Annotated in this window: 46 protein-coding genes (2 of these 46 only partly in view); 19 read left to right on the forward strand and 27 right to left on the reverse strand. The window is 65.0% G+C overall.

Going from position 1 to position 57,671, the window contains the following annotated elements:
• The 5 genes in view from P1K32_RS00650 to P1K32_RS00670 are tightly spaced (at most 1 nt apart) and all read left to right on the forward strand, a layout consistent with a single transcriptional unit that may run on beyond the window.
• A protein-coding gene (locus P1K32_RS00650) for an extracellular solute-binding protein (protein ID WP_276250804.1) crosses the window boundary here: on the forward strand, window positions 1-1,073 show its 3' portion. It extends 76 nt beyond the left edge of the window; 1,073 of the gene's 1,149 nt are visible here — the last part of the coding sequence; the start codon falls outside the window, past its left edge; it ends in the stop codon at window positions 1,071-1,073.
• 1 nt (window position 1,074) lies between these two features.
• A complete protein-coding gene (locus P1K32_RS00655; protein ID WP_276250805.1) occupies window positions 1,075-2,688 on the forward strand; it encodes an ABC transporter permease in 1,614 nt (537 codons plus the stop codon).
• Between the two features lies 1 nt (window position 2,689).
• On the forward strand, window positions 2,690-3,823 hold the full coding sequence (locus P1K32_RS00660; protein ID WP_276250806.1) for an ABC transporter ATP-binding protein: 1,134 nt from the start codon (window positions 2,690-2,692) through the stop codon (window positions 3,821-3,823).
• Window positions 3,820-5,832 carry an ArnT family glycosyltransferase gene (locus P1K32_RS00665; RefSeq protein WP_276250807.1) on the forward strand — a complete coding sequence of 671 codons (2,013 nt, stop codon included), beginning with the start codon at window positions 3,820-3,822 and terminating at the stop codon, window positions 5,830-5,832. Before P1K32_RS00660 ends, P1K32_RS00665 begins: the two co-directional genes overlap by 4 nt.
• The gene (locus P1K32_RS00670) at window positions 5,829-6,365 is read left to right on the forward strand and encodes a gluconate 2-dehydrogenase subunit 3 family protein (protein WP_276250808.1); all 537 of its coding nucleotides are present in this window, start codon (window positions 5,829-5,831) and stop codon (window positions 6,363-6,365) included. The genes P1K32_RS00665 and P1K32_RS00670 overlap by 4 nt, the downstream gene beginning before the upstream one ends.
• Window positions 6,366-6,388: 23 nt before the next feature.
• Here P1K32_RS00670 and P1K32_RS00675 read toward each other — a convergent pair whose 3' ends face one another.
• The 11 genes from P1K32_RS00675 to P1K32_RS00725 form a co-directional block, all read right to left on the reverse strand.
• On the reverse strand, window positions 6,389-7,492 hold the full coding sequence (locus P1K32_RS00675; protein ID WP_276250809.1) for a hypothetical protein: 1,104 nt from the start codon (window positions 7,490-7,492) through the stop codon (window positions 6,389-6,391).
• A gap of 101 nt (window positions 7,493-7,593) precedes the next feature.
• Window positions 7,594-8,304, reverse strand: coding sequence for a dolichyl-phosphate hexose transferase (locus P1K32_RS00680; protein ID WP_276250810.1), 711 nt, complete (start codon window positions 8,302-8,304; stop codon window positions 7,594-7,596).
• 80 nt (window positions 8,305-8,384) lie between these two features.
• Window positions 8,385-9,437, reverse strand: a complete 1,053-nt coding sequence (trmB, locus tag P1K32_RS00685) for an HTH-type sugar sensing transcriptional regulator TrmB (RefSeq protein WP_276250811.1) — start codon at window positions 9,435-9,437, stop codon at window positions 8,385-8,387.
• Between the two features lie 115 nt (window positions 9,438-9,552).
• Window positions 9,553-10,617, reverse strand: coding sequence for a glucose 1-dehydrogenase (locus tag P1K32_RS00690; protein WP_276250812.1), 1,065 nt, complete (start codon window positions 10,615-10,617; stop codon window positions 9,553-9,555).
• A gap of 43 nt (window positions 10,618-10,660) precedes the next feature.
• Window positions 10,661-11,728, reverse strand: a complete 1,068-nt coding sequence (locus tag P1K32_RS00695) for a Gfo/Idh/MocA family protein (RefSeq protein WP_276250813.1) — start codon at window positions 11,726-11,728, stop codon at window positions 10,661-10,663.
• A gap of 38 nt (window positions 11,729-11,766) precedes the next feature.
• On the reverse strand, window positions 11,767-11,973 hold the full coding sequence (locus P1K32_RS00700) for a DUF8005 family protein (RefSeq protein ID WP_276250814.1): 207 nt from the start codon (window positions 11,971-11,973) through the stop codon (window positions 11,767-11,769).
• A 2-nt stretch (window positions 11,974-11,975) separates the two neighbouring features.
• Window positions 11,976-13,172, reverse strand: coding sequence for an ABC transporter ATP-binding protein (locus P1K32_RS00705; RefSeq protein WP_276250815.1), 1,197 nt, complete (start codon window positions 13,170-13,172; stop codon window positions 11,976-11,978).
• Between the two features lie 2 nt (window positions 13,173-13,174).
• Window positions 13,175-14,170 (reverse strand): carbohydrate ABC transporter permease, encoded by a 996-nt coding sequence (locus tag P1K32_RS00710; protein ID WP_276250816.1) that lies wholly within the window; start codon window positions 14,168-14,170, stop codon window positions 13,175-13,177.
• Window position 14,171: 1 nt separating this feature from the next.
• Complete coding sequence (locus tag P1K32_RS00715) at window positions 14,172-15,152, reverse strand: carbohydrate ABC transporter permease (RefSeq protein ID WP_276250817.1); 981 nt, start codon at window positions 15,150-15,152, stop codon at window positions 14,172-14,174.
• 72 nt (window positions 15,153-15,224) lie between these two features.
• A complete protein-coding gene (locus tag P1K32_RS00720; protein ID WP_276250818.1) occupies window positions 15,225-16,706 on the reverse strand; it encodes a substrate-binding domain-containing protein in 1,482 nt (493 codons plus the stop codon).
• Between the two features lie 326 nt (window positions 16,707-17,032).
• A complete protein-coding gene (locus tag P1K32_RS00725; protein ID WP_276250819.1) occupies window positions 17,033-18,109 on the reverse strand; it encodes a TrmB family transcriptional regulator in 1,077 nt (358 codons plus the stop codon).
• 236 nt (window positions 18,110-18,345) lie between these two features.
• Between P1K32_RS00725 and P1K32_RS00730 the strand changes: the two genes are divergently transcribed.
• Together P1K32_RS00730 and gfcR are read left to right on the forward strand one after the other, a co-directional pair.
• Window positions 18,346-19,140, forward strand: a complete 795-nt coding sequence (locus P1K32_RS00730) for a DUF8054 domain-containing protein (RefSeq protein ID WP_276250820.1) — start codon at window positions 18,346-18,348, stop codon at window positions 19,138-19,140.
• Between the two features lie 96 nt (window positions 19,141-19,236).
• Window positions 19,237-19,878: a transcriptional regulator GfcR gene (gene gfcR, locus P1K32_RS00735; protein WP_276250821.1), complete on the forward strand. Its 642-nt coding sequence runs from the start codon at window positions 19,237-19,239 to the stop codon at window positions 19,876-19,878.
• A gap of 42 nt (window positions 19,879-19,920) precedes the next feature.
• Here the strand turns inward: gfcR and P1K32_RS00740 are convergent, their stop codons facing one another.
• The 5 genes from P1K32_RS00740 to P1K32_RS00760 all read right to left on the reverse strand — a co-directional run bounded on the left by P1K32_RS00740 (window position 19,921) and on the right by P1K32_RS00760 (window position 26,706).
• A complete protein-coding gene (locus tag P1K32_RS00740) occupies window positions 19,921-21,636 on the reverse strand; it encodes a glycoside hydrolase family 13 protein (RefSeq protein ID WP_276250822.1) in 1,716 nt (571 codons plus the stop codon).
• Entirely contained in the window at window positions 21,633-23,291 is a 1,659-nt protein-coding gene (locus P1K32_RS00745) for a glycoside hydrolase family 13 protein (RefSeq protein WP_276250823.1), read from the reverse strand. The genes P1K32_RS00740 and P1K32_RS00745 overlap by 4 nt, the downstream gene beginning before the upstream one ends.
• Before the next feature lie 92 nt (window positions 23,292-23,383).
• Complete coding sequence (locus P1K32_RS00750; protein ID WP_276250824.1) at window positions 23,384-24,508, reverse strand: M24 family metallopeptidase; 1,125 nt, start codon at window positions 24,506-24,508, stop codon at window positions 23,384-23,386.
• A 62-nt stretch (window positions 24,509-24,570) separates the two neighbouring features.
• Window positions 24,571-25,734 (reverse strand): Gfo/Idh/MocA family protein, encoded by a 1,164-nt coding sequence (locus tag P1K32_RS00755; protein ID WP_276250825.1) that lies wholly within the window; start codon window positions 25,732-25,734, stop codon window positions 24,571-24,573.
• A gap of 3 nt (window positions 25,735-25,737) precedes the next feature.
• Window positions 25,738-26,706 carry a sugar phosphate isomerase/epimerase family protein gene (locus tag P1K32_RS00760; RefSeq protein ID WP_276250826.1) on the reverse strand — a complete coding sequence of 323 codons (969 nt, stop codon included), beginning with the start codon at window positions 26,704-26,706 and terminating at the stop codon, window positions 25,738-25,740.
• A 162-nt stretch (window positions 26,707-26,868) separates the two neighbouring features.
• Here P1K32_RS00760 and P1K32_RS00765 point away from each other — a divergent pair, with 162 nt between their 5' ends.
• The 4 genes from P1K32_RS00765 to gghA all read left to right on the forward strand — a co-directional run bounded on the left by P1K32_RS00765 (window position 26,869) and on the right by gghA (window position 32,620).
• Complete coding sequence (locus P1K32_RS00765; protein WP_276250827.1) at window positions 26,869-28,119, forward strand: mandelate racemase/muconate lactonizing enzyme family protein; 1,251 nt, start codon at window positions 26,869-26,871, stop codon at window positions 28,117-28,119.
• A gap of 140 nt (window positions 28,120-28,259) precedes the next feature.
• Window positions 28,260-29,840, forward strand: coding sequence for a globin-coupled sensor protein (locus P1K32_RS00770; protein WP_276250828.1), 1,581 nt, complete (start codon window positions 28,260-28,262; stop codon window positions 29,838-29,840).
• Complete coding sequence (locus tag P1K32_RS00775; protein ID WP_276250829.1) at window positions 29,830-30,093, forward strand: MTH865 family protein; 264 nt, start codon at window positions 29,830-29,832, stop codon at window positions 30,091-30,093. Before P1K32_RS00770 ends, P1K32_RS00775 begins: the two co-directional genes overlap by 11 nt.
• Window positions 30,094-30,238: 145 nt before the next feature.
• Entirely contained in the window at window positions 30,239-32,620 is a 2,382-nt protein-coding gene (gghA, locus tag P1K32_RS00780) for a glucosylglycerol hydrolase (protein ID WP_276250830.1), read from the forward strand.
• Here gghA and P1K32_RS00785 read toward each other — a convergent pair.
• Together P1K32_RS00785 and P1K32_RS00790 are read right to left on the reverse strand one after the other, a co-directional pair.
• Complete coding sequence (locus P1K32_RS00785; protein WP_276250831.1) at window positions 32,617-34,170, reverse strand: class I adenylate-forming enzyme family protein; 1,554 nt, start codon at window positions 34,168-34,170, stop codon at window positions 32,617-32,619. The genes gghA and P1K32_RS00785 overlap by 4 nt on opposite strands.
• Entirely contained in the window at window positions 34,163-34,963 is an 801-nt protein-coding gene (locus P1K32_RS00790) for an alpha/beta fold hydrolase (RefSeq protein WP_276250832.1), read from the reverse strand. The genes P1K32_RS00785 and P1K32_RS00790 overlap by 8 nt, the downstream gene beginning before the upstream one ends.
• A 211-nt stretch (window positions 34,964-35,174) precedes the next feature.
• On the opposite strand from P1K32_RS00790, the gene ppc reads away from it, so the two are divergent.
• A complete protein-coding gene (ppc, locus tag P1K32_RS00795; protein ID WP_276250833.1) occupies window positions 35,175-37,871 on the forward strand; it encodes a phosphoenolpyruvate carboxylase in 2,697 nt (898 codons plus the stop codon).
• Window positions 37,872-37,945: 74 nt separating this feature from the next.
• Window positions 37,946-38,398 (forward strand): universal stress protein, encoded by a 453-nt coding sequence (locus P1K32_RS00800; RefSeq protein ID WP_276250834.1) that lies wholly within the window; start codon window positions 37,946-37,948, stop codon window positions 38,396-38,398.
• A gap of 198 nt (window positions 38,399-38,596) precedes the next feature.
• On the opposite strand, the gene P1K32_RS00805 is transcribed toward P1K32_RS00800, so the two are convergent.
• The 3 genes from P1K32_RS00805 to glpA are packed head-to-tail and all read right to left on the reverse strand — an operon-like array spanning window position 38,597 to window position 42,958.
• Window positions 38,597-39,967, reverse strand: coding sequence for an anaerobic glycerol-3-phosphate dehydrogenase subunit C (locus P1K32_RS00805; protein ID WP_276250835.1), 1,371 nt, complete (start codon window positions 39,965-39,967; stop codon window positions 38,597-38,599).
• Entirely contained in the window at window positions 39,964-41,238 is a 1,275-nt protein-coding gene (glpB, locus tag P1K32_RS00810) for a glycerol-3-phosphate dehydrogenase subunit GlpB (RefSeq protein WP_276250836.1), read from the reverse strand. Before glpB ends, P1K32_RS00805 begins: the two co-directional genes overlap by 4 nt.
• Window positions 41,228-42,958 (reverse strand): anaerobic glycerol-3-phosphate dehydrogenase subunit GlpA, encoded by a 1,731-nt coding sequence (glpA, locus tag P1K32_RS00815; RefSeq protein WP_276250837.1) that lies wholly within the window; start codon window positions 42,956-42,958, stop codon window positions 41,228-41,230. The genes glpB and glpA overlap by 11 nt, the downstream gene beginning before the upstream one ends.
• 1,072 nt (window positions 42,959-44,030) lie before the next feature.
• Here glpA and glpK point away from each other — a divergent pair.
• The 3 genes from glpK to P1K32_RS00830 all read left to right on the forward strand — a co-directional run bounded on the left by glpK (window position 44,031) and on the right by P1K32_RS00830 (window position 47,876).
• Window positions 44,031-45,563, forward strand: a complete 1,533-nt coding sequence (glpK, locus tag P1K32_RS00820) for a glycerol kinase GlpK (RefSeq protein ID WP_276250838.1) — start codon at window positions 44,031-44,033, stop codon at window positions 45,561-45,563.
• Window positions 45,564-45,566: 3 nt separating this feature from the next.
• Window positions 45,567-46,640 carry a DUF7973 family transport facilitator gene (locus P1K32_RS00825; protein WP_276250839.1) on the forward strand — a complete coding sequence of 358 codons (1,074 nt, stop codon included), beginning with the start codon at window positions 45,567-45,569 and terminating at the stop codon, window positions 46,638-46,640.
• A 63-nt stretch (window positions 46,641-46,703) separates the two neighbouring features.
• Window positions 46,704-47,876 (forward strand): Cdc6/Cdc18 family protein, encoded by a 1,173-nt coding sequence (locus P1K32_RS00830; RefSeq protein WP_276250840.1) that lies wholly within the window; start codon window positions 46,704-46,706, stop codon window positions 47,874-47,876.
• Here the strand turns inward: P1K32_RS00830 and P1K32_RS00835 are convergent.
• The 3 genes from P1K32_RS00835 to kdgK1 all read right to left on the reverse strand — a co-directional run bounded on the left by P1K32_RS00835 (window position 47,873) and on the right by kdgK1 (window position 51,735).
• Window positions 47,873-48,844 carry an ROK family protein gene (locus P1K32_RS00835; protein ID WP_276250841.1) on the reverse strand — a complete coding sequence of 324 codons (972 nt, stop codon included), beginning with the start codon at window positions 48,842-48,844 and terminating at the stop codon, window positions 47,873-47,875. The genes P1K32_RS00830 and P1K32_RS00835 overlap by 4 nt on opposite strands.
• Before the next feature lie 52 nt (window positions 48,845-48,896).
• Entirely contained in the window at window positions 48,897-50,654 is a 1,758-nt protein-coding gene (gene pyk, locus P1K32_RS00840; protein WP_276250842.1) for a pyruvate kinase, read from the reverse strand.
• 121 nt (window positions 50,655-50,775) lie between these two features.
• Window positions 50,776-51,735: a bifunctional 2-dehydro-3-deoxygluconokinase/2-dehydro-3-deoxygalactonokinase gene (kdgK1, locus tag P1K32_RS00845; RefSeq protein ID WP_276250843.1), complete on the reverse strand. Its 960-nt coding sequence runs from the start codon at window positions 51,733-51,735 to the stop codon at window positions 50,776-50,778.
• A 1,350-nt stretch (window positions 51,736-53,085) separates the two neighbouring features.
• Here kdgK1 and P1K32_RS00850 point away from each other — a divergent pair.
• From P1K32_RS00850 to P1K32_RS00860, 3 genes are all read left to right on the forward strand, one after another.
• Window positions 53,086-53,499, forward strand: coding sequence for a DUF5805 domain-containing protein (locus P1K32_RS00850; RefSeq protein ID WP_276250844.1), 414 nt, complete (start codon window positions 53,086-53,088; stop codon window positions 53,497-53,499).
• Entirely contained in the window at window positions 53,496-54,533 is a 1,038-nt protein-coding gene (locus P1K32_RS00855) for a tyrosine-type recombinase/integrase (protein WP_276250845.1), read from the forward strand. Before P1K32_RS00850 ends, P1K32_RS00855 begins: the two co-directional genes overlap by 4 nt.
• 404 nt (window positions 54,534-54,937) lie before the next feature.
• On the forward strand, window positions 54,938-55,168 hold the full coding sequence (locus P1K32_RS00860; RefSeq protein WP_276250846.1) for a hypothetical protein: 231 nt from the start codon (window positions 54,938-54,940) through the stop codon (window positions 55,166-55,168).
• A 12-nt stretch (window positions 55,169-55,180) separates the two neighbouring features.
• Here P1K32_RS00860 and P1K32_RS00865 read toward each other — a convergent pair whose 3' ends face one another.
• From P1K32_RS00865 to P1K32_RS00875, 3 genes are all read right to left on the reverse strand, one after another.
• Window positions 55,181-55,702: a phosphopantetheine adenylyltransferase gene (locus tag P1K32_RS00865; RefSeq protein WP_276250847.1), complete on the reverse strand. Its 522-nt coding sequence runs from the start codon at window positions 55,700-55,702 to the stop codon at window positions 55,181-55,183.
• A gap of 917 nt (window positions 55,703-56,619) precedes the next feature.
• Window positions 56,620-57,252 carry a DUF7344 domain-containing protein gene (locus P1K32_RS00870; protein ID WP_276250848.1) on the reverse strand — a complete coding sequence of 211 codons (633 nt, stop codon included), beginning with the start codon at window positions 57,250-57,252 and terminating at the stop codon, window positions 56,620-56,622.
• Between the two features lie 225 nt (window positions 57,253-57,477).
• Window positions 57,478-57,671: the end of a nucleotide sugar dehydrogenase gene (locus tag P1K32_RS00875; protein ID WP_276250849.1), read on the reverse strand. 1,174 nt of this gene lie beyond the right edge of the window; 194 of the gene's 1,368 nt are visible here — the last part of the coding sequence; the start codon falls outside the window, past its right edge; it ends in the stop codon at window positions 57,478-57,480.

A 57,671-nucleotide genomic window follows, 5' to 3' on the forward strand; every position in this document is an offset into this window, starting at 1 on the left:
CCGGCTGTTTCGGCCTGTTCAGCGACGACAGCAACCAGGTGGGCGTCTCGCTCTCGGACTTCCGGGGCTCGGGCCCGCTGGTCGAATCCCGCGGTGAACCGGGCGGAACTTCCATCGAGGACCTCCCGCCGCTCGAAGGAGAAATCACCGTCTATCTTGGCGGTGGCGAGGGCGGTCTCTACGTCGACCTCTTCGACCTGTTCGAGCAGGCCTACGACGACTTCTCCGTGAACCACCGACTCGATGCCTCGTCCAGCCTCGCAAACCAGATAATCGAGGAGAACGACGCCGGCGCGACGCAGGCCGACGTGTTCATGTCCGTCGACGCTGGCTCGCTCGGCGCCGTCGCCAAAGCCGGCGCGACCCAGTCCCTGCCCAGCGAGGCACTGGACGCGGTTCCCGGGAGCTTCCAGGACGGCGACGGCCGCTGGGTCGGCTTCGCCGGCCGCGCCCGAGCGATTCCGTACAACTCGGACCAGCTCTCCGAGTCCGATATCCCAGATAAGGTAAGCGAGTTCCCGGACACCGGGGCGCTGGAGGGGACGATGGGATGGGCACCCACCTACGGTGCCTTCCAGTCCTTTATTACCGCGATGCGGCTCAACAGGGACGACGACGCCGCCCGCTCGTGGCTGGAATCGATGCAGGACCACGGCGTCACCGAGTACGACAACGAGTTCGCCGTCTCGAACAACACCGCGGACGGCGAACTGGCCGCCGGCTTTGCGAACCACTACTACGCACTGCGGGTCCGCTCTGGTCGTTCGAACGCCCCCCTCGACCTGTACTTCACCGAGGGTGACGCGGGCGCGCTGGTCAACGTCTCTGGCATGTCGATTCTCGACGGGACCCAGAAGGCCGAACTCGCCGAGAACCTCGCCCGGCACGTCCTCTCAGCGGAAGCACAGGAGTTCTTCGCCACCCGGACGTTCGCCTATCCGATGATATCGGGTGTGTCGCCGGTCGGAGACCTCCCCTCTATCGACGACCTGAATCCGCCGGATATCGACCTCACAGAACTCGCTGACGTGCAGGGGACAGTCGACCTGATGGAAGAGGCCGGCGTCCTCTGAAATGGGCGCAAGCGACCGCTGGGACCGAATTCGGAGGATAGCGAGTGTCGCAGACCGCGACGCCGACGAGCCGACGGTCCTGGCCGTCGTCGTGTTGGCCATTTCGCTCCTCTTGCTCTCACCAGTCGCCTGGGTGCTCATTCACGCAGGCGAGATGGAGACCGGCCGGATAATCGACCTGCTCGCACGTGAGACCACGACGGCGGTGACGGTCAACACGCTCGTCCTCGTTGCTGCCGTCACTGCGCTGTCAGTCGCAATCGGCGTCCCGCTAGCGCTGCTTACGGTCCAGACTGACCTCCCGTTCAAGCGGTTCTGGACCGTCACCGCCGCGCTCCCGCTCGTGGTGCCCAGTTACATCGGCGCGTTCGCGTTCGTCTCGGCTTTTGGCCCACGCGGCGAGCTGGCGGACCTGCTCGCGCCGCTCGGTATCGAGTCGATACCGACTATCTACGGGCTCCCTGGTGCAGTCCTCGTGTTGACGCTGTTTACCTACCCCTATGTCTTCCTGACGACGCGAGCGTCACTCATCTCTTTCGACGGGACGGTCGTCGAGGCTGCTCGCACCCTGAACGCGAGCCGCTGGGACGCGTTCAAGCGCGTCACACTCCCCCAGATTCTGCCGGGTATCGCCGCCGGCGCACTGCTGGTCGCGCTGTATACGCTCTCCGATTTCGGGACACCTGCGATCATGCGGTACGACGTGTTCACGCGCATGATTTTTATCGAAGAGCAGTCCCGGAATATCGACGCTGCCGCCGTCCTCTCACTGCTCTTGCTCGTCATGGCGATGGCCATCCTCGCCGTCGAGTCTCGCATCGGCGCCAGCCGCGACGGCGCGTACGTCTCCAGCGGGGACCGCCGGGCCGGCGAGATACAACTGGGCTACTGGAAACTGCCCGCGATGGGCTTCTGTGCTCTCATCGCCACGCTCTGTCTGGCGCTGCCAATCGGCATCCTCGGACTCTGGCTGGTCCGGTCGACAGGGGCGGCGCCGGAGGGGTTCGTCTTCGAGGCCCAGCACGTCACGAACTCGGTCACGCTCGCGGCCGGCGCGGCCGCGCTCTGTGTCGTCCTCGCGCTCCCCATCGCCTACCTCTCGGCCCGGGGCGACGGGACGCTCTCCTCGCTGCCCGAGCGGGTGTCCTACGTCGGCTACGCCGTCCCCGGCGTCGTCATCGGGCTCTCGCTCATCTACCTCTCGCTACGTTTCGTCCCGTTCCTCTATCAGAGCCTCTTCGTGCTCGTGTTCGCCTACGTCGTCCGCTTTCTCCCGCAGGCCGTCGGCACGACCGAGTCCTCGGTGCTGCAGGTCGACCCCAGCTACATCGAGGCGGCCCGCTCGCTGGGCTACGGGCCGATAACGTCGTTCCGGAAGGTCGTCCTGCCGCTGGTCGCGCCCGGTATCGCCGCCGGCGCCGCGCTCGTCTTCCTGACGACGATGAAAGAGCTGCCGGCGACGCTAATGTTACGCCCTATCGGCTTCGAGACCATCGTAACGTACATCTGGCTGGTCCGCGGAGCAGCATATCAAGGACAGGCGGCCGTCCCGGCGCTGATTCTCGTCGGCGTCTCGGGACTCTCGATGCTCATCATCCTCAGACAGGAGGCCTAACATGGGAACACAGAAACCATCACAGCGGATTTCCGAGTTCGAAACGGTAGAGACGGCGGTCGACGACCCGGAGCGGACCGTCCTCTCTATCGACGGCGTGTCGAAGGATTACGGCCGTGAGACCGCCGTCGAGGAGCTCTCCCTGTCGGTCAAGGACGGGGAGCTACTGACCCTTCTGGGGCCCTCCGGCTGTGGGAAGACGACCACGCTCCGGATGATTGCCGGGCTCGAAGAACCGTCTGCGGGCTCTATCACCATCGCCGGGGAGACAGTGACCGCCGACGCGGACGGCCCCTACAAAAAGCCCGAAGAGCGCGACGTGGGCATCGTCTTCCAGGACTACGCCCTCTTTCCGCATCTCACCGTCGGCGAGAACATCGCCTTCGGACTCGACGAACTCGAAAGCGACGAGACAGACGCCAGGGTCGCCGAGCTGCTGGAACTCGTCGATCTCGAGGCACACGAGGAGAAGATGCCCAGCCAGCTCTCGGGCGGCCAGCAACAGCGGGTCGCGCTGGCCCGGTCGCTGGCCCCCGAGCCGGACGTCCTCCTGCTCGACGAGCCGTTCTCCAACCTCGACGTCCGCCTGCGCGTCGAGATGCGCGAGGAGGTCCGACGCATCCTCAAGCGGGCCGGCGTCACCGCCATCTCCGTGACCCACGACCAGGAGGAGGCCCTCTCTATCAGCGACCGCGTCGCAATCATGAACGACGGCGACATCGCCCAGGTGGGCAACCCCGGCGAGGTGTTCGAGAACCCCGAGAGTCGCTTCGTCGCGAGCTTCCTCGGGCAGGCGAGTTTCCTCTCGGCACGGGTCACCGACAGGCTCGAGACCGGGCTGGGCAGTTTCGGTCTCGAACTACTCAACGGCCCAATCGAGGCATACGACGGCGCGATGATAGACGTGCTGGTGCGCCCGGACGACCTGCAGGCGATGCCGACCAGCGAGCCGAAAGCCGACGGCTACGTCGTCCACCGCCAGTACAACGGCCCCAACTTCATCTACCGGGTCGAGCTGCACAGCGGCGACGTGGTCCACTGTATGCACAACCACGTCGAGACGTTCGAGGCCGGCCAGCCGGTCGAGGTCGACCTCGTCGCCGACCACGAACTGGCCTGGTATCCCGCCGAATGACTCGCCTGCGGCGACCCCGTGTACAGGCGGCGCTCGTCGCGCTCCTCGGCGGGGTCGTCGTCTACACACTCGCACACGTCGTTTTTCCGTACCACACGAGCAACCACGACGAAGCGGTCTACCTCCAGCAGGCCGCGATGTTGCTTGAAGGGCAGCTCTATCTCAGACCGCCCGTCGACGGCCCGTTCCGGCCGTGGTTCTTCGTCGAGAGCGGGCAGGGTCTGTACTCGAAGTACACCCCACCGACGGCGGCGATGTTCGCCGTCGGGAAGCTGCTGGGCGGGTATCGAATCGCGCTCGGCCTCATCGCGACCGGGGCGCTGGTCGGGACCTACCACACCGTCCGGGAGGCCTTCGACGCACGGACCGGCGTCCTCGCGACGGTACTGATGCTCGCCTCCCCGCTGTTCGTCGTTGAAGCCTCGATATTCCTCTCGTACGTGCCGGCGCTGTTCTGGAATCTCACCTTCGCGGCGTCGTACCTCCACGCCGACCGGACCGGGAGCCGCCGGACCGCGACACTCGCGGGGCTGGCCGTCGGTATCGCTTTCTTCACGCGGCCGTACACGGCGGTGCTGTTTGCGACGCCGTTTATATTGCACGCGCTCTGGACGCTCCGCGAGCAGGGGCGAGCGGTCCTCGACCGGGTCGGGCTGACCGCGCTGTTCGGCCTGGTCGGCGTCGCGGTCACGCTGGGATACAACGCCGTCCTGACCGGCCACCCGACCGTCTTCCCCTACCAGGCGTTTGCGCCGCTTGACGGGCTGGGATTTGGCTACCGTGAGATTGCGGGCTATTCGCGGACCTTCACGCCACAGCTGTCGTTGCGGGCCAACGCGGAGGTGCTGTGGCTGTTCGCGACGGAGTGGGTCGTCGCCGGTCCGCTCGGGATACTCGCCGCACTGGTGGGACTCCGGACGGTCCGCAGGCGTGGATTCGACGACCGCCAGCTCGCGCTCGCCGGCGTCGGACTGAGCGTCCCCCTGGGGAACCTACTCTTCTGGGGGAACCTGAACATCCTCGGTGCGCTCGCGGACCCCTCGGACGGACTCGTCTCCTCCTTCGGGCCCTACTACCACACCGACCTGCTCGTCCCGGTCGTCGCCTTCGGCGCCGTCGGCCTGCTTGCCGCCGTCGCGTGGGCCCGCGAGACGCTGCCGAACCAAGTGAGCGCCGACCGGGCGAGGCCGGCCGTGACCGCGCTGTTGCTCGTTGGCGCGGCACTCGCTGGCAGCGTCGCCGTCGCCGCCGTCGCTGCGCCGGTCGAGGAGAACTACGACGTGACCCGGCAGTACGAACAGACCTACGAGCCCTTCGACGGCCGGGAGCTGGACGACAGCGTCGTCTTCCTCCCGCGGACCTACGGCAACTGGCTCAATCACCCGTTTCAAATGCTTCGCAACGACCCCGAGTTCGACGGCGAGACGGTGTATGCCATGCAGCGCCAGCAGTTCGCCGTCGTCGACAGCTATCCCGACCGGAGCTACTACCGCTACGTCTACCGGGGCCAGTGGGCGCCGTTCCTGGGCCAGTCGGTCGAGCCGCGGCTCCAGCGGGTCCGGGTCACGAGCGGAGAGGCTGTGACCACGGAGATAACTGCCACAGTGCCCGAAGCCGCGGAGTCGGTCACCGTCCAGATACACAACGGGACGGCAAACACCAGCGCGAACGAGTACACCACCACGCCCGACGTGACGCGACTCTCCTTGCGGCTTGACACCGATGCGAACCGGAGCCGGCTCAGCGGTGACGCCATCGAGGACAGTATCGGCGTCCCGACACCGGAGCGGGGCACTGTGACGGTCGTCGCCTTCGTGGATTACGGCGCAGACAGAGCGGTAAAGTACCGCTGGGCCCTGCCGGTAAACGAGACGGCCACGGGCGTGCGAGCACTGACGCCACGGATGGAGGTGTGCTGGTCCGAGCGGCTCTGTGGCGGGCAGGCCGCCTACGTACCCGGAAGCCACGGCGACGAAATCACACTCGACGCAGAGGTGAGACAAGGATGAAAGAACTCGACAGACGCGACGTGTTGACAGCGCTCGGCGCGGCCGGCATCACCGTCGGCGGCGGCGCGGCGCTGCTCGAATGGGCTGGCAACGACGAGGAGGGCGAGCCGCTCGTGACCGGCCACGACCGGGCCACGTTACACGCGGTCGCGAGGACCGTCTACCCCAGCGAGGTCAGCGGCGTAGCATCGTTCGTCGACGGCTATATGTCCCGGCGGTTGCGGGCCGACACGGACCGCGCCGACCGCGTCCTCGACGCGCTGTCGGAGCTGAACAGCTACGCGCTGGAGTGGGAAGACGCCAGCTTTCCCGACCTCGAGCCGGTGAAACGGGACGCGACGCTCCGGGCGATGGGCGTCGCCGAGGCCGACCCGATTCCCGACGGCGCGCCCCGGGAACGCGTGCGCTACTATCTGGTCAACGAACTGGTGTACGGGCTCTATAGCTCGCCCACCGGCGGGGAGCTCGTCGGTATCGAGAACCCGCAGGGCCACCCCGGCGGGACCGAGAGCTACCAGCAGCCGCCCGAGTGACGAATCCGTCGCCGCTGTGGCCCTCAGGGCTCCGCGAAGTCTTTAAAGAGCAGGAGGTCGGCTTTGATGCTGATATCCGCTCGCCCGCTCAGGGAGCGCGCGTCCGCCGGGGGCTCGTCTGTGTGCACCAACAGTTCGTCGCTCTCGGAGAACCCGACGTACAGTGTGTCGCCGGGCGAGAGCGACGTCAGCAGGGCCCCGTTCTTCCTGGCCTGATCGTCTTCGAGTTCGACCGTCGCATCGGCGGGCACCATCCCGTTTTTCATCGACAGGACGAAGACGGCGCCATCGGACCGAACCGACGCTTCGAACTGCACACCGTCGGACCGGGCTGTCTCGAGCCACGTGGGTACGGAGAGGTCTGTCTCGCCGACGTCGGACAACGTGGTCGTCATCGACTGGTCGGTCGACTCCCCGGACTCCCCTTCAGTGACATCGAAGGTGAACTCACGGATGTAGCCCTCTTCTGTGACGGTGAGCGTCGCGTCGTAGCTACTGATCGTGTTGGAGATCCTCTCATCCCCCGTGTCTACTTCGTCGGACTCGTATCTGACCGCCGGGCCGTCGTCCGTCTCGACGACCGTCTCGGCGGGGCCCCAGACGGTCTCCAGGAAAACGAAGGTATCGCCCAGAGTGGCGACTCCGCCAGTCCCGCCGACCGGGTCCTCTATTCGGTAGGCCGTCTGGTCGCCTTTCTCTACTCGGACGTACTCGACATCCTCGTCGGCTGGGACCCAGCTCTGCTGTGTCACCAGCTGACCGCGATACTCTGAGAAGAGATTACCCTCGTCGTCGAACTTTTCGACATCCGTTGTGGCCAAACTCCCGTGCGTGCTCTCGGTCGTCCGGGTGGCCGAGCCGGCTGCCTCCACTTTCTCTTGGTGAGCAAACCGCAACGTCTCGTTCTCGACGCCTGACTCGCTCGTCCCGGAGGGGTAGTCGAATTCGACCGCCCCGGAACCATCCACCGTATCGCTCCCTGGGCTGTCCGTGGGTTGCTGCTCGGCGTCGGTTCCGGGTGCTGTCTCGGTGGGTGCGCCGTCGCCGCCACAGCCGGCCAGCGCGGCACAGGCCCCCGCGCCCACCGTCAGTAGTGCGCGTCGAGTGAATATTGCTTGTTTACTCATGTAAATTTATCTGAGTATATAGCCTTGATAAATGTTCTGCATGCCGCGAGGGAATCCCCGTTCACGGATTCGAGAGTGACCCGGCGTCACCCAGTATGGCGTCACCGCAGCCGCTCTTCGAACGCGACTTTCAGGATGGACTTGGCGATTGCCGCACCGCCCTCGAAGGGGTCCAGTTTCGTCTCGCCTTTCCGCTCGTCGTACTCGATGGGGCGCTCGCGCACGTCGTAGCCCCGCATCAGCGGCCGCATCAGCAGCTCGGCGGAGAGGCCGGTGTTCTCCGTCCAGCGAATCTTGTGGAGGAGGTCACGACGGTAGGCCCGCATCCCGGTGGTCGTGTCGTGGACGCGCTCGCCCATCGCGACGGAGGCAAGCAGCGCGAACAGCTCGTTACCGAGCTTGTTCAGCCCCGGCATCTCCTCGGCCCCGTAGTAGAGTCGGTCACCGCTGACGACGTCGGCGCCGTCGTTTATCTCCGCGAGGAAGTCGGGCAGGCGCTCCATCGGGTAGGTGTCGTCGCAGTCCGTGGTGACGACGACCGGTCGGTCGGGCGCCAGGACGGCCGCACGGACGGCGACGCCGTACCCCTGTGGCTCCTGTTCGATGACCGTCGCGCCGTGCTCGCGGGCGATCTCGGGCGTGCGGTCGCTGGAGCCGTCGACACAGACCACTTCCGCTCGGCCGTCGGTGACCGAGTCGATGTCCTCGAGGACAGTGGCGATAGCGTCTTCCTCGTTGTACGTGCCCATCACGACTGCGAGGTCGTCGAACGTGTACTCCGAATCGGTCTCGGTGGACTGCTGTGGACTCATTACGCTACCTCTCTCGCGGGGGTTTTAGTATTTTTAGGTTCGCCAAAAATCCCGACAGGAAGCCGACAGGACGCCGCCACTCACCCCGACGGCGGGGCGTCTCTGCCGACCCGTATCTCGTAGGCCTCGATGTCCTCGTAGGCGGCGACCTGTCCGCCGACGTCGACCGGCCCGTCCTCGGTCATGACGACAAGCGTCGCCACCTCGCGGTTCGGTCCGAACGAGACCTCCTCGACACGGCCCTCGACGACCCAGCTCTCGCCCGACTCGACCTCGCGGCCCTCGATCGTGGCGTAGAACTCCCCGTCGAGTGCTGCCAGGTCGGAGATACACCGTCGGATGGTACCGTAACGGCGCGGGAAGTGAAGCTCCGAATCGTCGCTTGCTAGCTCGTCGGCCGTCGTCCAGAGGACGGTGTTGAGGAAGGCCGAGACCAGAAAGCCCAGTTCCGAGCGGTTGAAGATGACGCCGTAGCGGTCGGCCGCGCCACGGACCGACTCCCGGGTCGCGTACATCGAGTACTCCCCGTCGGCGACGGCCACCACGGGGGTCGTGATGCCCCGGCGCCCCTTCACCCTGGTCGCGACGGCGTCGTAATCGAAGTCGGCCGGGTCAGGAGCGTCTGCGGTCGGCGACAGCAGAATCTCGGTGGCGATGCCCGCCTCCCGCCGGCCCCGGAGCGTGCTCTCGAAGCGCTCCAGTAGCGACGGCGTCAGCGAGAGCATGAGTTCGTACTCGGCGGCGTCGATGATGTCCGCCAGATAGCGCAAGATAGTGGGCCTTGACTTGACCAGGGAGACGGCTTCGGGCTCGCGGGCCGGCGCAGTGTAGCGAGCGGAGAGGTCAGAGACGAGTTCGTCAAGCGAGTTCTGGATGTCGCCGAAGGACTCGCGCGGGTCGATGGCGAGCACCTTCATCGGCCGGGACTCCTTGAGTTCGACCAGCCCGACCTCCCCGAGACTCCGGACGGTATCGTACACCCGGGGCTGGGGGATATCCGTCCGCTCGGCTATCTCCGAGGCGGTCAGCTCCCCGTGCTGGAGCACCGCCAGATACGCGGTAATCTCGTATTCGCCGAGGTTGAACCGCGAGATGACCTCGTCGAGTGCCGCCTCAAGGTCGTCGGTTGGCATACGGGCGTGAGTTGGCCGGAGCGCTACAAAGAAGTTCGGAACACCATGGTCAGTGCCCGTACCCTTACAGTCGAAAACCGGGACCAGCCGGCAGGACAACTGTCGCTGGGACGTCCTACAGCGTGTCGAACTCGACGACGCCCTTTATCTGGTCGTCGTCGTCCTCGAAGGCCGCTGGGACGTTCTCGGGTGTCGCCACCGTCGTCACGAGGTCATCGAGCAACCAGTCGGGCATCGCCGCGAGGGTGTCGACGGCGGCCTCGAAGTGCTTGACGTGGGAGTTGACCGTGCCGATGAGACACTTGTTATGCAGGACGATTTCCTTGTGGAGGGCCCCGCCGTCGATTTCGAACTCCCAGGGGCCGGGGATACCGAGCAGGGCGCCGACGCCGTTGGGCGCGAGGGCGTGGACGGTCTGGACGGCGTGGGGCGCGTACCCGGTGGCCTCGAAGACGTAGTCGACGGCCTCGTGGGCGTCGGGAATATCCTCGACGCTGGTCTCGCGGGAGTCGACGTAGGTCGCGCCGAGTTCGTCGATGACGTCGACGGTCGGGTCGGGGCGGTCCCTGCGCCCGACACAGTAGGTGCGGTCGAACTCACGGCCGAGCATCCACAGCGTCAGCAGGCCGAGCGTGCCGTTACCGAGGACACAGGCCGATTCTGGCCGCCATTCGAAGGGCGCCCGGGTCGAGAACGCGTGGTCGTTTGCCTTCTCGGCGATGGAGATGGGTTCGACCAGCATCCCGTACTCCGCCAGTTCCTCGGGAATCGGCACGAGGGTGTCGGCCGGCGAGGTGAAATACTCCGCCATGAAGCCGTGGTCGCCGACGATACCGCGCTCGACGTACTCGCCGTCGGGCGCCATATCGGGCTCGCCGCGCCGGAAGTACTCGTTTGTCTCCCCGTTTGGTTTCCGCCGGACGGTCGGCACGACGACCTGCCCCGCTTCGAGCCCGGAGCCGTTGCCGTCTTCGACGACGCCGACGGCCTCGTGGCCCAGAATCATGTGGTCCGAGTCCTCGGGGTAGCCGCCGTGTGAGCCGGCGAGGACCTCGTGGTCGGTGCCGTCGACACCGACGCGGAGGGTTCTTACAAGTGCCTCTCCCTCGGCCGGTTCCGGCCGCGCTACGTCGAGTCGCTCCACACCCTCGCCCTCGCGAGTGACACCGATTGCCTTCATACCTGAACCTCCGTCGAAGCATGGTTAAAATTGTCCATGGTGGTTACAATGAGACGGCCTGGCCGTCCTCACTGGAGCGGTAGATGGCGTCCAGCACCCGCTGGACGGTCAGTGCCTGCTCGACGGTGTTCGTGCCTGGCGGTTCGCCAGCCGCGACGCTCTCGACGAAGCGTTCCAACTCGATGCCGTGTGCGTCGTCGGTCGCGGTCTCGACCTGAGAGGTCCGGTGGTGGTCCACGCCGGTCGAGACGGTCTCGTACAGCTCCATCTCGTCGCTGCTCAGGTCGAGTTTGGCACCGGCGTCGGAGCCGCGGACGACGTACTCCTGGCTGTTGGGGCGGTTGGACGCCCACGCCACCTCCAGGGCGATAGTCGAGCCGTCGGCACACCGGATAAAGGCAGAGGCCGAGTCGTCGACGTCGAACCCCGAGGAGCCGTGGTCCTCGCCCCACATGTCCACATAGGCGTACTCCGAGCGGCTGCCGAATGTCGCCCGGGTCTGGCCGGTGACCTCGACGACCTCCGGGAAGTCGAGCAGAAACAGCGAGAGGTCGATAGCGTGGACGCCGATGTCGATGAGGGCGCCGCCGCCGGCCAGCGCCTTGCGCGTGAACCACGACCCGCGGCCGGGGACGCCGCGTCGACGCAGGTAGTTGGCTTCGATGTGGTCGAGCTCGCCCATCGTCCCGTCGTCGCGGTAGCCAAGCAGGGCCTGGACCGGGTTCCGAAAGCGGTTGTGGAACCCGACCATGCAGAACCCCTCGGCCGCCTGCGCGGCCTCGGCGATTCGCTCTGCGCTGCCGACGGTGTGGGCCAGCGGTTTCTCCACGAACACGTCCAGGCCCGCTTCGAGCGCGCCGACGACGTACTCCTCGTGGAACTTGTTGGGTGTCGTCACCAGCACTGCGTCGACGTCCGCGTAGAGGTCGGCCTGTCGTTCGTAGACGGTCGCGTCGTACTGCGCGGCAAAGCGCCCACGCGCATCCGGGTCGACGTCCAGTCCGGCAGCGATGACGTCGCCGTAGCCGGCCTTCTGGAGGCGGTCACAGTGCAGTCGGGCGATGTTTCCGAGACCGATAACGCCCAGCTTGATTGTATGTTCCTCGTTCATTATGTTAGGAAAGGAACCGGAGACTGATATTACTCCGGTTAGTACAGCTGTTGTTCGCGCTCGTCACGTTCCTGCTCGCGTTCCGCTTTGGCTTTCTCGGCCCGTCGACCGCGTCGATATCGGACGATACCGGGGATAATCTTGTTCTTCAGGTCCAGCGCGAACGACGCGATGCCGTACGCCCAGAAGAAAAACAGGGCCAGCATCCCGCCCCAGTAGACCGTGGCGATGAGTGTCGATTCCATGATTAGTCGTCCGATTCGGCCTCGCTCTCGGTCACGCCCTCGCTGTTCCAGGCCGCCTCGAGCGAGTGGGTGATAGCCTCACCCGTCGCGGTGTCGAACAGGTGGACCTTGCTCCGGTCGATGACTACCTGGAGTTGCTCGTCCTCGTCGATGTCGGAGTCGGGGTCGATGCTCATCAGCAACTGGTCGTTGGTGGCCTGCTCCTGTGACATCGAGGTCTCGCCCTCGCCCAGCAGCATGTAGGCGAATATCTCGTCGCCCATGGGCTCGAGGATATCCGTCCGGGCGTCGATGAGCTCAGAGGGATCGGAAACCTCGTCGCGCAGTGCGCTGGGATAGATGTCCTCCGGCCGGATGCCGATGGTCACCTCGTCGCCGGCGGCGATGCCGTCGGCGGTCGAGGGGTCGTAGTCCAGCGAGAAGTTCTTGGTCACGATGCTGTCTCCCTCGACGGTCCCCTCGACGAAGTTCATCGACGGCGAGCCGATGAAGCCAGCGACGAAGAGGTTGTCCGGCTCGTTGTAACAGGTCAGCGGCGGGGCTATCTGCTGGAGGCTGCCGCTGTTGAGGACGGCGATGCGGTCGGAGAGGGTCATCGCCTCCTCCTGGTCGTGGGTGACGTAGATGATGGTGGTGTCCAGTTCCTTGTGCAGGCGCTGGAGTTCGGTCCGCATGTGGACCTTGAGCTTGGCGTCTAAGTTTGCCAGGGGCTCGTCCATCAGGAAGACGTCAGGCTCGCGCACGATGGCGCGGGCGATGGCGACGCGCTGGCGCTGGCCGCCCGACATCTCCTCGGGCATCCGCCCGAGCATCCCCTCTAGCTGGACGATGTCGGCCGCGTGCTCGACGCGGCGGTCGATCTCGTCGGTTGGGTAGTCCCGGAGCCGCAGCCCGAAGGAGATGTTGTCGTAGACGTCCATGTGCGGAAACAGCGCGATGTTCTGGAACACCATCGCGATGCCGCGGTCCTTCGGGGGGAGGTTGGTGACGTCGCGGTCGCCGATGTGTATCGTCCCCTCGGTGGGGATGGTCAGTCCGGCGATGGTCTCCATGGTGGTCGACTTCCCACAGCCGGAGGGGCCGACAAAGCAGATGAACTCCCCGTGGTCGATATCGAGGTTCATGTCGTCGACCGCGGTGACTACATCGCCCTGGTCGTCGTAGCGTTTCGTGACGTTATCGAGTTTGAGTTTTGCCATTGTTATTCTTTGAGTGCGCCCGAGGTCAGTCCGCTGACGATGCGCTCTTGAGCGACGATGACGAGTATCACGACCGGCAGGACGCCGACGATACTTGCGGCCGCCATGAGGTTGAACTGCGTGGTGTACTGGGTCTGGTAGCTGAGTATACCACCGACGATGGGCGACCACCTGGCCGCCTCGGTCGAGGTCGCCATAATCGAACTGAAGAAGTACTCGTTGTAGACGGCGATGAAGGTCAAGACGGCGGCCGTCGCCACACCGGGGGCCGAAAGCGGCATGATGACCCGGAACAGCGCGCCCAGGCGGGTCGTCCCCTCGACGCGAGCGGCGTCCTCTAAGCCGTCTGGAATCTGGCCGTAGAACGTCGTGAGGATGAAGATAGACAACGGCATGAACAGCGCGCTAAACGGCAACACCATCGACCCGGGCGTGTTCAGCAGGCGCGGCGGGGTAAACAGCGGAATCTCGGTGAACGGCAGCGTTATCGGCGCGTTCCCGGCGAAGGCCTGGAACAGCGGGATGACGAAGGCTGCGGGCGGGAAGTAGCTGACCGCCAGGATGCCGAGCATCAGGAACGCCCGGCCGGGGAAGCGCAGTCGGCCGAAGACGTAGCCCGCCAGACTCGCCACGACGATGACGATGACCGTCGTCGTCACGGCCAGCGCGAAGCTGTTCAGCATGTACAGGTGGAACGGGACCTGCTCGAAGACGGTGATGAACGCCTGCGGGTTGAACCCTTTGGGTACCGGCAGCGGGAACGTCGTGCTGACGCCGAAGAGGTTTATTTCCGGCAGGAAGCTCCCAGCCAGCAGGTTCCCCGATGGGGTCACCGCGAGGACGAGCAGCCAGTAGAACGGGAACAGCGTCGTCACGAGGAAGAATGCCATTGCGACGTAGAACAGCGCTCGGTACACCTTCTCCGGGTTCTGGATAGCGGATTGCGTCCACCGTGCCAGCGGTCCCTCGCTACTGTTATGGTCTGTTGTCGTAGCCATTTTAGATCGCGTCCTCCCCTTGCCACAGGATGAGCCCCATCACGGCGGCACCGATGATGGCGGCCGTGACGAAGGCGATAGCGGCGGCAGTTCCCTCTCGAGTGTTGAACGTCGCGACGACCATGCAGGACAGCGACGGGACGACCGAACAGCTCGACACGGTGTCGATGATGCCGTAGACCCGCATGGCCTGCACGGAGCGGAACAACACGGCGACCCCGATGGTCGGCAGGATGAGCGGGAACGTGATGAGTCGGAACTGCTGCCACTTGCTCGCGCCCGCGACCTTCGCCACGTCGTAGAGGCCGCGGTCGATGCTCTGGAGCCCGGCGAGGATGAGCAGCGCCATGAACGCCGAGGTCTTCCAGATGTCGGCGACGATGATGATGAACGTCGCGCTCGCGGTGTCGTTCAGCGTGTTCGTCGGCGCCAGCAATCCGAGGTCGGCAAGCGGCGGCGTCGCAAAGCCGACGTTGGAGTTGAACATCAGGAAGAATATCATCCCCTGGATGACGATGGGCACAGCCCACGGGATGATGATGGCCGCACGGACCCATTTTCGTCCAGTGAAGTCCTGGTCGAGGATGAGCGCCTGTCCGAGTCCGATCACCGTCTCGAAGGCGACGCTCACCACGGCGAAGATAATCGTCACGACCAGCGCGCTGTTGAGCAGGGCAGTCAGTGACAGCGACGACGGGATGAACGTCGTTCCACCGGGAAGGAAGCGGTTTTTCCCGCCGGTGAAAAGCTGGACGTAGTTGTCGATACCGACGAAACTCCTGCCGGCCAGGTCGAGCGACGACGCGTACAGCGACAGTTCGAAAGTCCGGAGGAGCGGGTACAGCGCGACGACACCGAGTAGGATGAACACGGGAACGAGGAGCAGATACGCGTACTGCGTATCGCTCAAGTTCTCCATCCACCGCATGGCGTCGACGAGTACGCCCGAGCGGCGCGACTCGCGGCCCGTCTCGGTGCTCATCTACGTGCTCCTCCGTATCTAGCCGTTACCATAATAATTAATTGTGGGTTTTACGTTTCAATCTATAGACGCTTACTGGGACTCAGTGTTTTCGAGGGAGCTCTGCAGGGTCGCCATCGCGTCGGCGGAGGAGGCGTCCTGTCCGACGGCGCGGTTGGCCTGCTGGGCGATCTTGCTCGACTGGTCGCTCCAGACAGCGGTGACCGGACGGGCCATCGTGTTGTTCCCGGCGACCTGCAGCGTGTCCATGTACCGGCCGACGACGTCGACGTCCTGGGCTTCGCTGGAGCTGAACAGCTCGGGTCGGGGCGGGAGCCATCCCTGGACGGAAAGCAGCGTCAACTGGAAGTCAGGTTCCATCGCGGCGCGGACGACCTCGACGACGTCTTCCTGGTTGTTGATGTTCGGGTTGACGGTCATGTGCCAGCCACCGAGGGCGGCCGTAGAGCCGCCGGTGCCTGGCTGGGCCGCCTCGCTCTCGGGGACCGCATACGGCATCGGCATCGCGCCGAGGTCCTCGCCCAGTGCGGGCTCGTCGGTCTCGTCCGGGTTCCGGCCGGTGAGCGCGAGCGAGTAGGGCCAGTTGCGGTGGAAGACGGAGTTACCCTCCGCAAAGGGCGTTCGGGAGTCCTCTTCGATCCAGCCGAGGATGTCGGTCGGAGTGAATCCGCCACCGTAGCTCTCGAACCGGCTCTCTACGTCTTCGTCGTGGACGAACTTCCGCATCATGTTCAGCGAGTTGATGACCTCCTCGGAGTCGACCGTGATAGGCCGGTCGCCGATGGGGCCAAAGAGGTTGTCTGGCCCGCCGAAGTAGGCACCGCCCCACGAGGACATGACCTCGTTGAACGTACAGCAGGCGGTCCCCTCGTAGATGTCCCACTGGGTCGTGAAGCCGTACTCCGTGTCGGCGTTGTCCTGGACGTCTTCCGCGATGTTGGACCACTCTTCCCATGTCATCGGCTCCGTGGCCCAGTTGTTCGATTCGGGACTGTAGCCGGCATCCTCGACGAGGTCTTTGCGGTACTGCATCGTCGGGAAGTCCGGGAATACCGGCACGCCGAAGAGGTCACCGCTGTCCGGGTCCCGCGCCGTGTCGGTGAACGCGCTGAAGTAGTTGTCCGAGACATCACTGACCAGTTCCTCGGGGAGCGCCTCCGAGAGGTTCTGAAGCTGGCCGCGCTGGATGAAGACGTTCGTCCAGCCGTTGTCCATCAGGAACATATCGGGGTCCGTCTCGCCAGCGCTCAGCAGTCGGTTGTAGTTCGACCGGGCCGCACCGGTGTCCTGGTCCCGTGGGACGAACTCCACCGTGATGTCCTCCGAGAGCCCGTTGTCGTAGAGGGCCTCCTTGATCGCGTCGCCGTTGTTCTGGACCGCAACTGGGTCGAAACCCCAGGTGACTGTCCGGCCGCCACCGCCGCCGCCGCCGCCACCGATGAGGTCCGCACAGCCGGCCAGCCCGGCTGTCAGTCCCGAAACTCCGGCGGCCTGAACGAACCGCCGTCGCGATACTCCTGACGAGCGAACGCCGCGCGTGTCATCCTGCGACATATCTGTTCAGTTCTGTTGTTGGGTGGTACTTAACTATTGCCCATAATTAACCACAGTCGTTGTTAACGAGTCCGCTGTCGGCGGGCAACAACTATTGTTACTGATAAATACTGACTGAAGCTAACAATCATTATATAAACAACCCAGAACGGTGTGACCGCCACGGCGGCTACGAACTATTAAACGCGAAAACAGTTCTGTCATTTTTTCTCGCGCGCGGTTCGGGCGACACACAGTGACTGACGCGCGATATAGTGGTGGATAAGCCTCGTCCTGGTCGAAAAACTATGTCGCGGGAGCAGCGTCCAGTGCCGGACGCTGACCGACTAGTCGTAGCGGACGTCGGTTATCGTGATTTCGGTGGCTTCGATAGTCTCGAGGACGGCGCCCCAGCCGCCGATGTCGTACGCTTCGCCGTCGGCCTCGAGGGTGAGACTGATGCGACCGGCCAGCTGGGCCAGCGGGACCGGCTCCTGGCGGCCCATGGAACTCCCGGTGTAATCGATGTCGACGACCCGACCAGTCAGGTCGACCGGCTCCTTTGTATCGGTCTCGTATCCCTGGACGCGCGCTTCGACGGTCGCGCCCTTCGACAGTATCGGTTCCAGGTCGCGGACCGCATGGCGCAGGTCCACGTAGGTCGTCGGCGTCTCCGGCGTCCTGACGGTGTACACCGTCTCCCATATCTCCCAGAGGCAAGTGAGGAAAAACCAGTGGAACAGGTACGTGTGTGTACGGTCGTTGACGAGGACCCCGTACTCGTTGACCGACTGTTGATGGGGCGCAAAGCAGGTCCAGCGGCGGTCGACCAGCACCAGGAACGGGGAGGGAATGTCCCGATGGCGGGCCTCGGTGCAGGTGCCCTCTATCTCCGCGCCGTCGGGGATGTCGTCGTCAGGGCTGGTACAGATACTGAGCTTGATATTGACGCCCCGGTCGTGGGCCGCGGCCAGTTCCGACCGGAGCGCGCGGAACTGCTCGGTGTCGACGCCGAGCTGTATCTGCTGGTCCGCCGACGAGATGAGTTCTTTGGCCCGCTTGAGCACCGTGTCGAACCGTTTGACGATACTGACCTCGTGGTCGGTCATCTCCGGTTCGTTCCACCGCTCCTCGATGTCCGACGCGGCGTCGAGATACTTGCTCGACTGCGACCGGAGGTTCTCGAGGACACCCTGGGGGTCGTGGGCCCGCGCCGTAAGCGAGTCCTGCTGGAAGGTCTCGATGTATCCCTTCGATTCGAGGTCCCGCAACACGTCGTAAATGCGCGGGTCCGGCACCTCGGAGGCGTCGGCGATATCCGTCGCAGAGGCCGTCCCAAGCCCCAGTAACGCGACGTAGGCCTCCGCCTGATAGGGGGAGAGGCCGGCGTCCTCCAGTACCTCAGTCAGTTCGTCGTCGTCCATTCGTGTCCCTGCTCGGTTGTCGATTGATATCTGTCTCTTGATTCCATCTTTCACACCCCTCGCGGTTATTTTTCAGACGTGATTGTGGATACTTCCATACTTCGGTACGCCACAGGCGGTCGTCGCGGTGGTAATCCGTGCGATTCAATAACAATGCACGTTGTAAAATACTAACGCATGAACCGTCACGGTATGTGGCAGACGGCAGGAGCGACACGACGGGCGGGTGCCGACCGATGAAGTGGAACGATATCCGCCGCTCGGAGTACACCGGTGCGAACAGATGCTGGGCCTGTACGTCGGTGAATCTGGGCCTCGTCGGACTGTTCGCGCTCTGGCTCTACCACCGGGACCGGCGGGTCGGGGCCCTGGCGGCTGCTGCCATCGGTGTCGCCGCCGTTGCAGTCCGGGGGTACGTGGTCCCGTACACGCCCCAGTTCGCGCCGCGGCTCGTCGAAACGGTCCCGCTTCCGGGGGATCCCTTCGGCAAAGGCCCCGGGCGAGATATCCCCGAGAGTGCGTCCCTCACGGGGACGGACGTCGACGGGACGGCGGTGCTGCAGGAGCTCGCTGCTGCCGGCGCCGTCGAGGCGGACGGTGACCTGATACGCCCGACGGCGGCGGTCGACAGCGACTGGCGCGAGCAGATGGACCGACTGGCGGCCGAACCGCTCGAGGCGCTCGCCCGTGAGGCAGCCGAGACGGTGCCCACCGCGGACGAACTCGAGACCTACGTCGACGAGACCGGCGAGTGGCTCGTCGTCGACAGTGGACTGGTCGCTCGGCCCGTCGTCGTCGCGGAGCTTTCGGCGTACCTGGCGCTCGCCGGGACGGTCGAGGACCGGCGGGTCCGGCTCGCAGGCGCTCGCGCCTTCCGGATGTTCCTCGATAGCTGTCCCGACTGCGCCACGGCGCTGGTCGAGTCGTCGGCCGTCTCCTGCTGTGGCGGCTACACCGACCCCCATACCAGACCGGAGGACGTGCTGGTCTGTCCGAACTGCGAACAGCGCCTGTTCACGATACCGAACTGAGAGGGCGCCCACCGGCCGCGTCGACCCGGCGGCGTCCGGCCGTGAACGCGGCACAAAGGCGTTGCCTATTAAGCCCCACCGGACAGAAGGCAACGTATGAAGAACATCGACGACCTCGTCGAGAGCGCAGCGGAGCTCGCCGAGCGGGGGCTCTCCAAGGGTGAAATCGCCGACGAACTGAACGTCTCCCGGGAGACGGCGAGCTGGCTGGTCGAGCGCAGCGGCACCGGCGCGGCGCCGAAGGAGGTCCCAAAGAGCGGGCCCCACGACATCCACGTCGACTGGTCCGCACTGGGCCGGGACAGCAGCCGCCTCCACCACATCGGCTGTGCGATGGCCGACCTGCTCTCGAAGCAGGGCGAGGACGTCGACCTCACCATCGGTATCGAGAAGGCCGGTGCGCCGCTGGCGACGACAGTCGCGCGGGAACTGGACACCGACCTCGGGACCTACGCCCCCTCGAAACACCAGTGGGACGACGACGAGAGCGACACGTCCGACGGCTCCTTTTCCCGCAACTTCGCCCAGATTCGCGACCGGGACTGCTACGTCGTCGACGACACCATCACCAGCGGCAACACGATGTCCGAGACCGTCGAGGCCATCCAGCAACAGGGCGGCAACCCCGTTGCCTGCGTCGTGCTGGCCGACAAACGCGGCATCGAGGACATCCACGGCGTCCCGGTGTACTCGCTGTTGCAGGTAATCCGGGTGGGCAGCGAGGAATCCTCGAACTGAGCCGGGACGTTGACCGAGCGGTCCGTTACTGATTTTCGGTGACTACTCCAGCCGGTAGATGCGGGCCTCGTAGGGCTCGTGGTCTCTGGTGGGCCCAATCGTGTCTCGGTCGTAGTTCGACAGTAGCAGGTCGGCGTCCTCGATAGTCGTCGAGAGGTCCACCGTCGCTGTCTTGTCCGAGAAGTTAAGCACCGAGAGCATCCGCTCGCTGACGCGGCCGTCGGGGTGTTCGAGGGTCTGTGTGTAGGCGGCGAGGCGCTCGTGGTGAGGATGGAGGTCGCTGTAGGTGCCGTAGACGAACGCGTCGTACTCGTTGCGCAGGTCGATGAGCGACTGGTAGTACTTCGTGACGGAGTCGCCCTCCCGGGCGTCGGCGACGTTGACCTGCTCGTAGTTGGTGTTGACCTGGAGCCACGGGTCCCCCTCCGTGAAGCCGGCGTGTTCGCTGTCGTCCCACTGCATCGGCGTCCGGGCGTTGTCCCGCGAGCGATAGCCCACGATATCGGCGATCTCCTCGAAGGTGTCGTACTGCTCGGAGTCGAGCAACTCCCGTGCCGTGCGTCGCGCATCGACGTCGGCCAGGCTCTCCCTGTCCTCCCACTGGGCGTTCGTCATGCCGAGCTCCTGGCCCTGATACACGTAGGGCGTCCCGGAGCGAGTCAGAATATAGGTTCCAAGCAGCGTCGCAGACTCCCGGCGGTACGCCTCCGGGTCGCCGTAGCGCGAGACGACCCGGGGCTGGTCGTGGTTCTCCCAGTACAGCGCGTTCCAGCCCTCGTCGTCGAGGCCGTCGTGCCACCGCCTCGCAATCTCCTTGAGCTCCGGCAGGTCCCAGTCGCCGACGCTCCAGCGCTTTTGCCCGTCGTAGTCGAGTTTGGTGTGCTGGAAGTGAAAGGCCATATCCAGGGGCCCGTCCTCGCCGGCGTACTCGCGGGCCCGCTCGACGGTCAGTTGCGGCATCTCGCCGACCGTCAAGATGTCGTAGTTCGAGAGGACCTGCTCGTCCATCGCCTCCAGATAGTCGAGTATCCGCGGGCCGTCGACGAAGTGTTCGGCGCCGACCCACTCGCTGTCGGGGTCGCCGTCGGGGAGCCCCGGTGCCTTCGAGAGCAGGTTGATGACGTCCATCCGGAAGCCGTCGATGCCCTTCTCCAGCCACCACTCCATCGTGTCGAAGATGTCCCGACGTACCGCCGGATTCCGCCAGTTCAGGTCGGGCTGGGACTCGTCGTAGAGATGGAGGTAGTACTCGCCCCGCTCCTCGTCGTAGGTCCAGGCGGACCCGCCGAAGAAAGACTCCCAGTTGTTCGGCGGCCCGTCGCCATCCCCCTCGCGCCAGATGTAGTAGTCCTCGTATTCGGGGTCACCGCGACGGGACCGCTGGAACCACTCGTGGTCGACGGAGGTGTGATTGACCACGAGGTCCATCACGAGTCGCATATCTCGGTCGTGGACCTGTGCGAGCAGTTCCTCCCAGTCGGCCATCGTCCCGTACTCGTGGTGGATAGAGCGGTAATCGCTGATGTCGTAGCCGTTGTCCCGCTGTGGCGACTCGTACACCGGGTTCAGCCAGATGACGTCGACACCCAGGTCCGCGACGTGGTCCAGCCGCTCGATGATGCCGGGGATGTCACCGATACCGTCGCCGTCGCTGTCCGCGAAGCTCCGCGGATATATCTGGTAGACGACCGACTCCTTCCACCACGTGCGCTCCTCCGGCGGGACTGGGTGGCTCGTCTGTTGTGGTGTGTCGGTCATGCTTCCTCCAGTTGGTAAACGCGGGCCTCGTAGGGGCGCAGCGTCAGCGCGGCGCCGGTATCGCTCGGCGGGCCGTAGTTCGAACACAGCAGTTCCTCGGTCCGGGCGGCGTCGTCGAGCGTCACCGAGGTCTCGGTATCGTCGACGTTCAGGGCCACCAGGACGGCGTCGTCTTCGGTCTCCATCCGGTAGGCCCACACCGACTCGTGGTCCGGAAGCAGAAGGTTATACGCACCGTATACCAGGACCTCGTGGTCCCCCCGCAGCGCCACGAGGTCGCGATAGTAGTGGAGCACCGAATCCGGGTCGGCCTCGGCGGCCGCCACGTTGATGCGCTCGTAGTTGGGGTTGACCGGGAGCCACGGCTCGCCGTCGGTGAAACCGGCGTGTTCGCTGTCGTCCCACTGCATCGGCGTCCGGGCGTTGTCCCGTGACTTGTCACGGACCGCCTGTTTGACCTCCTCGAACCCGTCTATCTCGCCCGCCTCGACGGCGGCCTCGACCTTGCCGATGGACTGGAGGTCGTCGAGTTCGTCCAGGCTCGACCACGGATAGTTCGTCATCCCCAGTTCCTGACCCTGGTAGACGTAGGGCGTCCCAGAGAGCGTAAACAGGAGCGTGCCCAGGAGTTTGGCCGACTCGCGGCGGTACTCGCCGTCGTCGCCGAAACGGGAGACGATACGGGGCTGGTCGTGGTTGGTCAGATACAGCGAGTTCCACCCGTCGAGGTCGGTCTGCCACTTCGACATGACGGCTTTGAGGTCGGTGAGGTCCCACTCCGAGGGCGAGAGCCACTGGCCGTCGCTGTCGACGGACATATGTTCGAAGTGAAAGAGCATATCCATCGGCCCCTCGGCGCTGACGTAGTCGCTCGCGGTGTCCGGGTCGACGTTGACACACTCCCCGACGGTCATCGCCTCGTAGTCGTCGTAGGTCGCCGCGGCCATCTCGCTCAGGTACTTGACCGCGTCGGGACCGTTGGTGAAGTGTTCGATACCGACCCAGTCTTTCTCTGGGTCCCCATCGGGCAGCCCCTCGGGTTTGGAGACCATGTTGATGACGTCCATACGGAAACCGTCGATGCCCTGCTCTAACCACCAGTTCATCATCTCGTAGACGTCCTCGCGGACGGCCTCACTGTCCCAGTTCAGGTCCGCCTGCGTCTCGTCGAACAGGTGGAGATACTGGGCCCCGACCTCGTCGTCGTAGGACCAGGCCGAACCGCCGAAGCCGCTCGTCCAGTTGTTCGGCGGCTCCTCGCCCTCGTGCCAGAGGTAGTACTCGCGGTACCCGTCCTCGTCACGCCGGGACCGCTGGAACCACTCGTGGTCGGTCGACGTGTGGTTGACCACGAGGTCCATGATGAGCTTCATGTCCCGGGCGTGGACTTCCGACAGGAGCCGCTCCCAGTCTTCCATCGTCCCGTAGGCCTCGTGGATGGCCCGGTAGTCGCTGATGTCGTAGCCGTTGTCGTGCTGTGGCGACTCGTACACCGGATTCAGCCAGATGACGTCGACGCCCAGCGAGGCGACGTAGTCCAGCCGGTCGATGACGCCCTGGAGGTCGCCGAGGCCATCGCCGTCGCTGTCGGCGAAACTCTTCGGATATATCTGGTAGACGACTGCTTCCTTCCACCAGGCTCGCTGTTCGTCCATGTACGTACTGCTACTGCGAAGCCGAACTTAAAACTAGTTCAAGACTAACAATGGGTGTTGTAAATAATCTGGACCGCGGGAGCCGACACCGGTTACCGCTCGAGGACGGTATGCCGCTCGACGGCGGTGTCGTAACCGACGGCCTCGACCCGCTCGGTCGGCCACTCGCCCGTTGCAGAGAGCAGTTCGATGCCGTCGGTCGTGACTAGATAGGTGTCCTCGCTCTTGGCACCCTGGACGGTCGGATTCCAGGCGTACCCCTGCGGGAGCACGACGCGCTCGTCGCTCTCTGGTGTCGCAATCCACTCCCGGCCCGCGTAGCCCGCCGCGCCGCCCTGGTGGTGGTTGCGCCACTCACCGTCCCAGCTGACGGCGTCGTAGGCCCGCTGGATGGCCCCGAACACGTCGCCGGCGGTGCCCCCGCCGCGGCCGACGGCCCGCGTCGCGGCCAGTGCGGTGGCTTCGACCCGCATCGCCGCCTCAGTCCGCTCGCGGAGCCAGTCGGGGGCGTCGAACGCTATCGTCCGGGTACAGCTGGTGTAGAGGCCGTCGCGCTCGGCGGTCACCGAGAGGAGCGCGTAGTCGCCCAGCGGCTCGCGTTTCGGCGTGTAGTGACGGTACCGCTGGGCTCGCTCAGCTCCGCCGACGAGGGCAACCGGCGAGTCGATGCCGGCCCCCGCGAGTTCCGCCCGGAGTGCCGACGCGACGACCCGTTCGGTAGCCGACCGATCGGCCCGCCGGGCGACCGTCTCGACCGCGGCCGCGACCTCGGCACTCAGCTCCCGGTAGCGCTCCTGCTGGCGCTCGGTCAAGGGCTGTCGGAGCGCCCACACGTCCAGAGTCTCGAAGCCCGGTACGTCGAAGTCAGCGGCGGCCGGCGAGGGGCTCGCGTCGGTGACGGCCGAGGGAAGGTCGCCATCGTACCAGGTGTAGGTCTCGACATCGACGCAGTCGGCGAGTTCCTCCTCGCGGAGCCGCTGCCCTTCGATACTGTCCGTGACGACCGTGACCCCCTCGCCGTCGTAGCCCGCCGCCGCGACGCCGACGTCTCCTCCCCGGTCGACGACGTTGTCGGCCGGGCGGCCGGCACTGTCGTCGGGGCCGCCCGCACAGTCAACCCCGCCGGTCAACCAGGCGAAGTTGTTCGGTCGCGCGAACCAGACGGCGGCGAGGCCACGGCGCTCCAGAAACGCGTCGAGTCGGGCGGTGAGTGTCATACCGGCCCAACGGGCGGCCGCCGATTAAAACCGCGCGGTGCGGACGGCGCGGGCCGACCGGTTCAGCGCACCGACACCCGCTCGCCGCGCTCGTCGCTGCGCTCGACGGCGTCGAGCACCCGCTGGACCGCCAGTCCGTCAGCGAAGCTCGGCTCGTAGGCCCCGCCCTCGGCGACCGCCGAGAGGAACTCGTAGTTCTCGTGGACGAAGGTGTGCTCCCAGCCGATGACGTGGCCCGGGGGCCACCAGTGGTCGACGTAGGGGTCGTCGGCGTCGGTGACCAGAATCGTCTCGTACCCCCGCGAGTCCTCGCGGAGCAGTTCCAGTTCGTTCAGTCGCTCCAGCGAGAACCGCAGGCTCCCCTTCGAGCCCTCAATCTCGATGGTGTGGTCGTTCTTGCGGCCGTTGGCGAACCGGGAGGCCTCCAGCGTGCCCATCACGCCGTTCTCGAAGTCGACCTGTGCGCTGTAGGCGTCGTCGACGGTGACGGGGCGAGTCTCCTCCTCGCTCTCGGCGGCTTCGCCGCCTTCGTTTTCCCGAGACTCCTCCGGAGTCTCGCTACCCTCTACTGGCCGCTCATCGACGAACGTCCGGAGGTGGCCGGACACCTCGGCGATGTCGCCAACGAGGAACCGCGCGAGGTCGATAGTGTGGGCGCCGAGGTCGCCAAGCGCTCCGCTGCCGGCCATCTCGGCGTCGTTACGCCACGACCACGGCGCTTCGGGGTCGACGAGCCAGTCCTGGAGGTAGCGCCCGCGGAAGTGGTGTAGCTCCCCGAGTTCGCCCGCCTCGATGAGGTTCTTCGCGTACTGGATGGCCGGGACGAACCGGTAGTTGAACGCGACGCCCGCGGGGACGGACGCGTCGCTGGCCGCGTCGGCCATCGCCTGGGCGTCGTCGAGTGTCGGCGCGAGCGGTTTCTCGCAGAACGTCGGCGTGCCGGCTTCGAGCGCCGCAATAGAGGGCTCGGCGTGGACGTGGTTCGGCCCGAGGTTGTAGAAGACGTCCACCTCGTCGACGACGTCGCGCCAGTCGGTCGCGGTGCGAGCAAAGCCCAGCCGGTCGGCCGCATCGGCCAGCGCGTCCTCGTCCCGACCGACGACGACCTCGCGGTTCACTTCGGGTGCGTCCTCGAAGAACATCGGGAGCCGCGCGAAGGCGTTCGCGTGGGCTTTGCCCATGAAGCGATACCCCAAGACGCCGATGTCGAGTGGTGTGTCTGTCATGGATTACTCCGCCCAGTAGGCGTCACCCGGCTCCGTCTCGAAGACGGCGCGGTCCAGGACGTCCACGGCCTTCTCCAGGCCCTCGCGGGCGCTGGTCAGGGAGTCCTCGTGCTCGATGGAGAGGGCGCCGTCGTAGCCGACCATCCGCAGGGTGGAGACGACGTCCTTCCAGTGGCCCTCGCCGTGGCCGTAGCCGATGGAGCGAAAGAGCCACGACCGGTCGGGCTCGTGGGTGTAGGGCGTCGTATCGAGGACGCCCTTCTCGCGGGCCCGGTCCTCGTACACCTTGGTGTCCTTGGCGTGGAAGTGGTGGATGGCACCGTGTTCGCCGAGCAGCCTGATGGCCGCGGTCACGTCGATGCCCTGCCAGTACAGGTGGGAGGGGTCGAAGTTCGCGCCGACGTACTCGTTGGTGGCGTCGCGCAGTTCCAGCATCCCGTGGGGCTCGTAGACGAGCATGTTCGGGTGCATCTCGATGGCTACGTCGACGCCGTGGTCGGCGGCGTGCTCGGCCAGCTCGCGCCAGTACTCGGTGGCGACCTCCCACTGATACTCGTGGGCGTCGGCGTGTTCCTGGGGCCAGGGCGCGGTGACCCAGTTGGGCACCTCGTCGTTCGGACCGCCGGCGGGCAGCCCCGAGAAGCACGTGACGGTGTTCACGTCCAGCTGGTCGGCCAGCGTGATGGCCTCCCGAAGCTCGGTGTCGGCCGTCTCTGCCCGTTCGTCGTCGGGGTGGAGCGGGTTGTTGTGCGTCGCGAGCGCGCTCACTCGCAGGTTGTACTCGTCGAGCAGGTCGTGCAGCTCCGCCTGTGCGGCCTCGTCGTCGAGCAGTTCCCCGCGGTCGAGGTGGTCCGACCCCGGGTAGCCGCCACAGCCGATTTCGACAGCGTCGACGCCGATGCCGTCGAGGTACGAGAGTGTGTCCTCGAGGGACTGGTCACCGAGGGGGACTGTCAGCACACCGATATCCATACACGGAGGTACAACAGGTGCTGTGATAAATTTCCGGGCGGGGGCAGGGACCGCCGCCTGCTGACGGGTGTAACGGGTGGTCGACAGCTCGGAATTCGGGCGAATCACGGCTACAGGTCGCATTCCTCTAGGTTTTTGTGATGGGGCAAGCAAGCCACTCGCATGGGAAAAGCGAACGATATCGACTACGCCGACCTTCACGACCCCAACGCGGAGTACACGATGCGCGAGCTGTCCGCGGAGACGATGGGGGTCACGGCAAAGCGAGGCGGCGGTCGGGACGTGGAGATAACCGACGTCCAGACGACGATGGTCGACGGGAACTTCCCGTGGACGCTGGTCCGCATCTACACCGACGCCGGTATCGTCGGCACCGGCGAGGCCTACTGGGGCGCGGGCGTCCCCGAACTCATCGAGCGGATGAAGCCCTTCGTCATCGGCGAGAACCCACTCGATATCGACCGGCTCTACGAACACCTCGTCCAGAAGATGTCGGGCGAGGGGAGCGTCGAGGGCGTCACTGTCACCGCCATCTCGGGTATCGAAATCGCGCTGCACGACCTCGCCGGCAAGATTCTGGAGGTGCCCGCCTACCAGCTGCTGGGCGGGAAGTACCGCGACGAGATGCGGGTCTACTGTGACTGTCACACCGAGGAGGAGGCCGATCCCGACGCCTGTGCTGCCGAAGCCCGTCGGGTCGTCGACGAACTGGGCTACGACGCGCTGAAGTTCGACCTCGACGTCCCGAGCGGACTGGAGAAAGACCGCGCGAACCGCCACCTCCGCCCGGGCGAGATCCGCCACAAGGCCGAAATCGTCGAGAAAGTCACCGAGGAAGTCAAAGACGAGGCCGACGTGGCCTTCGACTGCCACTGGACCTTCTCCGGTGGCTCCGCGAAGCGACTGGCCGAGGCCATCGAGGACTACGACGTCTGGTGGCTGGAAGACCCCGTCCCGCCGGAGAACCTCGAGGTCCAGGAGGAAGTCACCAAGTCCACGACGACGCCTATCACGGTGGGCGAGAACCGCTACCGCGTGACCGAAGAGCGCCGACTCATCGAGAACCAGGCCGTCGACATGGTCGCGCCCGACCTCCCGAAGGTCGGCGGGATGCGCGAGACTCGCAAAATCGCCGACGTGGCGAACCAGTACTACGTCCCGGTCGCGATGCACAACGTCGCCTCGCCGGTCGCGACGATGGCCAGCGCACAGGTCGGCGCCGCCGTGCCGAACTCCGTGGCCGTCGAGTACCACTCCTACGAACTGGGCTGGTGGTCGGACCTGGTCGAGGAGACCGTGATCGAGGACGGCTACATCGAGATTCCCGAGGAACCGGGCCTGGGCGTCACCCTCGATATGGACGCCGTCGAAGAACACATGGTCGACGGGGATACCCTCTTCGACGAAGACTGAACGGTCCAGATCCGGTCAGTCAGCGCCCCGGAAATCCCTGTTACTGCCGTGCTACGTTGTCCTCTCGCGCTCAGTTGAGCGTATCACATACGATAACCAACCAGTTATCTTCTTATAATATGATAGTTGAGGGTTAAGAGATGTCTCACCCCTCGCAAGCGCCTGGCGGCCAACTACGCATTACTGCGACGGAGCGGGCCACTGTCGATGGCTCGTCGCTCACGGAGCGTATCGGTCTCGACCGTCAGGAGATTCAGTGGCGAAAGGATTTCACCGGGTTCGACGGGCGTGACACCGCTCGGTTGACCGACCTTGAGGGACAGATTACGGCCCGGAAAGCGGGAATCGTCGACGAGTTCTACGACCACCTCGAAACGTTCGACGAGACCGTCGAGATATTCGGCCGCTCCTCGAAGTCCGTCGACCAGCTCAAACAATCTCAGGCGAGGTATCTGGCCGACCTCGTCGGCGGGGACTACGACAAGCAGTACTTCGAGAACCGGGCCAGAATCGGGAAGATACACGACATGCTCGAACTGGGTCCGAAGATCTATCTCGGAGCGTACAGCATCTACTTCGAGCATTTCCTCACAGCTATCACCGATAATTTACTCGACGAGGTCGACGCAGACGAGGCGGTCCTCGATGAGTTCGCCGAGAGGGCGCTGTCCGTGTTCAAACTCATCAACCTGGACCAGCAGGTCGCGATGGACACGTACATCGACTCCTACAGCCAGCGACTGGAGGACGCCATCGAGAAACAGGAACAGCTCATGGCACAGGTCCAGCAGGGGCTCCAGGAGCCCGTCGAGGAACTGAGCGACTCCGCGAGCGACGTCGACCAGACCAGCCAGCGGATGAGTGCCCAGGCGGACGAACAGGCGTCGTCCATGGGCGAGGTCGCCGGCGAGGTGGCCGATATGAGTGCGACGATAGAGGAGATCGCCTCGACGGCCGAGGAGGTGGCCAGCACGAGCACTACGGCCGAGGACCTCGCGGCCGACGGTCAGGAGGCCGCCGAGGAGGCCGCGGACGTGATGAGCGAGGTGGACCACGCCGTCGACGACGCATCGGAGAGTATCGGCGGCCTACAGGAGAAGGCCGACGACATCGGGGATATCGTGGATATCATCGACAGAATAGCCGACCAGACGAACATCCTCGCACTCAACGCATCCATCGAGGCGGCCCGAGCGGGTGAAGCGGGAGACGGCTTTGCCGTCGTCGCCGACGAGATAAAGTCACTCGCCGGCGATTCACAGTCACACGCGAACCGTATCGAGGCGACTATCGCCGAGATGCAGGCGGAGACGACGGAGACGGTTTCTGACCTCCAGACGGTGACAGACCGGGTCGACGAGGGCGTCGAGGAGGTCCAGACCGCGATGACCAAACTCGAGCACATCGTCTCGGCTATCAACGAGACCGCCCAGGGCATCAAAGAGGTCTCGAGCGCGACCGACGACCAGGCTGCCTCGACCGAAGAGGTCGCGAGCATGGTCGACGAGGTGACCAAGAGCCTCGACGAGATGGCCACCGACATCGAGTCCCTGGCCGAGACCAACGAGCGACAGACAGCGAAGGTCGAGTCGATCGCCGCGACGGCCAGGCAGCTCGACACCGACGAGGCGTCGACCGGGGGAAGCGCCAACCCTACCGGACAGCCCGGTACCGACGGCGCAGCGAGCGGGCCGGACCGCCTGGAGCCAGATGACTTCTGACTCGACGGAGGCCTGCCTCCGGGAGCAGTTCGCGACCACGTTCGGACAGGCTACGTTCCCCCTCCGGGATCCGTTCGAACTGCTGCCGCTGCTACCCGACGGGCCGGCGACCGAGTTCGAGGCCGGCTCCGTCGTCGTTCCCGCTATCGACCTCGGGATGGTCTACGGGACATACCAGACCTATCCGTACGACTCGGTGGACGCGCTCGTGGACGACCTGATACACGGACTCAAGCAGGAAGGGGTTCTGTAACGCCGGGCTCGACAGTCGTGATGGCGATCTAGGCCGCTATTTTACTGGTTTACAACTCCCGTTGTGGTTCTTTGAAAACCTCTTTACCGCAGTGTGCCCTGGTAGCTGGTATACGAGGGACCGGAGAGTCCGGTCAAGATACCGTATGCCAACGTACACAACGCTCTCAGAGGAGGTCGAAGGGCTAGTCCAGTTCCAGCGGGAGACGCTTGAGGCGCACGACGACCGCTTCGAGGCCGCGAATGTACTGACGACGCGTCTCGGTGCCCACTGGCGTGACGGCCACGCCGAGTTCGGCTTCTGGACGCCCCAGCTCGTGGGGGAGGTCCCAGCGTCGGCGGTCCGTCTGGAACTGCTGACACCGACCGAGGACGTAGATTTGGCCACAGACGAGGAGACGGTCGAGTTCGACCGGCAGTTCGTCGAGACCCGCCGCGAGGGCGAGTTCACGTGGGCCGCCGTCGAGGGGGTCCGGCCGGGGACTCGCGACCAGCTGGGAACCCTCTATCGGCTCGGCTACACCGTCGGGGGCGAGCGCGAGACGATTACGGACCCCTTCGCGGACTCGCTGCCCTTCGGCGCGTACGGGCCGCCGGAGCTCTACGACATGAGCCGACTTGACGAGGAGCGCGAGGACCGCGAGTACTTCCAGCGCCTCGAACGGGACGGCGTCGAGCCGGCCGCGAGCGAGGACGACGGGCTCCCCAGGTTCGAGCCGGCGACGAGCATGCTGGAGATTCACCCCGGCACCGCGACCGAGTCGGGAACCCTGGCGGGACTCACCCGCCAGTTCGAGCGTATCGGGGAGAAGCAAGCCGCCGGGGAGGCGCTTTCACCCGCCGAGCGGAACGTCGTCGGGTACGACGCGGTCCAGCTGATGCCGCTTGCCCCCATCACCCAGAACGAGGACGAACTGGGCTACTGGCTCCCGCAGACAATCGAGGACGGGAGCCTCCAGGCGACGGTCCGCCGACCGGACATGGTCAACTGGGGGTACGACATCGTCATCTCCGGGTTCGGGACCGTGAATCCGGCCATCCTCGAGACGCGCCGCCCCGACGAGCTGGTGGATTTCATCGCGACCATGCACACGCTGCCCGAGTCGGTGAAAGTGGTCTTCGACATCGCGCTTGGCCACGCCGACAACGGGGCCCTGCCGCTGCTGAACGACGAGTGGCTCGCCGGGCCCGGGATGTATGGTCAGGAACTGGACTACACCCAGCCCGTCGTCCGTGCGGGGCTGCTGGAACTCCAGCGTCGGAAGATGGACTTCGGGGCGGACGGCATCCGCGTCGACGGCGCCCAGGACTTCACCAACTGGGACCCCGAGGCCGAGGAAGAGTGGCACGACGACGAGTTTCTGGCGGAGATGGACCGAGTCACCCAGGAGGTCGCCGGCGTCGAGTACCGCCCGTGGATGATTTTCGAGGACGGTCGCCCCTGGCCGCGTTCGGACTGGGAACTGGCCTCCACCTACCGGACGCTCATCGACCAGCATCCCCACGCCTACCAGTGGGGGCCGGTCACCTTCGCCCACAACACCCCCGCACTCCAGACGTTCTGGGCGACAAAGTGGTGGCGAGTCCGGGAGGTCGCCGACATGGGCGAGAACTGGATTTCCGGCGTCGCCAACCACGACACCATCCGCCGGGGCACCCAGCTCGAACCGGAGCCGCCTTTCAGCCAGCCCCAGATAAATCGCTATCTGGGCGATAGCGAACCGGAGAAGCTCGACCGCGCGTACAACAACCCGGCCTCGACGGTCCTCTTTCACGGGTTCTTGCCGGGCTGTCCCATGGACTTCACCCACGCCAATATGCGGGCCCCCTGGGGGTTCATGCGGGACACCGACGCGGTCTGGAATCTGAAGGTCCTCGCCGAGGAGGAGAACTTCCCCGAGTGGCAGATTCGACCCGAGCAGTTCCGCGACGACGCCCACTTCCAGCGGCTCAAAGAGTGGGGCTTTTCGGGACGTGACGAGCTGAGCGAGTTCTGCTCCCTGCTCGCCCGGGCCGTCGAGATGACCGACTACGACAAGGACGACGTCACGACGCTGCTGAACACCATGGGAACGCCAATCGGCGACGAGTTGACCGTCTCGGAGCTCGAGGCGCTCGGCCGTGACTGGATGCGCGACGTGGGCGAGTTCGCGAACCTCACTCACTGGCACGACCAGCAGAACGACGAGCGCACCGCGTTCGACCTCGACGTCCGGCAGTTCCGCCACGACCACGACTGGGTGGTCGGTGACCTGGGCGAGGACGACACGTTGGAGTACGTCTACCCGACCGACGGCACCGTCCTCTACTACGGCCACAGAACGGCGCCCGACGACAGCGAGGCGCTGCTGTTCGTCGCCAACATGGAGGGGGTCGCCGAGACCGTGACGCCGACGGCGCTGGCCGGTGTCGACGGCGATGGCTGGGAGCTCGCGCTCGCCTCGCCGGGGCTCGACGTCGACGCGGCCGACGAGCCAGTCGAACTGACCGACAGCGACGTCGCGCTGTTCGTCCGGTCGCTGGACTAGCCCTCGCCGAACCGCTCTCTGATGGCCTGCCGGTCGACTTTCTCCGGGCCAGCGGTTGGCATCTCGTCGACGAAGGCGACGTCGTTCGGAATCTTGTACCGCGCAAGCCGGCCCTCACAGTACGCCTCGATATCGGCGAGCGTGAGCGAGTCGTCGCCCTCGACGACGGCCCGACCGACCTCGCCCCACTGGTCGTCGGCGACCGGCACGACGACCACCTCCTCGATGCGGTCGTGGGCCGAGAGCACCGATTCGACCTCCGCCGGGTAGACGTTCTCGCCGCCGCTGACGAACATGTCCTTCTTGCGGCCCTCGATGCGGTAGTACCCCTCGGCGTCGACGCTCGCGAGGTCGCCCGTTGACACCCACCCACCGCCGAACGTCGCCTCGCTCTCGGTCTCGTTCTCGAGATAGCCCGACGCGGCGTGTGGCGAACGCAACTGGAGTTCCCCGACAGCGCCGGTCTCGACGGGCTCGCCGTCCTCGACGACGCGGGCGTCGACGTGCATCGCGGGTTTCCCGACCGTCTGGGCTTTCTCGCGTGGCCAGCCGTCAGGCATCGCGAAGTTGTTGGGCCCACATTCCGTGAGGCCGTACCCCTGTGAGAGGTCGATACCACGAGCCCACCAGGCTTCCATAACTGACTGGCGGCAGGGGCCACCGCCGGACTTGACGACCCGAAGCGTCGAGACGGTGGTGTCGTCCCAGTCGTCGTGGTCGGTGAGCAGCCGCAAGACTGCGGGGACCGCGACCAGCACCGTCGCCCCCGCACGTTCGACGGTCGCGAGTAACTGCCCGGGGTCGAGCTCGCGGGCCAGCACGACGGTGCCGCCCATGTGCCAGACGGGGAGCGTCACGACGTTCCAGCCGCCGGTGTGGAACATGGGGAAGGTTAGCGGCGTCACGTCGTCGTCCCGCAGCCCCCACGACGCGACGGTGTTCAGGGAGTTCCAGACGAGTGCCCGGTGGCTGAGGACTGTCTCTTTGGGGGTCCCGGTGGAGCCGCCGGTGTGCAACAGCAGATGCGTGTCGTCGGGTGCGAGCGTCGGTGACTCGATGGGGGTGTCGTCGTCGGGTAGCTCGGTAGTGTACGTGGGGGTATCCGCGAGGACGCCTTCCTCCCCGTCGGCCGCGGCGGCCAGGACCGTCGGTGCTGTCTCCGCGTCGGCCAGCGCCGCTCGCGTCTCGTCCAGAAACGGCGCCTCCACTACCAGCAGGGCCGGGTCGACCCGGTCGAGGAGCTCGGCGAGCTCGGGCGGTGCGAGACGGTGCGAGAGCGGCGCGAGGACGCTCCCGGTCTTGGCGGTCGCCAGGAACAGGTCGACCTGTTCCGGACGGTTGCGCGAGACGACGGCGACCCGGTCGCCGCGCTCGACGCCGTGGCTCCGGAGCAGGCGACTCGCCCGGTTCGCTCGGCGGTCAAGTGTCGCGTAGGTGTACCGCTCGCCGGTGCTCGCGTCGACCAGCCCCACCCGGTCGGGCGTCAGTTGCGCTCGCTTCTCGCTCCAGGCACCGACCCAGGCCTGCGGGCCGTGTATAAACTCAGACATCAGTGAGGAATCCCCGGAGCGCGTCGTTGACCGCGTCTGCGCGTTCGATGAAACAGAGGTGGGGCGCGCCGTCGAGTTCGCGGTACTCGACGTCTCCCAGCGCGTCGGCGAGCAAGCGCCCGTTCTCGACCGGGACGACCCCGTCTGCCGTCCCGTGAACGACGAGCGCCGGCACGTCTATCTCGCCCAGGCGGTCGTGGACGTCGAAGCTCTCGACAGCCTCGGCCTGCCAGGCAAGCGCCCGGTCGCTCGCGTCGCTCTCGATTCGCCAGTCGATGATTCGCTCGATAAGGTCGTCGTTGGCTTCCATGTACGATGCCGTCATCGCGGGGGTCATCTTGTACCGGCGCCGCTCGCGCTCGTCGTATTCCTCGGGCACGTCGAAGATGCGTTCCTGTGTCTCTTCGGGCGTCGGGATCGCCTCGGGCCCGCCCGGGGTCGTACACAGCAGCGCCAGTGAGTCCGCCCGCCCGTGGTCTAGCGCGAACTGCTGGGCTATCATCCCGCCCATGCTGGCCCCGACGACGTGGGCCGATTCGACGCCGGCGTCGTCTATGACGGCTGCGAGGTCCCCGGCCATCTCCCCGATGCTGTAGGGGCCCTCGGGCGTCTCGGAGTCGCCGGTGCCGCGGTTGTCCCAGCGGATAGTGTCGTACTCGGCCAGGCCCCGCTGTTGCCAGCGCCACATCCAGCGGCCGTAGCCCAGGCCCTCGACGAACACGACTGTCTCGGCCTCGGGCGGCCCGTCGCGTTCGTACGACAGTCGGACGCCGTCGTTGGTCGCAGTCGGCATGGGCCCGACTACGTGACCGGCCCGTTTCAATGTGTGTCGGCGCGCGCTGGCCGGCCGACCTGGGTAGTCTGTCACAAACTCACTCGCGGCCGAAAATTCAACCCCACAGACAGGTTCAGAATAGGTTCTATCACGAACGAACACGGGGAACAGCGACGCAGTACCTCCCTGATTCAATAATGTTTTAGGTATCGGATTTGGAGAGACTGGTATGACTTTGCACGCCAGAGAGATAAACCAAGACGTGCGGGAGCTTGGTGAGCTCTTGGGCGACGTTCTCGAGGCGCAATCGTCGACCGAAGCGTTCGAAATCGTCGAACGCACACGAGTTTCCTCTATCGAGTACCGGCGTGGCGACGCCGAGACCCGGGAGGAGGTCGGTCGCACCCTCGACCGTCTCAACCCCGAGATGCAGGACATCGTGGCCCGGGCCTTCACGACCTACTTCGAACTCATCAACCTCGCGGAGGAGCGCGAGCGAGTCCGGGAGACCCGCGAGGGGAGCCAGGAGGGAATCCTCGCCGACAGCGTCGAGGAGGCAGTCCACGAGCTCGCCGACCGCGGCGCCGACGCCGAGGAACTGGAGTCGGTCCTCGACGACGTGCTCATCCAGCCGACCTTTACCGCCCACCCGACGGAAGCCCGCCGCAAGACTGTCAAGGCGAAGCTCCGGTCGGTCGCCCGGGACTTGGAGATGCTCGACGAGCGCCGCCTCACCGACCGCGAGGAAGCCCGCGTCGAGCGTGACCTCGCCGCAGAGGTCACGAGCCTCTGGCAGACCCCGCAAGTGCGGGACCGCCGGCCCGAGGTGACCGACGAGGCTCTGAACGTCCAGTGGTACCTCGAGAACGTCCTCTTCGAGGTCATCGACGAGGTGTACGACGGGCTGGAACGCGCCATCGACGAGCGCTACGACGAGGATATCGACGTCCCCAAGCTCTACGAGTTCCGCTCGTGGGCCGGCTCGGACCGCGACGGCAACCCCTTCGTCACGCCCGAGGTGACCGAGGAGACCCTGGAGCGCCAGCGCGACACCATCCTCCCGCTGTACCGCAACAAGCTCAAGGAGCTCTCCGGCGTGCTCAGCCAGGACGCCTCGAACATCACGACCGACGACACCTTCGACGAGCGCCTCTCCGAACACAAGGAGCGGCTCCCCGGTGTCGCGAGCGAGGCCGAGGAGCGTTACCCCGACGAGCCCTACCGGCAGAAGCTCAAGCTGATGCGCGAGTCCGTCCTCCGGGTCAGCGACGTGCGCCAGGGCGGCTACGAGGGGCCGGAGGACCTGTTGAAGGACCTGCGGGCCATCGCCGCCAGCCTGCGTGACAATAACGCCGAAGTGGTCGCCGAGTCCCACGTCGACCCACTGATTCGGAAGGTCGACACGTTCGGCTTCGCACTGGCCTCGCTCGACCTCCGAGACCACCGCAAGATGCACACGGACGCCATCGCCGAGGCGGTCGAACGCCAGGGCATCGACTACGCGGGGATGGACGAGGACGAACGCGTCGAGTTCCTCACCGAGGCCATAACGCAGGACGGCCCGGTCATCGACATGGAGGACACGACGGGACTCTCGGACGACGCGGCACGCGTGCTCCGTCGGTTCCGCAAGACCGCAGACTGGCAAAACGAGTTCGGCGTCGACGCCATCGACACCTACGCCATCTCCTGGTGTGAGGAGCCGAGCCACGTGCTTGAAGTACTCTTCCTCGCCGATCAGGTCGGCATCGTCGACCTGCCGGGCTACTGTGGGCTGGACATCGTCCCGCTGCTCGAGTCCGAATACGCCCTCTCGGGCGCCCGGCGCATCATGGGGACGCTGTTCGAGAACGAGGCCTACGAGATGGCCCTCGAAGCCCGCAACGGCGTCCAGGAGATCATGCTCGGGTACTCGGACTCCAACAAGGAGAACGGGTTCCTGGCCGCGAACTGGTCGCTGTACAACAACCAGAAGCGCCTCGCCGACATCACCTCAGACTTCGACGTCGAGATGCGCCTGTTCCACGGTCGCGGCGGCTCCATCTCCCGTGGGGGCGGCCCGATGAACGACGCGATGCTGGCCCTGCCAAACGAGACGGTCACCGGCCAGATCAAGTTCACCGAACAGGGCGAGGCCATCGCCGAGAAGTACGCCAACCACGACATCGCTGAGCGTAACTTAGAACAGATGCTCAACGCCCAGGTACGGGCCCGCCACAACGCGATGGAAGACCCCGTCGAGGAGATTCCAGAGGCCTGGCGCGAGGCCATGGAGAAGTCGGCCCCGGCGGCCCGGGAAGAGTACCAGGACCTCCTCCAGACCGACGGCTTCGTCGACTACTTCGAGCAGGCCACGCCCATCACGGTCATCGAGAACCTCAACATGGGCTCGCGGCCGGCCTCCCGCAGCGAGGACCGTAGCGTCGAGGACCTCCGGGCCATCCCGTGGGTGTTCTCCTGGACCCAGGCCCGCTGTATCATCCCCGGCTGGTACTCCATCGCCACCGGGCTGAACGCCTACCTCGAGGACGGCGGCGACATCGAGACGCTCCAGGAGATGTACGAGGAGTGGCCGTTCTTCCAGACGAAAGTCGACAACGCCTCGCTCGCGCTCGCCCGGACCGATTTCGACATCGCCGAGGAGTACGCCGACCTCGCCGACGGCGACCTGCGAGAGCGTATCTTCCCGCGGCTCAAAGACGAGTACGACGAGACCGTCGACCTCGTCCTCGATATCACCCAGCGCGACAGCCTCCTCTCGCGAGAGTGGTTAGAGGAGAACCTCGAACGCCGCAACCCCTACGTCGACCCGCTGAACCTGCTGCAGGTCCGACTGCTCGCCCAGTCACACCTCACGGAGACCGAAAAGCGGACGCTGCGCCTGACGGTGCAGGGTATCGCGGCCGGGATGAAGAACACCGGATAACTCTCGTCGAAATTCTTTACAACGGCTGTTGTTTTTACCGAAGCATTTAGGCATCGGTAGGTAGCATACCTGATATGGCACTCGAAACGGTCCTTCTGGCGGTCGGGCCGAACGACGCGAACCGCATCGACGAACTGGCGCGTACGGTCATCGACATCGCCGGTCCGGCCGGGGCCGACGTCGTCGTCGCACACGTGTTCACAGACGACGAGTACGAGACGGCCGTCGAACGGCTCGAGTTCGAGGCCGTCGCCGAGGCGGACCCCGACGAGGTGGCCGAGCGCCACGCGACGGTCCGGGAGCTGCGCGAGTTGCTGGTCGAGGCCGACATCCCGACCAGCGTCCGCGGTTCCGTCGGGGACCACGGCGAGGAAATCGTCTCGATTGCCGGGATGACCCGGTCCGACCTCGTCGTCGTCGGCGGCCGCAAGCGCTCGCCGACAGGCAAGGCCGTCTTCGGCTCGGTCGCCCAAGAGGTCATGCTGGAGGCCCCCTGTCCCGTGACCTTCGTCCGCGGCGACGAGTAGCCGACCGGCCACCAAGACCCCCGGTGTCGCACAGGCGACACCGAGCTGTGTTCTCCCCTTTCGCACACGCTACTGAGAGCGCCGCAGCGGCAAATCGAGTGCAACCACTTGCGTGCGGTCCGCCCTGTCCGTTATTGAGTTGTGGCTGTGGCAGTCGCTGGGCCAGTGGTAAAGCGGCGAAAAGGGTCGGCCGAGCAGTTACTCGACGATCGCGGCTTCGAGCAGCTCCAGCGGGTGGCGAATCTCGTAGCCGGTACCGTGTTCCATCTGCATCGCGCAGGTCGGACACTCGGTCATGCCGACCTCTCCCTCGGCGTGTTCCATGTGTTCGAACATCTCCTCGCCGATGTCCATGGACTTCGCGTACTTCTCTTCTTTCCAGCCGTAGGTACCGGAAATACCGGAACAGGACTCGCCGACGTCCTCGATACCGGCACCCTCCAGGTCACGGAACAGCTCGACGGACTGGCGTTCCAGCCCCTGGTTGCGGGCGTGACACGGGGCGTGGTAGGCGAACTCCTCTGCCAGCTCGCCCGAGACCTGTGCCTCCTGGACGTCTTCCTTGACGTCCTCGTGGATGCGCAGGTACTCGACAGCCTCGAAGGTGTTCGAGGACACCTTCTCGATGCCGTCGATGTCGAAAAGCTCCGGGTACTCCTGGCGCAGCGCCATCGAACAGGAGGTACACGACGCGATGGCGTCGTACCCCTGGTCGACGAGGTCGGACATCGAGGAGACGTTGACCTCGGCATGGCGGCGGGCGTCCTTGAGCATCCCGTTTGCGAACATCGGCGTCCCGGAGCACTTCTGCTCGGGGGCGACGACTTCGTAGCCATAGTGCTCGTAGACGCGGACCATCGCCTTGGCGACGTCGACGGTGTTGTAGTTGGAGTAACAGCCGTGGAAGTACGCCACCTTCTTGTCGGCGTCGCGGTCAAGCCCCAGTTCCTCACGGCGCTGCTGGGCGTTCCGCCGGGAGGCGTCGGCGCCGCCGCGTTCGGCCCACCACTCGCGGAACGTCTGGGTGGCAAACTCCGGGAAGTCACGCTCTTTGGTGACGCCCATCGTCTTCTCCATGAGCCAGCGGGCCGGCCCGAAGTTCATGCCCCAGGTCGCGAGCCGGGGCACCTTGCTGGCGATTGAGGCCGACAGCCGGTAGTTCGAGAGGATGCGGTTGCGCCAGTACTCCAGATCCGTCTTGGACATCTGGTTCTCGACGTACTCCCCGCGGGCCGTGTTGTGCATCTGGCTGAGGGGCACGCCCGACGGACAGGCGTTGTCACAGCGCATGCAGTTCGAACACGACATCACCGAGTCGTCGATCTCGTAGTCGTCGTCGGTCTGTTTGAGCCGCCACTGCTCGGGGCCCTGGAACTTCGGTCCGGGGAAGTCGTCGTCGACCTCGGCGACCGGACAGTTGGTGTCACACACCGAGCACTTGAAACAGGAGTCGGCGCCGGGTCGCAGGTCGAAGTCGTTGCTGTCTGGGAAGACGTCGACGGGCTCGAAGTCCTCGCCCGTGTTCGGTTCAACTGGGTCGAAGTCTGTTGGGGATTGTGCGTCGCTCATCGTGCCTCCGCTGCTGCGTTCTCGCCCGCTACGTAGCCTGTTGCAATCGACACTCCGCTACCGGATTTCTCTGCGGCGAAGTCGTACCCACCCAGTACCGACCCCGCGGCCCGCAGGTTCTCGAACTCGACCGAATCTGAAGCCGTCAGCGGCCGCAGCGTCTCGTCGGTCTCGACGCCGAAGCTGGCGAAGGGGTGGTCACCGAAGGCGTCGCCGTCGAACCACTCGTAGCGGTCCTCGCCGTGCTCGATGTGGCAGTCGAAGATCGGCTCGTGGACGCTCTCGCGGTCTGACTCGATGCCCTTGCCGACGAGTCCGCCCGTCGCGAGGACGTACTGGTCGGCGCTGTTGGGAATCCGGGCGCCGTTTTTCTCGATGTACACCGTCTCGATGCGGTCGCCGTCGGCGTCGAAGTCGACGACCGGGTTGCCGGTCTCGAAGCTCGCGCCGGCCTCGTCGAGCGCCTCGAAGAGGCGGTCTTCCAGCCGGAGCCCCGGCAGCGACGGCGGGCCCATCGGGACCTCGAAGACGTCGGCGCCGATTTTCTCCTCCAGGGCCGCCCGCACCGCGTCCGTGTGGTCGTCGCCGAGGATGGCCGGGAAGCCGACCCGTTCCTCTTTCTCCCTGACGGTGTTGACCCGTTCGGCCAGCGCGTCGCGGGCGCCTTTTTTTCGGCCCCGCACCGCAACCTCGCCGTTGGTGTCGAGCAGTTTGGCGTACCGGGTTATCTTCGCGTCGGCCTGCAGGTCGCCCGGGAACCGGATCGTCTCGCCGCGGACGTCGAAGGGGACCCCCGCGGCTTCGAGGTGGGCGGCGGCGTGTGGCGCGTCGAAGTCGACCATCGATTCGAGCCCCACCAGCAACACGTCGCGGTCGTCGCTCGCCAACCCAGCAGCCGCGCCCGTCGGGTAGCGGGCCGTGGGTTTGACCGTGCCGCCGTGGGTCGGGACCAGGGCGTTGGTGTCGGTGTGGTCGCCCCGGTAGTCGGTCACGTCGTCGAACAGATCCATGGCCTCCCGGACCGTCTCGACGCCGACCGTCTGGTAGGGGTGAGCGTCGTGGAGGTCGCCCATGGCCGCGTAGGGGTCCGTCACCGGCCCCTCGCCGTCGGGTGTGTATCCGAGCAGGTCGACCAGCCCGGAGGCGTGGCGCAGCGAGCTCTGCTTGTAGGAGACCAGGCGTACGTCCGCGCCCTCGCGTGCGGCCTTTAGCGCACTCGTCAACCCGGCGAGGCCGCCACCGATGACCAGTACGTCGGAGTTAATTGCCATTCCGTGTCCCTCCGTCGGCAGCGACGTCTGCAGTCCCCGAGGCCTCGCCGGCGCTCACGCCGCTGTCGAAGGCGGCGAAGTCGACCGGCTCCCCGTCGGCCGGGTCGTTGTCGCGGTTCTGCGTGGTCGAGTGCAGGGCGTAGTTCAGCGCGGCCTGTGAGAGCTGTTCGCCCCACAGGGCGTGGCGTTGCCCCTTCCAGCGCTCCTGGAGCAGTTCATCCCACGCCTCACGGGCGATGGTCTCGTCGTACTCGCCGTGGAGCTCGCTGGCCAGCCGGCTACAGCAGAAGCCGCCCTGACAGTTCCCCATCGACGCGCGGGTCCGGATGCGGACCGCGTTGAGGTCCGACCCGGACTGTTCGATAGCGTCCTGCACCTCGGCACGGGTGACGCCTTCGCAGTGACAGACGGTCGGGTTGGGGTCGCTGGTCTTGAGCACGTCGTCGGCCCGAGAGCCCAGGCGCTCGACGCTCCGGCGCCCGATGGGCGACCGAAGGCCGAACTCGTCCATGTAATCGCGCAGTACAGAGAAGTCCTCGCTTCCCGGCAGCGGTTCGTCGGCGGTGCGACACTCGGCGTCGATGCCGAACTTCGCACAGACGTGGTCGGAGATTTCCTCGCCCATCATCCGGTAGGTGGTGAACTTCCCGCCGACGATTGAGGTCATCCCCTGCAGGTCGTCCCGTTCGTCGTGGTCGAGCAGGAAGTAGTCCCGGGTAATGTCCGTCGGGTCGTCGCTGCCCACGTCCGGGGGCTCGTACAGCGGGCGGACGCCCCAGAACGAGCGGATTGTTCGGGCCTCTTCGAGCATCGGTACGAGCTCTTTGAGGGTGTCTATCATCATGTCGACCTCCCAGCCCTCCTCGGGGTAGTCCTCCGGGTCCTCGACCTCTTCGTCGGTGGTCCCGAGGATGGCGGTGGTCTCGTGGGGCACGACGATGTCGGCGTCGCCCTTGGGCCGGCAGCGGTTGATGACCGTGTCGACCTGCCGGATGTTCATGATGGTCATCACGCCCTTCGAGGGGCGAACCGCGATGTCGACGCCGGCCATGTCGCCGATTCGTCCGGCCCACGCGCCCGTCGCGTTGACGACGTAGTCCGCGCGAATCTCCTCGGTGCCGCCCTCTTTGCCGTGGATGCGCTTGCCCTCGCCGGAGGCGTGTTCCACTTCCAGACCGACGACCTCGTCGTTCTCGATGATGAGGTCGGTCACCTTGGAGTGGGTCTCTATGCGTGCGCCGTGTTCCTCGGCGCTCGCGGCGTTGGCGACCACGAGCCGGAAGGGATCGATGGCCCCGTCAGGTACCGAAATCGCCTTGTCGACGTCCTTCGCGAGGTGGGGCTCCATGGCCCGGGCCTCCTCACCGGAGATGACCTCCGCGGGGATGCCACACTCCTTGCAGCCCTCGAGTTTCTTCTGGAAGTACTCCTCGTCGTCCTCGGGCCGTTTGACGAACAGGCCACCGGTCATCTCGACGCAGTGGCTCGCGATATCCCGGAGGACGCGGTTCTCCTCGATACACTCGGTCGCGCTGGCCTGGTCCGAGACCGCGTATCGACCACCGCTATGGAGGAGTCCGTGCATTCGGCCGGTCGTTCCATGTGTCAGGTTGCCTTGCTCGACCAGCGTGACATCCAGACCTCGCATAGCGAGGTCACGGGCGATGCCGATACCGGTCGAACCGCCGCCGATGACGGCGATGTGTGGTGTCTGTCCCATCTGTTATACCTCGGCTTTGGACCACATACACTTTATTTTACCGCTAAACAGGGGTCCGCCAGTAAATTTTATTGGTAATCATGAATGTTATGGTGGACCACGGGGACAACATCGCTGGGGCGGGAACTGCAAGTTCGTCCAGACAGGACGGTTCGCCGGACCACTCACGTCGACGCCTATTCGGTCACCCGGTGGGACCCCCGTGAGTAAAGAACCAATCGGGCACACTCGATACAGAGTACCACCAGTAAATAGAACAGTTGTTTATCGACGACCCCCGAGGCCCGGACTCGTAATCCTCGCTGGTCGGGCAGCGACTCGCACGTCCGTCGTGGCACCGATTCGTGTGCCGGCCGCCGGTGGTAATTCGAATTATTCTGCGCGCACGCGCGCTGTGATGTCCGCTGGAATCGACCAGCTCGTCCGCTATCGGAACCGGTGAGACTGTCGTACTGCCCGGTCCGAACAGTTGATTCGCGACATCGCGAAAGAGCGACTGGAGTCAGTCACGTCGTACTCGGCGCTTCGGACGGCTCTCTCGGTGGGAACGGCCAGCCACCGTGAGCCACATCGAGCTGGACGGTCACCGGAGCTGTCGCTCACGCGCGGGCCGGCCATGACTGGGAGAGCAGGGGCAGTACGTCCAGCAGAGGTGTTCAAAAATGGCGCCGTACACTGTACAATATAGAGCTCTCTTTGGGAAATCCCCCACAGTATACTCATGTTTATCGGAAGAACACGGTCTATCATATATTTTACTGGCCCTATGCCACTCACAGCGGTGTGAGGCAATTTTAACCGCAATACCTGCCGTTTCAGCCGTCTCGGCCACGTTCGAGCCCCCACCGTGCGTAGAGAAATAGTTCAATAGGCGGACAAAAGCCCGTAATAATCTCTGTTAGGGAGCTTCAAATCTCCCGAAATCGGTCGTAAGAAGACTTCATACACAGTTTTTACTATTTTTTACTACCTCTCCGACGGCAGCAGTAATCTTTATAATGATTCACTATATTGTTTACTCTCAAGGCGGGGTCTTGGATAAACAAGGTCCGCCCAACGGAGAACACACACAATGGCAGACACATACGTCGGTGCGATAGACCAGGGGACGACTGGGACCCGCTTTATGGTATTCGACCACAGCGGGCAGGTCGTCGCGAACGCATACGAGAAACACGAGCAGATTTATCCGGAGCCCGGCTGGGTCGAGCACGACCCGATGGAGATCTGGGAGAACACCAAGGACGTCGTGACCACCGGTCTCGACGAAGCCGACCTCGACGCCGAGCAGCTCGAGGCTATCGGGATTACCAACCAGCGTGAGACCACGATCGTGTGGGACAAGGAGACCGGCAAGCCGGTCCACAACGCGCTCGTCTGGCAGGACCGTCGGACGACGGACCGCGTCGAGGAGATTCAGGAAGAGGGCAAGGTCGAGTGGATCCGCGAGAAGACGGGTCTCGAATGTGACGCGTACTTCTCGGCGACGAAGACCGAGTGGATTCTCGACAACGCAGAGCCCCTGAAGATGGAAGCCTCCCGCGGCGAGGACGTTCGCAAGCGAGCCGAGCAGGGCGAACTCCTCATGGGGACCATCGACACGTGGGTCATCTACAACCTCACCGGCAACCACATCACCGACGTCTCGAACGCGTCGCGGACGATGCTGTACAACATCCGCGAGCTGGAGTGGGACGACGAGCTCCTCGAAGAGTTCAACGTCCCCAAGGAGATGGTTCCGGAAGTCCGACCGTCCTCGGACGAGAACACCTACGGTTCCACGGACGCCGACGGCTTCCTCGGCGCCGAAGTACCCGTCGCCGGCGCGCTGGGTGACCAGCAGGCCGCGATGTTCGGCCAGACCTGTTTCGACGAGGGTGACGCGAAGAACACCTACGGGACCGGTTCGTTCTACCTGATGAACACCGGCACCGACGCCGTCGAGTCCGACCACGGTCTGCTGACCACCATCGGCTTCCAGATGTCCGGTGAGCCGGTCCAGTACGCCCTCGAGGGTGCCATCTTCATTACCGGCGCCGCTATCGAGTGGCTCGAGGACGTCGACCTCATCAACAACGCCGCCCAGACCGCGGAACTGGCCCGCTCCGTGGACTCCACGGACGGCGTCTACATGGTCCCGGCCTTCACCGGCCTGGGCGCCCCGCACTGGGACGGCCGCGCCCGCGGTACCATCGTCGGCATGACGCGTGGTACCCGCAAAGAGCACATCGTGCGTGCCACCCTCGAATCCATCGCGTACCAGACCCGCGACGTTGCGGAAGCGATGGAAGCCGACTCCGGCGTCGACACCACGACCCTGCGTGTCGACGGTGGTGCAGTCAAGAACAACTTCCTCTGCCAGCTCCAGTCCGACATCATCCAGACGGACATCGCGCGACCCGAGGTCGACGAGACCACGGCGCTCGGTTCCGCCTACGCGGCCGGCCTCGCCGTCGGCTACTGGGACACCGTCGACGAGCTGCGCGACAACTGGCAGATCGACCGCGAGTTCAGCCCCGAGAAGAGCTCCGAAGAGGTCGACAAGCTCTACGACCGATGGGACGACGCAGTCGAGAAATCCCTCGACTGGGCACGGGAGGAATAAAACATGGTGGACCCAGTACTACTGCAGATTGACGCTCTCGGTGGCCGAACCGCCGTGGAGTTCGTCTACTGGCTCATCGCCGCGTTCGCCGGTGGCTGCTTCGGTGCCGCCATCGGTGCACTCCCGGCGTTCTGTTTCACCGGCTTCGCGGTCATCGCCGGGGAAGCGGCGAACTTGGTCGGCGTTGAGGTCGGTGAAGGCGTCGCCGGCGGCGTGACCGGCCTGGTCGGCTTCGGTCCGGTGTTCGGCCCGCACATCGCCTTCGCCGGCGGTGCGGCCGCGGCTGCCTACGCCGCGAAGAAGGAGGGCGCCATGCCGCCCCAGGAAGACGGTGGCTACCACCCCGGCAAGGACATCGCCTACGCGCTCGGGACCCGACCCGACGTGCTGGCGGTCGGTGGTATCTTCGGTATCTTCGGTGCCATCAGCAACACGCTGCTGGGCAGTCTCGTCGCCACGGCCGTGGCCTTTGACACCATCGCCTTTACGGTGTTCTTCTCTGCCCTGCTGCACCGCATCGTCCTCGGCTACTCGCTGTTCGGCTCGCCCGGCGGCAGCGGCTACTTCGACATGACTCCCTTCGAGAACGGCGAAGAAGTCGCCGCCGACGGCGGCAGCGAAGTCATGCGCCCGGCCGTCGAACCGTGGCTCCCCCACCAGTACAAGTGGGGCAACGTCGCGTTCATCGGCCTCATCGCCGGCCTGCTCGGTGGCTTCCTCGTCATCTCGACGAACAGCATGTTCCTGGGCTTCGGTATCTCGGCGGCGTCCCTGACGTTCCTGAACCTGGGCGTCGAGAAGATTCCGGTGACCCACCACATGACCCTGCCCGGCAGCGCCGGCGCAGCCGCGTTCGTCGCAGACCCGACTGGGACGTCCCAGATTGTCGCCCTGCTGCTGGGCGGCGCCTTCGGTGTGCTCGGTGCGCTCGTCGGTGAGGCCGGCCAGCGTATCTTCTACGCACACGGTGACACGCACGTGGACCCGCCGGCGTTCGCTATCTTCGTCTGCACGATCCTCATCGGCATCCTGTCGGTCGCCGGTGTCACGCAGCGGGGACTGTTCGCCGTCTTCTAAACGTCCGGCCAACGTCGGATTTTCATTTTTGTACGAACCTCGTAGTCCGAGCACACACTAGCAATGGATATAGAAGCCAGAATCAAGCGACGGCAGCGACACGACGGCGAGCCGCGCCTGGTTCAGGACTACGAGACGCTGTCGCCGGTGACCCACATCGACGAGCCGGCAGACAGGGGTCCGCTGCTCGAGCGGTTGCTCGACCACCTGGACCCGGTTTTCGATGGGAAGCTTCCCGCCAACGCGTACCTGTACGGTCCGAGCGGGGTCGGCAAGAGCGCCGTGGTTACGGCGCTTTTCAGCCAGCTGAACCGGCTGCCGACCGAGACACGGACGGTTATTCATACGACAACGCGGGCCCAGTCGCTGACCTCGCCCTCCTTTGTCTATCTGGACAGCAGACAGACCACGAGCGAGTTCGCCTTCTACCACGCGGTACTGGACTCCCTGGTCGAGGAGTCGGTCCCAGAACACGGTATCGGGACGGAGACGTTGCGGGCCCGCCTGCACGAGGAGCTTGACGGTTCGCGGACTGGCGTCGTCGTCGCCGTCGACCACGTCGGGGAACCCCGGAGCGCTTCCGAGAGCGACCTGGTCGACCTGTTCGCGGGACTGCCCAGTAACGTGAGCTGGCTGGCGATAGGCCGGAAACGTCCGGCCGAGACCGAACTCACCGAGTACACCGCCGAGGCCATCCGCGTCGACCCGTACCAGCAACAGATGCTCGTCGACGTATTGATGACACGGGCCTCGATCGGACTCTCACAACAGGCGATCGAACACGACCTCGCCGACGAAATCGCCGAGTGGGCGAACGGGAACGCACACGACGCCCTGGCCGCGCTGTTCATCGCGACCCACCACGCCGAACAGGCCGGTCGGTCGGAACTGATTCGGGCCGACGTCGAGGCGGCGATCGAGGAGATACCGATACCCTGTGTCTCACTGGGTATCGTTCTCGCCCTGCCGGCGAACAGGCAGGCCGTGTTGCGGGAGCTGGTCGACCTGGACGAGGAGGAACGGTCCTCCGTCACGGCGACCACTGCGGCCATCGGCGGGTCGGAGAACGTCGACCTCTCGCCGGGCACTGTCAAGCGGTTTCTGTACGAGATGGCAGAAGCCGGGGTCGTCGAACGCGTCCAGGCCGCGACGCAGGGCGGGCAGGGCAGACCGCCCAGCCGCGTCGAACCGCGGTTCCCGCCGACGGTGTTCCGGCGCCTCTACGACCTCGGTTAACGCACTGCCGTCGAGTCGCCGGTACCGCCGGTCAGCGCCGAGGCGAGCGCCCCGCGGACCACGACGTCGTCACCGTGTGTGGTCAGCTGGAGGTCTGGGATGTTGGCCATCACCATGTCGTCGAGCCGGTCCCTGATAGGGTCCAGTATCTGGTCGGGATTGTTGATGGCGACGGCGCCACCGATGGAGACGACCAGCGGCGCGAAGGCGTGGACCATGTTGGCGACACCGATAGCGTTCCAGTGTGAGATCTGGTCGAGGACGTGGGTGGCAAACTCGTCCTCGCCGGCGTACTCGAAAACGTCGGCCGCGGTAAAGCCCTCCGTGTCGATGGGGAGGGCGGTCTCGACGGGGTCTTCGCGGTGGAGGCGGGTGGCATAGCGGGGGATGTTCTCGCCCGAGCAGTACGCTTCCCAGTGACCGTCGTGCCCACAGCCACAGGTCATGAAGCCGTGTGGATCGATGGTCATGTGGCCGACCTCACCGGCGTTGCCGTCCCACCCTCGCAGGACGTTCCCGTCGACCGAGACGCCGGCCCCGATTCCCGAGGAGATGGTGAGATACACCATATCGTCGGGGTTCCGGTCGGCGTAGTAGCGCTCGCCGATGAGCCCCGCGTTGGCGTCGTTGTGGAGGTACACCCGGTCGGTGTCGAAGAGGTTCTGTACGGGCCCGACGAGCGGGATGCGGTCGATGGAGTCCGGGAGGTTCGCGGGGTTCTCGACCGCGCCGCCGGCCAGGTCCAGCGGGCCAAACGAACCGATACCGGCCGCGACGACCTCCGACGGTGCGACGTCGGCCGCCTCGCACGCGCCCCGAAGGGCGTCGAGGACGGCCTCGGTCACGGCGATACCAGTCGGCCCGCGTGGGGTGTCTCGCTTGTGAGAGGCGATGACCGCCCCGTCAGCGTCGCCGATGACAGCCCTGATATGCGTCGCACCGAGGTCGGCCCCAGCGTATGCGCCCATTTGGTCAGACGGTGGCTCTTTGAGTACTTAATTGCACAGATTCGCGGTAGCTTTACCGGTCGGGGAGCTGTTCCCGGCCGGCGGCCTCCTCGTAGACGACACCGCGTTCGGCATCGAGCGTGAGGATGTCGTCGTTCTCGATGCGGTCGGGCAGCGTCGCGTCGGAGACCATCGGCACCGACAGCTCGCGGGCGACGATGGCGGCGTAACTCGTGACGCCCTCGTGGGCGTCGACGATGCCGCCGATGTGCTCGGTCTCACCGGTGAACTCCCCGTCGAAGGAGCTGGGAACCACGAGAATCGCACCGTCGGGGGCGTCGGAGATATCGCCGTCGTCGACGTGATAGACCGGTCCGGTCGCGAGTCCGTCGACGACCGACCGGCCGCTGACGACCGTCTCGGCGGCGACGTGGACCTTCAGCATGTTCGCGGTGTTCATCCCCTCCAGTTCGGTCATCATCCCCGAGAGGACCACGACGGTGTCACCGCCCTCGGCGGCCTCCGTGTCGAGGGCGGCCTGGACGGCGCTCTGGATGACGGCGTCGGCACCGTCGTTGGTGTACTCTGTCGTCACAGGGATGATGCCCCACGAGAGTGCGAGCTTGCGACGGACCCGATCGCTCGGCGTCGAGGCGACGATGGGAATCGAGGGGCGGTACTTCGCGGCCTTGAGCGCGGTGTAGCCGGATTCGGAGGCGGCGACGACGGCGTCGGCGTCGATGTCACGCGCGAGAAAGCGCGCCGACCGGGCCAGCGCGTCGGTCCGGGTGTCACCGGCGTTGGGGATGCGCTGTTCGCGGGACTCGGCGTACTCCTCGCTGCCCTCGACGTCGCGGACGATACGGTCCATCGTCTCGACGACGCGGGTCGGGTGGTCACCGATGGCCGTCTCGCCCGAGAGCATCACGGCGTCGGTGCCGTCGAGCACGGCGTTGGCCACGTCGGAGGCCTCCGCGCGGGTCGGTCGCCGGGAGTGAATCATCGAATCGAGCATCTCCGTCGCCGTGATGACAGGAACACCGGCCTGGTGACACTTCCGGATGATGCGTTTCTGGAAGATTGGGACGTCTTCGAGGGGCGTCTCGACGCCGAGGTCACCACGGGCGACCATGATACCGTAGGCGGCCTCGATGATGCTATCGATGTTCTCGACGGCGCCCGCTCGCTCTATCTTCGCGATGATGGGGATGTCGACGCCCTTCTCTTCGAGGGCTTCGTTTATCTCGTAGATGGCGTCGCCGTCGCGGACGAACGAGGCGGCGACGAAATCCGGTTCCTTCTCGGCTGCGACCTCGATTTCGCGCCGGTCGTTCTCCGTTATCGTGGCCAGGTCCAGGTCGACACCGGGGACGTTGACGCCTTTCCGGGCACCCAGCGTGCCGCCGTTCTCCACGTGGGCGACGACGGTATCGCCGTCGACACTCTCGACGGTGGTCTCGATGCGGCCGTCGTCGAGCAACACGCGGTCGCCCGTGCTTGCACTGCCGATAGACTGAGAGAGCCCGACCTCCTCGGGAGTGGCGTCGTCGCCGACGGCGAAGCGGACCGTCGACCCCTTTTCGAGCTCGATGGGCTCGTCGATAGGCGCGGTCCGGACCTCTGGGCCCGGCATATCCAGCAACGAGGCGACCGGCGTGTCGACCCGCTCGTCGACCTCCTTGATGCGGTCGATCATCGTTCGGCGGTGTTCGGGCGACCCGTGGCTGGCGTTGAGCCGTGCGACGGACATACCGGCCTCTGCCAGTGACTCTATCTGTTCGACCGATTCGCTGGCCGGACCGAGTGTACAGACGATTTTCGCGCTACGCATCGGCGGCTCCCCCTACAAAACGGAGTGTCGGCGACGTCGGTAGTTGAATCATACTCCCCCGTACCGAGCCAGGGGATAAGAAGCTTATCAGACACTGCAGTTTTCGCGGGCCGGCGCGGGACTACCGGGACAGCGACTCCGTCGTCCCGCCGATGACCTCGCGGACCTCCCCCGGAGTGACGGTCGCTATATCACCGGGGATGGACCGTTTCAGCGCAGCGGTCGCGGCGCCCCAGGAAAGGGCCTCCTGGACCGACTCGCCCTCGAGATACTGCGAGAGAAAGCCCCCGACAAAGGAGTCGCCAGTCCCGACAGGGTAGGCGTCCGGCGCCTCGTAGGTCGGCTGCGTGAACGCCTCCCCCTCCGAGAGCGCGAGTGCTCCATCGCTGCCACGGGTGACGAGGACGACCTCGAACCCGTACTCGTCGTCGAGCTCTCTGGCGATGGCCTCGGCGTCGCCGTCCGCCTCGAGGACGTCGCGGGCGTCGCGCTCGGCGACGACCAGGATATCGATAGCCGGGAACTGATCGGTAAGCACTTCCTTCGCCTCGGTCGGCGTCCAGAGGTTCGAGCGGAAGTTGACGTCGAAGCTCGTCAGCGCCCCGGCCGACCCCGCCCGTTCGAGCAACTCGGCGGTCGTCGTCGCCAGCGTCTCCGACAGCGCGGGGGTGATACCGGTCGTGTGGAAACAGGACGTATCCGAAAGCACCCTGGTCGGTAGCTCGTCGGCGGTCGCAGTGGTGACGCTCGCGTGCGCGCGGTCATATATTACTTCGCTCCCTCGCGGCGGTCGGCCCTGTTCCAGGTAGTACGTGCCCTGTCGACGCTCGGGCGAGTCGTCCCAGACGACGTCGACGGAGACACCGTGGCTCCGGAGTTCGCCGGCGACCTTCCGGCCGATAGGCGAGTCCGGGAGTTTCGAAAGCCAGATGGCGTCGAGCCCCAGGCGCTGGGCTGCGACAGCCACGTTGGACTCGGCACCCGCCACGTCGACGTCGAACTGGTCGGCGATCTCGAGACGCTCCTCGTCGGGCGGTGAGAGCCGGAGCATCGTCTCGCCGAACGTAACCAGGTCAGCCATATCCAGTCGTCGTCGCCGGGCAGACATAAATCCCGCCAAACCTCGGCCCCCGAGGCGAACAGCGAACACCCCAGGTTCGATTCCCTGAATGGACAGGGAATTCTGTGGGGTACTGGAGTTGGATTGGATATAGCGCTATACAGTTTACGAGTCGCTAGACAGCCACTGTGGCGTTATATTCAGTTGACATTTTGTTGCTGGCAATGCGGACTGTGGCCGAAAATTCACCAGTTCGAGGGGCGCGACGGAGTCCATATCAGCGTTCAGTCGGCTCCAGCCGGCAGCGAGTGGTTCACTGCGGAGGGCGAGGAGGAGAGCGACTCGCTGGCTGGAGACCGAATCTGTAGTCGGCCCTCGGAGACATCCACCGAAGGGCTCCGGTCAGACCCAGTCGCCTGTGGAGCCATAATCACGCCCCCGAGAACGGCCAATCCACGCTGTCCGGTAGCGGAGGCCACCGTTGCAGCGAGTCGAACACTTCTCGGTGCCGCACCGGGATGGCCCATATCGTAGCGCGTATAATGGTGTATCCGACACGCGAGCCACTATACTATCGTTGTCTCAGTACGAACGAACGCTACTCCACCTGGTGCCGACAGCTGTACGAACTCCAGCTGTCAGTATGAAAACGAGTCGCCGGCAGTGACCAGCGACTCAGAGAGTCGAGCTGTCGTGGTCGACTGCTAATCGACCAGAGCGACCCGCTCTGGCGGTCGCTACCCCTGGGTCGAGCGGCAGAAACGGAGCCTCGTTCTATGCCGGCTCGCAGTCCGCCACATCGCTATCGACCCATCCGAAGTCGGTCAGACGAGACGAAGGGCCCGGCTGCGAGTGGCAAGGACCGACGGGAGTGTATCGCCTCGAAGAGCCCCGGGGAGACAGCGCAAGCGCCTCTCACGGGCGCTGAGGGACACTGTGGTAGCGAGAGGGCCGGAGCTGTGTAGAAAGGTACAGCCAACCGGAAGGCCCTGCTGGGTGTCGCTGACCATCGCTCGACGAAGCCAGTCCGGTTCGATACCGGACTGGAGAGGCCACTGATCGTGGCCCACGTATCTGCATAGTCCCTGCCGGGCTACCGGGTACAGTCACCCCGACGATCTGGACAAGTGGCCCACCGACTGAGCGACGCGACCCGGCGACGACCGACGACAGTTCGTGTTCGACGAGTAGACAGCCAACAAACCCCCCAAATTTAGATTTGTGAGTCTAGACTCATTCTCTCCCAATAGTGTCAATCTAACTCCATTAACGCCGTGATTTGGCCGATATTACAGCCCTATCTGCACAAATAAGTGTCTTTATCCGTGACTGTAGCACTAGATTGAAGTGCCCGGGGAATGACCCCCAGATATGGCAGCCGATGGCGAGGAGCGCACCTCGGTCAGGACCTACGTTCCGAAATACCAGAAGGAGAACTGGCAGTCCCACGCCGACGATCTCGACATGAGCCAGAGCGAGTTCGTCCGGACGATGGTACAGGCGGGACGAAGCGGATTCGAACCGCCGGAGTCGGAAACAGCCGAGGGTTCGGCGAGCGCCGAAGAAACGGAACCCCGTTCTCCGGACGCAAACCCTGGGGGTAGCGGCCTGAAAGACCGGGTCGTCGAGGCCCTCGCTGACGGCGACCACTGCGACTGGGACGACCTGGTCGCTGCCCTGACCGACGACATCGAACAGCGACTCGACGAGACATTACAGGAACTCCAGTCAGAAGGGCGGGTCCGATACAGCGGCCGCCACGGGGGGTACGTGCTGGACGAATGAGCTCCGACACCGCGACACCCGAACCAGACGAGGACCCCATCGGGTACTTCCTAGACGACGTGACCTACCACGGCAAAAGCGAGCGCACACGGGCCTTCTACGAGCGCGTGCTCCGGGAATTCCAGACGTATCTGAGCGAGGGCAGCCACCCCACCGCAGTGGCTGCCGCCTCCCACAGGGACTGTATGGCGTACGTGCACGGACTCAGAGGCGACCACAGCGAGAGTACCGTCGCGACGTACGCCTCCTATCTGCACCGGTTTTTCGCCTACATGACGCAAGTGGGCACCTTCGAATCGAATCCGATGGCGCTGGTGATGGAGGAGATGGACGAGTCGATAAACACCGACCCGACCAGACGCGAAATCAGTGTCGAGGAGATGCGCGCCTTCGTCGGAACTATCGGCCACCCCCTGGAGCGAGCCGTCGTTCTCACCCTGTTGAAAACTGGGATGCGGGCCGGTGAGCTGTGTAATCTCGACGTTCAGGACTGCCACCTGTCAGAACCTGGACCCCGTCCCGAGGTGCCCGTGCGCGCGGCCCTCGACGGGCGCGAGGACTCCCTGTACGTCGCCGCCGAGCCGAGTCGCGGTGCAGTGACCAACGGCGAGAGACGTTCGGCGTCGAACAAGCGAAAACGCGACACGACTGTGCCTGTCGACGACGAACTCGCCCGCACACTACGGCGCTGGTTGGCGATTCGACCCGACGTTCGCTCAGACGCCGAGCCCCTGTTCGTCTCGACGAGCAGTGACTGGGGCAAGCGGCTCACCCCCGATATGGTGCATCACCTCGTCGAGCAACACGCCCGGGACTACGGCTGGTACCGCGACGGCGGCGGAACCGAGGAGAACGTCACACCGCACTACTTCCGGCACTTCTTCACGACCCATCTCCGGGACAGAACCGGGGACCGTGGGGTCGTCAAGTACCTGCGTGGCGACGTGGCACAGGACGTCATCGACACCTACACCCACGAGTGGGGGAGCCGCGTCCGGGAGAGTTACGAGGCAAATATCTACTCGCTCTTGTAAACGAGAAACTCGTTGGTGATTTCTCCCGACTGCTCCCGACCATATAAATCATATACCGCTATATCAAAGCCGGGCGCGTCGCGAGCTCATTTGCATCCCATTCTACGATGACTGGTCACCCGTTGCTACCCAGAAAATAACAACTGTACGCTTGTTATTTGTCCCCTGATTCGACTACTCGACTCGACAGCGGTGTGTCCGGCGAGCCGTCGTCCACCCAGTCCGGGCGGATTCAGCGAAAAGTAGGTACTATAAAACACAGCGATAACGACTCTAGTCAGTAATTAACTGGATTTGTCACTGTATATTTATATTTGTGCCGTTCCAGGGCGTCATGTCATGGTTGACGAATGTGCACACACCCATGGGGTGTGGGAAGCTTCGGCGCGTAGGTGGGGTAACCGATGAGCAGCGACGCAGAGGGCGAGAAACCGTCTCACGAGCACCTGCAGGACATCTTCGTCGAGGTGACCGGGACCGACATCTGCGTCGAGACACAGGAACAGGACACCGAGCCCGGTCGTGACGTCGCCCCGGAGGGCGATACCACGGCCGAGTACGTCTCGTCGATGGTGCAAGACGACGGCCTCTCCGAGACGCTGGCCGAACCGAACGCGGAGAGCCAGCGGGAGTAGACGGCCCCTCGGTCAGTCGTCGTCACCGAGCAATCGTCCCTGGGCGTCGATCTCGCCGTTCCGGATTCGCGTGCTGCTTATCCGCAGCCCGTCTTCGGCGACGACGAACGGGGACGTATGTATCTCGAGCGGGTGATACCCCCGTTGCAGTCGCTCGTCGTTGAGTTCGCGGGCCCGCTGCTGGGCCTTTCCTTCCGGCGCGACGACGAGTGCGTCGGCGTCCTCGCGAGTCGCGGCGGGGCCGAACGTGTCCGTTATCTTCACGATGTCCCACGTCGCCGGGTACGCGCCGCTGATGCGTTCCAGCGTGTCCGAAAGCGCCTCCCGGCGCTCGGAGAACGACCCGAGGAGCTCGGCGTGTGAGGGGTCGCTGCGCGTCTCCCGCGCCAGCGACTCGGCCGTGAGACCGACGACGACGTGCCCGTCCCCGTCGCCGTCGTGACTCGCGGTCTGAAACGCGCTATGGAGCAGCGCGCGGTGTCCGTTGTGCACCGGAGTGAACGTGCCGCCGAGGATAGCGATACGTGCTGACATATCCGTCGGTAGGTGGGGCACAGTGATGTAGGTGTGGGGACAGGGGTGAACAGGAGAACACGGGCTTGACGGTAGCGGTAACGACCATGATGCGGGGAGAATATAAGTTATATATAATCATGCATACTGCCGTGCACTGTTGTACCGTCGCGACCCGGCGAGGCCTCCACTGGTCCTGTCCCTCGGCCGCAGTCGCGACAGCCGGAGTTTGTTTTTCGCGTTCCAGCGTCGCCTGTCCCAGTGACAGGGAACTGCGACCGGCCCACGACCTCGCACTCGACTGGTTATCTTGGCTATCGCCGCCGGCCCCGCGTGGGCGACAGGTCTCCGTCAGGAGAGACCGACCCGACGTTCGATGGCGTCTGGTCCAGCTGTATCGGACCGAACGCGACGCGCTCACGGCAGAGATGTACTGTATACGAAACTTACCGGATACTGGTAGATGGGGCCCGTATTCGTCAGGCTGTGCCGTCGAACACGTAGGAACAGGGTTACAATACTGCTGTCGGCTGTCCGTTCAATTGCCGACGCGCGCCGGTGACGGCGTGATACTGTCGGTCGTCCGTGCGTTCGTCTCCGCCACACGCTCGCGTGTGTGTCGGAGCGGGACCCGGTACAACCGGCCGTATAAGCAGTCGGCCACCCAAACCCGGAACGGTTCACCATCCACTTGTGTCCGACATAACGGGGCGCAGTTGGCTGGCCGTTACGTGTACCCCATCCGACTCGCGTGCAGGCCGGCGGCCGGCCACCGCTCCGGACCCACCCCCTTCAGACGGATTATTGTAGTTTCTTACCGATATCGCCGACCCCGGGTCGGACGATCACCGGTAAACAGCTACAATAATCCGTATCAGTCCTGCCGGTACTCGCGAAGACGACACCGAAAAGATAGTTCCGTGTGACCCCGTCTGCCGTCAGTCGTCGTCGCGTGCTTCTGTGACCCAGTGACACGCCGAGCAGAACGCGAACGTCGCGACGACGAGTCCGAGCAGCCCCATTACGAGACCCGAGCCGAGGCCGACACCGAGCGAGAGCGCGACGATGGCGATGCCGACCCCCGAGATAGCGCCGTAGTACTGGTGCCACTGGACGCTATCGTCTTCGGCCGGGCGGTCGAGATACTCGGTCAGACAGTCCGCCTGCGGAGCCAGGGCGACGTGTCCGCGGTCCTGGTTGAAGTCGACGACCCCCATGTCGTCCATCTTCGGGAGGTGACACTGGTAGAGCCCGACGTAAACCCGCTTTCGCTGGCTGGACGTGAGCTGGTCCGTCGTCGTGTCGTTCTCGATAGCGGCGACGTGTTCGGCCAACTCGCCGAGCGAGACGCGCTCGTCGGACTCCTCGTCTCTGAGATAGTGGATGACTTCGCGCCGGCGGCTGTTTTTCAGTATCTCGAACACCAGGTCCAGCGAGAGCGGCTCCGGCTCTTGCTCGGCCTCGGTGACCCCATCGTCCTGCGGTGCCGTGCTGTCTGGCACCTCCTCTTGATTCTCGGTTCCCGTCGGTTGGTCGGAAGTGGTACGTGCGGTCTGGTCCTGGGTACTCATGTATGGTCCTCCGTGGCCCGGAATCCGGACTGTACGCAGTCCTCGGAACGGGATTGGCTCCTTGCACCCCCCGATATCCTGCAAGACCTGTGGGTTGTCCGAACCCCATGCGCCTGTCAAAACAGTCATTCGTCCCACACTTAATACTTTGTTTTGACAGATATGTTATACGTACTGTTCAGGTAGCTTCGGATACACTGCTCGATGTCAGCAGTGCAACGTCGCTTACGACCGCCCGGCACCGACGGTGTAGGTCGTAAGCGGGGTCGTCCCGAGAACGTCCCGTGCATCTACCACGACGGCATCGCCGAACGCCCCGAAGTCGAGGTCGCTGTACGCGTCGTGGTCGGTCATCACGACCACGGCGTCGTACCGGTCGGCAGTCGCCGCCACGTCGGCCATCGAGCACGCGCTGGCCG

The sequence above is a fragment of the Haloarcula rara genome (assembly GCF_029338235.1).
GTDB classification, from domain to species: Archaea; Halobacteriota; Halobacteria; order Halobacteriales; family Haloarculaceae; genus Haloarcula; species Haloarcula rara.

Bases quoted from the DNA above. Each gene is read 5' to 3' on its own strand.
- P1K32_RS00800 (WP_276250834.1), top strand. From the start codon at position 37,946: ATGGCACTCGAAACGGTCCTTCTGGCGGTCGGGCCGAACGACGCGAAC.
- P1K32_RS00835 (WP_276250841.1), bottom strand. From the start codon at position 48,844: ATGGGCGCATACGCTGGGGCCGACCTCGGTGCGACGCATATCAGGGCT.
- P1K32_RS00870 (WP_276250848.1), bottom strand. From the start codon at position 57,252: ATGAGTACCCAGGACCAGACCGCACGTACCACTTCCGACCAACCGACG.
- P1K32_RS00825 (WP_276250839.1), top strand. From the start codon at position 45,567: ATGGTGGACCCAGTACTACTGCAGATTGACGCTCTCGGTGGCCGAACC.
- P1K32_RS00765 (WP_276250827.1), top strand. From the start codon at position 26,869: ATGGGAAAAGCGAACGATATCGACTACGCCGACCTTCACGACCCCAAC.
- pyk (WP_276250842.1), bottom strand. From the start codon at position 50,654: ATGCGTAGCGCGAAAATCGTCTGTACACTCGGTCCGGCCAGCGAATCG.
- P1K32_RS00720 (WP_276250818.1), bottom strand. From the start codon at position 16,706: ATGTCGCAGGATGACACGCGCGGCGTTCGCTCGTCAGGAGTATCGCGA.
- P1K32_RS00850 (WP_276250844.1), top strand. From the start codon at position 53,086: ATGGCAGCCGATGGCGAGGAGCGCACCTCGGTCAGGACCTACGTTCCG.
- glpA (WP_276250837.1), bottom strand. From the start codon at position 42,958: ATGGGACAGACACCACACATCGCCGTCATCGGCGGCGGTTCGACCGGT.
- P1K32_RS00790 (WP_276250832.1), bottom strand. From the start codon at position 34,963: ATGCCGACTGCGACCAACGACGGCGTCCGACTGTCGTACGAACGCGAC.
- P1K32_RS00675 (WP_276250809.1), bottom strand. From the start codon at position 7,492: ATGAGTAAACAAGCAATATTCACTCGACGCGCACTACTGACGGTGGGC.
- P1K32_RS00680 (WP_276250810.1), bottom strand. From the start codon at position 8,304: ATGAGTCCACAGCAGTCCACCGAGACCGATTCGGAGTACACGTTCGAC.
- P1K32_RS00725 (WP_276250819.1), bottom strand. From the start codon at position 18,109: ATGGACGACGACGAACTGACTGAGGTACTGGAGGACGCCGGCCTCTCC.
- kdgK1 (WP_276250843.1), bottom strand. From the start codon at position 51,735: ATGGCTGACCTGGTTACGTTCGGCGAGACGATGCTCCGGCTCTCACCG.
- P1K32_RS00660 (WP_276250806.1), top strand. From the start codon at position 2,690: ATGGGAACACAGAAACCATCACAGCGGATTTCCGAGTTCGAAACGGTA.
- P1K32_RS00700 (WP_276250814.1), bottom strand. From the start codon at position 11,973: ATGGAATCGACACTCATCGCCACGGTCTACTGGGGCGGGATGCTGGCC.
- gfcR (WP_276250821.1), top strand. From the start codon at position 19,237: ATGAAGAACATCGACGACCTCGTCGAGAGCGCAGCGGAGCTCGCCGAG.
- P1K32_RS00830 (WP_276250840.1), top strand. From the start codon at position 46,704: ATGGATATAGAAGCCAGAATCAAGCGACGGCAGCGACACGACGGCGAG.
- glpB (WP_276250836.1), bottom strand. From the start codon at position 41,238: ATGGCAATTAACTCCGACGTACTGGTCATCGGTGGCGGCCTCGCCGGG.
- P1K32_RS00785 (WP_276250831.1), bottom strand. From the start codon at position 34,170: ATGTCTGAGTTTATACACGGCCCGCAGGCCTGGGTCGGTGCCTGGAGC.
- P1K32_RS00745 (WP_276250823.1), bottom strand. From the start codon at position 23,291: ATGGACGAACAGCGAGCCTGGTGGAAGGAAGCAGTCGTCTACCAGATA.
- P1K32_RS00705 (WP_276250815.1), bottom strand. From the start codon at position 13,172: ATGGCAAAACTCAAACTCGATAACGTCACGAAACGCTACGACGACCAG.
- P1K32_RS00655 (WP_276250805.1), top strand. From the start codon at position 1,075: ATGGGCGCAAGCGACCGCTGGGACCGAATTCGGAGGATAGCGAGTGTC.
- trmB (WP_276250811.1), bottom strand. From the start codon at position 9,437: ATGCCAACCGACGACCTTGAGGCGGCACTCGACGAGGTCATCTCGCGG.
- P1K32_RS00715 (WP_276250817.1), bottom strand. From the start codon at position 15,152: ATGAGCACCGAGACGGGCCGCGAGTCGCGCCGCTCGGGCGTACTCGTC.
- P1K32_RS00775 (WP_276250829.1), top strand. From the start codon at position 29,830: ATGACTTCTGACTCGACGGAGGCCTGCCTCCGGGAGCAGTTCGCGACC.
- gghA (WP_276250830.1), top strand. From the start codon at position 30,239: ATGCCAACGTACACAACGCTCTCAGAGGAGGTCGAAGGGCTAGTCCAG.
- P1K32_RS00695 (WP_276250813.1), bottom strand. From the start codon at position 11,728: ATGAACGAGGAACATACAATCAAGCTGGGCGTTATCGGTCTCGGAAAC.
- P1K32_RS00755 (WP_276250825.1), bottom strand. From the start codon at position 25,734: ATGACAGACACACCACTCGACATCGGCGTCTTGGGGTATCGCTTCATG.
- ppc (WP_276250833.1), top strand. From the start codon at position 35,175: ATGACTTTGCACGCCAGAGAGATAAACCAAGACGTGCGGGAGCTTGGT.
- P1K32_RS00665 (WP_276250807.1), top strand. From the start codon at position 3,820: ATGACTCGCCTGCGGCGACCCCGTGTACAGGCGGCGCTCGTCGCGCTC.
- P1K32_RS00865 (WP_276250847.1), bottom strand. From the start codon at position 55,702: ATGTCAGCACGTATCGCTATCCTCGGCGGCACGTTCACTCCGGTGCAC.
- P1K32_RS00750 (WP_276250824.1), bottom strand. From the start codon at position 24,508: ATGACACTCACCGCCCGACTCGACGCGTTTCTGGAGCGCCGTGGCCTC.
- P1K32_RS00690 (WP_276250812.1), bottom strand. From the start codon at position 10,617: ATGAAGGCAATCGGTGTCACTCGCGAGGGCGAGGGTGTGGAGCGACTC.
- P1K32_RS00855 (WP_276250845.1), top strand. From the start codon at position 53,496: ATGAGCTCCGACACCGCGACACCCGAACCAGACGAGGACCCCATCGGG.
- P1K32_RS00805 (WP_276250835.1), bottom strand. From the start codon at position 39,967: ATGAGCGACGCACAATCCCCAACAGACTTCGACCCAGTTGAACCGAAC.
- P1K32_RS00760 (WP_276250826.1), bottom strand. From the start codon at position 26,706: ATGGATATCGGTGTGCTGACAGTCCCCCTCGGTGACCAGTCCCTCGAG.
- P1K32_RS00770 (WP_276250828.1), top strand. From the start codon at position 28,260: ATGTCTCACCCCTCGCAAGCGCCTGGCGGCCAACTACGCATTACTGCG.
- P1K32_RS00740 (WP_276250822.1), bottom strand. From the start codon at position 21,636: ATGACCGACACACCACAACAGACGAGCCACCCAGTCCCGCCGGAGGAG.
- P1K32_RS00710 (WP_276250816.1), bottom strand. From the start codon at position 14,170: ATGGCTACGACAACAGACCATAACAGTAGCGAGGGACCGCTGGCACGG.
- glpK (WP_276250838.1), top strand. From the start codon at position 44,031: ATGGCAGACACATACGTCGGTGCGATAGACCAGGGGACGACTGGGACC.
- P1K32_RS00860 (WP_276250846.1), top strand. From the start codon at position 54,938: ATGAGCAGCGACGCAGAGGGCGAGAAACCGTCTCACGAGCACCTGCAG.
- P1K32_RS00670 (WP_276250808.1), top strand. From the start codon at position 5,829: ATGAAAGAACTCGACAGACGCGACGTGTTGACAGCGCTCGGCGCGGCC.
- P1K32_RS00730 (WP_276250820.1), top strand. From the start codon at position 18,346: ATGAAGTGGAACGATATCCGCCGCTCGGAGTACACCGGTGCGAACAGA.